The organism is Micromonospora sp. NPDC005254 (assembly GCF_042872525.1).
Classification (GTDB): Bacteria; Actinomycetota; Actinomycetes; order Mycobacteriales; family Micromonosporaceae; genus Micromonospora.
Genome location: NZ_JBIAKM010000013.1, coordinates 1 through 55712 on the forward strand (window position 1 = coordinate 1; position 55712 = coordinate 55712).

A 55712-nucleotide genomic window follows, 5' to 3' on the forward strand; every position below is an offset into this window, starting at 1 on the left:
CCACCTCTCGTTCGATGGAAACTGCGGTGTCCGCCCGGCCTGACATGACGGCCGACGGCGGGCGATCCAACGGTGTACGGCCCTCCCTTTCCTCTGCTACTTCTTTACCTTGCTGACGTACGGTCCGCCGGTGTTGGAGCCCCACGCGACTTCATGGCCCCCACACGTACGGCGAACAACAGCTGGAGCCCCAAAAAGAGCCTTGGCCCCACCTGCGCCCGGCTCGCATCACGCCGGGCTGTGTTCCTACTGCCTTCTTCCATAGAGGGAACGATGGATCACGTTCCGCTCCTCGCCGCCCGTCGTGATCTCACGGCCGGACAGCCCGTCTGCGTCTTGACGGATCTTTGCTCTCTCGACTCGAAGAAGAGTATGCCACACCGCAGAGGATGTCTAGTCTTCTCGGCCTAGATTTGTTGGTCGCCACCCATCAGAGTGGCTGACCTGCTGAATCTCTACGTGAGTTGTCGCAACCGCTCTCCCGAACTCTCCCTGACGGAAAGGCAGGGTCGGTGTCGGTCATCGAGGCGAAGCCGGACAGCCGCGTGGGGCGGACGAATCGCGTCCCAGGCCGCCGCTGCCGACTACCCCTGAACTGCGGTGGCGTGGTTCAGGGTCATCGGTCGTCGTCGACGACCGTAGTGAGGTCGGAGCCGGCGGCGGAGCGGGGCATGACTGGGATCAGCACCGTCGCGACCCGCGATGTGCAGGGCGCCGAGAATGATCCGGGTCGCGGCATCCATGCCGGGACGGCGGTCGGTCTGCCAGCGTCGATGCCGCCGCTGCTCGCCGTACTCGGTCCGGCCCGTACCCAGCACGGGGCCGGGCCCGGCGCGGAGAGTGGTCCTCCACGCCGGGCCGTCGCAGCCGGAATCAGCTGGCCGCGCAGATGACCGTCGCCGGGCCGGTGCCGGTGCCCTGGAAGCCGAAGTTGGTCGACTGCCCGGCGCCGACGTGTCCGTTGTAGCCCACGTTGGTGAACCGGACGGTTCCGCTGGTGCCGCTGGCCTGGGCGTTCCAGGTGCCGGTGATCGCGGCGCCGCTGGGCAGCGTGATCGTCGCGGTCCAGCCGTTGATGTCCGCAGAGCCGGCGGTGACCGTCACGCTCGCGGTGAATCCGCCGGACCACTGGTTGACCGCCACCGACGCGGAGCATCGGTTACCGGTCGGCGGCGGCGTGGTCGGGGGCGCGGTGGTCGGCGGGGCCGTGGTGGGCGGGGCGGTCGTCGGCGGGGCCGTGGTCGGCGGAGCCGTCGTCGGCGGGGCCGTGGTCGGCGGAGCGGTGGTCGGCGGGTTGGGCACGCCGTTGGCCAGGCTGTAGGCCAGGTCGGGCTGGAACGAACCAGCCGTGTAGCGGCAGCCGTCGGCCTCGCCCGGCGGCTTCACCCAAAGGTACGCGTCGATGTTGCTGTCGCCGGTGTTGGTGGTCGGGTACGTCCCGATGCGCCGGTCGGTGTTGTCGTCGCCGCACCAGTCCCCGCTGGCGCCGCCGTTGCGGCTGGTGTCGATGACCTGGCGCTTGCCCGAGATGCCCATGCCGTTGAGGGCGGAGATCACCGAGCGGCCGAAGTTCGCCTCGCCGGAGGTGGAGTTGAAGTTCGACACGTTGGTGAAGAAACCGTCGGCGTACTGCACGCCGGCCGCGCGGAGCCGGTTGGCCGTCTCACCCGCGCTGTTCCAGGTGGAGTGGCCGCCGTCGAGGTACACCTTGGCGTTGGGGTTGGCCGACTTGATGGTCCGGGTGGCCGTCGTGATCGCCTGGTTGCGTGCGCTGATCTCACCGCTGCTCAGGCACGTCTGCAGGGCGAGCGAGTCGGTTTCCAGGATGATCAGGACCGTCTGGTTGCCGAGTCCTCTGGCGAAGTTGGAGACCCACGTCTGGTACTGGTTGAGGTCAGGGGCGCCACCCGCGCTGGCCCCGCCGCAGTCCCGGTTGGTGATCTCGTAGACCGCCAGCACCGGGATCTGCTGGGCCGCGTTGGCGGCGCCGACGAACCCGGAGACCTCGGACTGCACGGTCGACGGGTTGAAGTTGGCGAACCAGCGGGCCTGCGGCTGACTGGCGATCTTGTCGCGGATGACGGCGGCACGCGAGTCGCCGGGGTTGGCGGCGACCCAGCGGACGACGGCCGAACTCGGGTCGCGGTAGAGCGACCCGGACACCGTGCCGGCGGACGCGCCGCCGACGGCGTAGCAGACGCTGGCCGCGGCGGTGCCCGCGATGGCCGCCACACTGAGGGCCACCGATCTACGGCGCCGGGGGGAGAGGATAGCCACGACGTGTTTCCTCCTGATCACATTGATGTATCTAAGTTCATGGGAGCGTTCCCAAGGACGGTAGCGGAGGCGGGCGTCGCTGCCAAGAGTGCGGGCTCGTCGTTGAGGCAGCGGCCGGGTGCGTCACGGCTCGCGCAGGGCCACTGCGACGCGACAGCCGTCTCCCCCGATCAGGCGGTGGCTGGTCGGCCCGCTGTCGCTGACGACCACGAACGCGCGACGGCGGTGACCGCCTGGTGTGCGATCACCGCCGTGGCTGCGCGGCAGGTGGGAGACGATCCGTGCTGTCGTGGTGGCCGGTGCCGATCGTTTACGGCTGCAGAGCGTCCGCGGCGGGGGTCCAGGTCGACTCGTTCCCGACGTCGGCGACCGTGACCCCCTTGGCGATCTTCTCCAGCTCGGCCCGTGGCAGTCCGTTGCCAAGGCCGCTGGTGCTGACCTGGACGACGACCTTCCCGTCGGCGCTCCAGAGGTTGCAGAAGCCACCGTCTTCGGGGCCGGTGCCCTGGCGGCGCTGGTCGGACACGTTGTAGCACTTCGTCGCGCCGGGCTCCGGCGACTGGTTCGAGCTGGTGCTGGGCGTGACGAAGATGTGGAACCCGTCCTTGATGGCGCCCTCGACCGTGTCGTAGGGCGCGGTCAGGCCCGTGGTGGGCGCGGCTGGCCTGGTGTACGTCGCGCCGCCGTAGTCACCGGCACGGGCCGCGGCGATGCCGCTGAGACCGGGAAGCGCGTGGGTGCCGATCTGCAGCGGCACGTAGCCGCCCGGCACGTAGCCCACCGTGAACGGCACCAGAGCCGGCGTCGGCTTGCTGGGCTTCAGGCCTTCGACCAGGCCACCCAGGTCCTCGAAGCTCGGCGTCGCCTCGTCGCTGGAGATCGACGTGACAGCCGCCCAGGCGTTGTCGGCGTACTCCCAGGCGAACAGCTTGTTGCCTGCGTCCACCTGGTTCTGCGGGTCGAGGCCGACCGGCAGCAGCGCCCGCACGGCCCTGCGCCCGGCCACGGTGACGTCCGTGCCGCCCTTGATCTTCGCGGGGTCGAAGACGCCCGGCCGGTAGACGGTCAGATACGCCCACAGGCTCGGCTTCCCCCCGGCGGCCTTCTTCTTGTCCTGCTCGGTGGCGCCGCCCAGCGCCGCGGCCTCTTCCTCGGTGAGGGGCTTGTCGTTCGAGGTGTGGCCGTCGGAGTAGACCGAGGCGATCTGGTAGGCGGTGGACGCGACGATCGGGTCCTGCACGTGCAGGGTGCCGGCGTCGTACCCCTGAAAGGTGAAGGTGAACGGCACGGCGTCGGACCACGTGGCCTCGGCGACCTTGGACGTCGCCGCGCCGACCGGGGCCGGCGAATTCTGCTCGGCGCCCAGGGTGGGCAGCACGAACGCGCCGGCGACCGCGACCACGACGAGACCGGCCACGCCGGCCGACGCGAACCCGGCCCGGCGACGCCGCTCGGCCCGCCGCCCTGCCACGATGATGTCGTCCGCGGTGCGGGCCATCGGCGGCTCTTCGCCCGTCACGGCGTCCACGAACTCATGCAACTGCATTGGTCCACTCCTCAATCGACTTTCCGGTGAGATTGATGCGTTCGCCGGCTAGTGACACGCGCAGCTTCGCCAGGCCACGGGAGACCTGACTCTTGGCTGTGCCGACCGTGCAGTCGAGGACGCCGGCCGTGTCCTCCAGGCTCAGACCCAGGTAGTGCCGGAGCACCACCGCGGCCCGCTGCCGGGGCGGAACGGCGTCGAGGGCCGCCCGCAGGCGCATCCGCTCGTCGGTCGCGCCGGTCGGGTCCCGCAGCGCGACGTCCGGCATGGCGTCGCCAGCCGCCCGCTCGCGCCGCCAGGGCCGGCGGGTCTCGTCGACCGCGGCCCGATAGACCATCGTCTTGACGTAGAGATCGGGTCGGTCCAGCTTCCTCCAGCGGGGGTAGAGCTTGACCAACGCGTTGGCCACGGCGTCCTCTGCCGTGTGCCAGTCGCCGCAGGTCACGTACGCCAGCTTGCGCAGCGACGCCATCTCCGACGTCACGAACTCACGGAATGCCTGCTCGTCTTCGGCTCTCAAGTCGACTGCCTCCTCGTGACGGAGGTAGAACGGATCCGGTCGCCCGGGAAGTTGCACGCCCGGAGGAGTAGTTGTGCGATCACCATTCGTGACGCGTCTCAGCGCGGGCCTCCGCCGCCTGCGCGCGGCCTTTTCCTCGGCCGCTGCCGGGCGACGGTGTTGGCGCCGGTGACCGACCGCGGCGAGGCGATCGGCCTGCTCGAGATGGTCCTGCCGAACGAGCCGGATCCGCGGGAGCTGGAGGAGATCGGCCGCACGGCGCACGTGTTGGCGTTCGTGGTGATCGCCAACCGGCGGCACACCGACCTTTTCGAGTGGGGGCAACGCACGACCCCGTTCACCCTGTCGGGAGAGATCCAACGCCGCCTGCTGCCCGGCTCGTTCACGTGTGAGGCCAGCGCGTTCACCCTGTCCGGCTGGCTGGAGCCCGCCGCGAGCGTCGGCGGGGACACCTTCGACTACAGCCTCGCCCGCGACGTGCTGCACTTCAGCGTCACCGACGCGATGGGTCACGGGGTGGCCAGCGCGCTGACGGCCACCCTGGGGGTGGGCAGTCTGCGCAACGGTCGACGTCGCGGGGTGGGCCTGGTGGAGCAGGCCGAGGCCGCGAATGCCGAGGTGGCCGAACACACCGCCGTGCCCGGCAGTTTCGTCACCGCGCTACTGGGCCGTCTCGACCTGCGCACGGGCGTGTGCGCGCTGCTCAACGCCGGGCACATCCCGCCGATGCTGGTACGCGACGGGGACACCCGCATGCTGTCGCTGCCGGGCAACTTCCCGCTGGGAATGTTCGCCGAGGCCACGTACTGCGCCGGCGACGTCGCGCTGCGCCCCGGCGACCGTGTGGTGGTGGGCACCGACGGAGTGCGGGAACGCAACGCGGCCAGCCTGGATCTGCCGGCCATGTTGCGCTCGATCGCCGGTCTGCACCCCCGCGAGGCCGTCCGGGCGTTGGCCGACGCCGTGCTGGAGGTCAGCGGACCGACGCTCGCCGATGACGCCACCCTGTTCGTCGTCGACTGGCACGGCGGACACAGCGAGGACCGGCGGACCAGCGCTGGCGCCGACCAGGAACGCGCCAGCGCCGGGTGAACTAGCGGCCGGTCGCGTCGGCGGGACGGAGATCCGCTTCAGCCGCCGGCACGCTGTCGTAGATGCCGATGACCCGATCCACCGATGTGATCGACAGGACACTGCGTACGGCGGGCTGCACCGCGGCCAGGCACAACCGACCCCCGACATCCCGTAACGCCTTGAACATCACCACCAGCGCGCCCAGCCCGCTGGAGTCCATGAATCCCACCCCGGCCAGGTCCACCACCACCAGGCGCTCCCCGGCATCAGCCAACCCTTGCAGGCCTTCGCGCAACTGTGGGGACGTCGCCATGTCCAGCTCGCCGCGCACCTCGAGCACCGTGCAGCCGCGGCCCGGCCGGACCGACAACAGCAAATCCACTACAACCTCCCCACGCCGCTGACCTCCCCCTTACCCTATTTCGCCGAGGGGCGAACCGCCGTCGGCCATCGGCGGCCGTGGACCGCCCCTGACCAGCGCACTCGCCGACACGGCCGCCGTCGTTCCCGACGCACCAGGCCAGGTGCTGCTCCGCATCACCGAACACCTCGCCGACGTACGAGCAGCCCCGCACCGCTGACCGGACGCCCCGGGCCGCAACCCGTTGGACACGGCATTGACATATTTCACTGTCGGATCTAGCGTCGGAGCGAATCGATTCGACCGCGGGCCGGGCATCTCCAGCATTCTCCGACGGCCGGTCGTGTGGTGTTCGGGCGAACAATGTGGCCACCGACGATTCAACGACCAACTGGTCCCGCATGGGCGGCGAGACCAGTGGCGGGTACCTGTGGCGACGAGCCGGGCGTCGGCGTGGGCACATCGCGTCTTCCCGCGGTTCCTCGGCGACGAGCGGTGTCGGCGGGGTGACCAGGAGTGGTCGTCGCGCGCCCCTTCACCTGAATCAGTTCGTGCCGAATGGCGGGAGCCCCCTCATGACAAGACGTAGACCCCTCCTTGGTTCTCTTGCGACGGCCGCGCTCGTCGTCGCGACCGTGGGCGTGGCGGGAATGACCGGCGGCCTGAGCGCCACCGCGTCGGCCGCGAACGTCACAGCGGCCGCCGCGACCGCCGGGTGCGGCAAAGCGCCCACGTTGACCAGCGGTTCACGCTCCATCCAGAGCAGCGGCCAGAACCGTAGCTTCATCCTGAGGATCCCCGACAACTACGACCGGAACCACCCGTACCGGTTGATCTTCGGATTCCACTGGAACGGCGGCACCGCCAACGACGTCGACGGCGGCGGCTCGGACGGCGCGGCCTGGTCGTACTACGGACTGCGGCAGCAGGCGAACAACAGCACCATCTTCGTGGCCCCGCAGGGCAACGGTAACGGCTGGGCCAACCCCGGCGGCCAGGACGTCACCTTCGTCGACAACATGATCAGCCTGATCGAGGCCGACCTCTGTGTCGACACGACGCAACTCTTCGCGCTCGGCTTCAGCTACGGCGGAGGCATGAGCTATTCGCTGGCCTGTTCGCGAGCGGGTGTCTTCCGCGCTGTAGCGGTCTACTCCGGCGGGCAGCTCAGCGGGTGCAGCGGCGGCACCCAGCCGATCGCGTACATGGGAATCCATGGCATCGGGGACCCGGTGCTCAACATCTCCGCCGGACGGTCCCTGCGTGACACGTTCGTGCGGAACAACGGCTGCACCCCACAGAGCCCGCCCGAGCCGAGAGCGGGCAGCCTGACCCACATCACCACCACCTACTCCGGATGCCGTGCCGGCTATCCCGTGGTGTGGGCCGCCTTCGACGGCGGGCACACCCCCGGCCCGGTGGACGGCGGCGGGGACAGCGGCGCCAGGACCTGGACCAAGGGCGAGGTGTGGAGGTTCTTCACCCAGTTCGGCAGCACCGATCCGACGCCGAGCCCGACCGCGTCACCCACCGGCGGTCCGACCACCCCGCCTCCGAGCGGCACGTCGGCCCTGCGCAACACCGCCTCCGGGCGGTGCCTGGACGTCAACGGCGCCTCGCAGGCCAACGGCACGGCGGCGATCATCTGGGACTGCCACGGCCAGAGCAACCAGAGCTGGACCTCGACGGCCGCTCAGGAGCTGCGCGTCTTCGGCGGCAAGTGTCTCGACGTCAACGGCGCCGCCACCGCGAACGGCAGCTCGGTGATCATCTGGGACTGCAACGGCCAGTCCAACCAGCGGTGGCGGCTCAACGCCGACGGCTCGATCACCGGAGTGGGTTCGGGCCGGTGCCTGGACGTGGTCGGCAACGGTACGGCCAACGGCACGCGCATCCAGATCTGGGACTGCAACGGCGGGGCCAACCAACGATGGAGCCGGAGCTGAGCCCGGCGGACACCTCGGGGACGCACCGATAGAAATCGCTGCGCCCACCACGGGGCCGGGGGGGGGGGGGGGGGGGGGGGGGGGGGGGGGGGCGCGGGCGCCCCCCCCCCCCGGGGGGGGGGGGGCCCGCGGCGGGGGGGGGGGGGGGGGTTGTGGGGGGGGGCGGCCCCGCGCCCCCCCCGCCCCCCCCACCCCCCCCCCCCCCCCCCCCCCCCCGGGGGGGCGCCCGCCCCCCCCCCCCCCCCGCCCCCCCCCCCCCCCCCCCCCCCGCCCTGCCGGTGAACGCTCGACGCAGCATTCATCGAACCTTTTGTGAGGCTCCGACGATCCCGCCGCCCAAGATCGCGGCATTTGTGGTTGGTCGTTGCCGTTGACCGCCGACCGATGCGGTGCCTAACATACGACGTCTGCTTATTAATGATCTTCGATAAGAGGCCTCCGCGGTACGACAGTTCGACACCTGCCGTACGGCTTCGGGGTCGAAAGCGGTTGGGGAGGCGAGTCAGATGTTCGGTAGAGGGAGTCATCGGCGCAGCACTGGCGAGGGCGGGCCGCGCCGCTGGTCATGGCGAAGCACGCGACGTCCGCGTCGGCTGACCGCTTCGGCGCTGGGAGGGGTGGTCCTGGCGGCGGCCGTGCTGACCGGGTTCGCCTCCCCCGCCCAGGCGGCAACCGCCATCACGATCAACGGCGGATCCGGTGGACGGGCGCTCGACGGGATCGGCGCGGTCAGTGGCGGTGGCGGCAACAGCAGGTTGCTGATCGACTACCCGGAGCCCCAGCGCAGTGACATCCTGGACTACCTGTTCAAGCCGGGCCGCGGCGCCGCCATGCAGCTGCTGAAGACGGAGATCGGCGGGGACACGAACTCGACCTCCGGGGCGGAGCCCAGCCACGAGCACACCCGGGGCGCCATCAACTGCAACCGGGGCTACGAGTGGTGGCTGATGGAGCAGGCGCGGGCACGCAACGCCAACATCGCCCTGGCGGGCCTGGCCTGGGGAGCGCCGGGCTGGATCGGGAACGGCAACTTCTGGTCCAACGACTCGATCGACTACCTGGTGGCCTGGCTGGACTGCGCGGCCACCCACGGGCTGACCATCAACTACCTCGGCGGGTGGAACGAGAAGGGCTACAACGCCACCTGGTACAAGAACCTGCGCTCGGCTCTCAACTCCCGCGGCTACAGCAGCGTGAAGATCGTCGCCTCGGACGACTTCGGCTGGGCCGCCGCCGACGAATCGCTGCGGGATCCGGCGTTCGCCAACGCCGTACAGGTCTTCGGCAGCCACTACGTCTGCGGATACCGCAGCGCCCAGTCCAGCTGCCCCAGCTCCAGCAACGCGGCGTCCACCGGCAAGTCGCTCTGGGCCAGCGAGAACGGCTCCGACGACTACAACGCCGGCGCGCAGGCCCTCGCCCGCGGCATCAACCGCGGCTACATCGACGGCAAGATGACCGGTTACATCAACTGGCCCGCCATCGCCGCCATCACGCCCAACATCCCCTGGGCGACCACGGGTGTGGCGGTGGCGCAGCAGCCCTGGTCCGGTGCCTACTCCATCGGCAAGAGCACGTGGGTGATGGCGCAGACCACGCAGTTCACCGCCCCGGGCTGGCGCTACCTCGACGGATCGACCGGCTACCTCGGCGGCAACCGCAACAACGGCAGCTACGTGTCGCTGAAGTCCACCAACAACAGCGACTACAGCACCATCATCGAGACGATGGACGCCGGCTCAGCGCAGACCCTCGACTTCACCGTCACCGGCGGGCTGTCCACCGGCGCCGTGCACGTCTGGTCGACGAACGTCCGGTCGAACAACACCGCCGACCACTTCGTCAGGGGCAGCGACATCACGCCGAGCGGCGGGCGTTTCTCGCTCACCGTCCAGCCCGGCTACGTCTACAGCATCACCACCACCACCGGGCAGGGTAAGAGCACGGCGGCCAGCCCGGCGGCGGGCAACCTGAAGCTGCCGTACAACGACACCTTCGACAGCTACGCCGTCGGGCGCGAGGCGAAGTACCTGATGGACCAGCAGGGCTCGTTCGAGATCGCCGGCTGCGGGGGTGGTCGCGCAGGCCAGTGCGTACGCCAGATGTCGGAGCAGACGCCGATCTTCTGGACGTCCGGCCAGGCCGAGCCGTACACGCTGCTGGGTGACCTGTCGTGGCGCAACTACACGGTCTCCTCGGACGTCATGCTGGAGAAGTCCGGCTACGCGCAGCTCATCGGACGCGCCAACACGTACAACCACCAGGGCCCGCAGAACCTCAACGGGTACTACTTCCGGGTGACCGACGGTGGCGCGTGGTCCATCCGGAGCAACAACACCAGCGGCAACTGGCGCACGCTGGCCAGCGGAAACACCTCCGCGCTGGGCACCGGGCGCTGGCACACCCTGTCGCTGACGCTCAACGGGAGCACCCTCACCGCGGCGATCGACGGCACCACCGTCGGAACGGTCTCCGACTCGACCTGGGTCGCCGGCCAGATCGGGTACGGCACGGGTCAGGGAGTCACCGCCCAGTTCGACAACCTCTCCATCACGCCGGTCGGCAACTCCGGTGAGCCGGGCGCGACCGGAGCGATCCGCGGCGCTGGCTCCAACCGGTGCCTGGACGTCAACGGGGCCAGCCAGGCCGACGGTTCGGTGGTGCAGATCTGGGACTGCAACGGCGGCGCCAACCAGCAGTGGACGCTCACCACGAGCAACCAACTGACCGTCTACGGCAACAAGTGCCTCGACGTACCGGGCACCGCCGCGGGGACCCGTGCGCGGATCTTGACCTGCAACGGCGGTAGCGGCCAACAGTGGCGGGTCAACGCCGACGGCACGATCACCGGGGTCGGATCGGGGCTCTGCCTGGACGTCAACGGCGCGGGCACCGCCAACGGCACCGCCGTCCAGATCTGGACCTGCACCGGTGGCAGCAATCAGCAGTGGATTCGCGGCTGAGCGGTAGGAGTCCGCACGAGGACCCGTACCCGATTCGCGACGGCCGGCCGCTCAACTGAGCGGCCGGCCGCCGTCCGTGCGGACAGCCGCCGCGCGGACTCCACGTCCGAGGGTCAGGACGTATCGTGTGGTGGCCGCGCCCCCGGTGTCACCCCCGAGGCGGCCGGCAGCCGTCACACGGGGAGGTCTGATGGCGCAGTTTCCCAGCGGCGACTTCGGCGCGGCGACCGAGCGGTTCGTCGCCTCCTGGTCGGCGGGCATCTCCGAGCGGGCCGCCCGGGCGCAGGAATTGTCCGAGCGGGTGGCGGCGCTGTCGGCGACCGCCGACGGTGCGGACGGCGCGGTCCAGGTGACCGTCGCCGCGTCCGGTGCCATGACCGACCTTCGACTCGACGACCGGGTGTTGCGGTGGCGGGCGGACGAGATCGCCGCCGAGGTGCTGGCGGTGATGCGCCGGGCGCAGGGGCGCCTGGCACCGCAGGTGGCGGAGGCCGCGGCGGAGACCGTCGGCGCCGATTCCGCACGTTCGCCCAGCACACCAACCGGCGGGTGGCCGAGTTCCGTTGGCAGCCGGGCCAGGCGGTGTCGCTGACCATCGTCGACCCCGAGTGGGGCGCGCTCGCACAGGACTTCTACGACAACGGTGTGCCGGTCGGCGCGGAGCGGGCGCCGCCGGAGGCCGGTCCGGACTTCATGCGCGCCCTGCTGCAACGCTTCCGGATGAGCTACTACAAGTTCGTGGACGAGAGCGGCTGAGCCGCCGCCGCACCGGTACGACAGCCGCTGCCTGAGCATCGGTACGCTGCACGGCGGCTTCGCGGTCTTCCCCGTACTCTGGCGACCGTCAGCGGGCGGCGGACCATGAGCCATCCGACGAAGTCGTACAGGAGAGGGGCGACCACGGCATGACGGCGGTATCGGGCCAGCGGTCGACTGCGGTGAGTGCCGGGGAGACGGCCGAGGAGGATCTGCGGGCGCTGTTCGGGCAGTCCATCGCCGTTTTCGCGTCGCTCGTGGGGCCGACGCATGTGGTGGAGACGGCGAACCCGGCGTTCTTCGCCACCATCGGTGAGGAACGGGCGCGCACCGGGGTCCCGATCGCCGAGCTGATGCCCGAGTTGGCCGGTCAGGGCTTCGTCGCTCTGCTGGACGAGGTCTACCGCACGGGTGAGCCCTACACCGGTCGGGACGCCCGGGTCGTGCTGGGGACCGGTCCGCACGCGCGGGAGGCGTTCTTCGACTTTACCTACGAGCCACGCCGCGACGCCAGCGGCACCGTGACCGGGATCCGCGTGATCGGTGTGGAGACCACGCAGGTCAAGCACGCCCAGCGGTTGATGGCCGAACACCGCGCCATGCTGGAGCAGATCGCCCGCCAGGCGCCCCTGGCCGAGGTGCTCGACGGAATGGCCCGCTGCATCGAAAACCTGGCGCCGGAGCAGGTGCTCGTCTCCGTGCTGCTCGCCGATCCGGACGGCCGGCATCTGCGCCACGGCGCCGCACCGAGCCTGCCCGAGTTCTACAACCAGGCCATCGACGGGATCGCCACCGGCGAGGGCGTCGGCTCGTGCGGCACCGCCGCGCACCGGCGGGAACCAGTCATCGTCACCGACATCGCCAACGACCCGTTCTGGGACGACTTCCGCGACCTGGCCGAGCGGGCCGGCCTCGCCGCCTGCTGGTCGATGCCGATCCTGGCCCGCGACGGCAGCCTGTTGGGCACCTTCGCCATGTACCACCGCACCCCGCGTGTCCCGCAGGACGCCGATCTCGCTCTGGCCCGGGTCTTCGCCGACACCGCGGCCCTGGCCATCGAACGCCACCACGTCGAGCAGGCGAAGACGGCCGCCGAAGCACGCGCCAAGGCCGCGCATGAGGAGCTGGCCAAGGCGGTACGCGCGGAGCGGCAGCTGCGCGCCGAGGCCGAGCAGCGCGCCACCGCCGCCGCGGAACTCGCCGACCGGATGCGCGCCGCCGCGGCCGCACAGGCCGCCCGACCGCACCCCGAGCACTGCCAGCTCGGCGGCGACCAGGGGTGCGCCGCACCAGCGAAGATCAAGATCGCCGATTCGTGGGGTGATGCGGCGTGGGGCTGCGAGGCCCACGTCGAGGAGGCCATCCTCAACGTGCGGTCGGTGTTCATCGCGAGCGAGGAGCTCGGCGGCCTGGCCGCCTACCTGAACCGCTGACCACCGGGGCACGCCAGCGACGACGCGCGACGCGTTGCGGTCAGGCCGCGACGGCCGCCCGGACGTCATCGTCGGCGGCGCGCAGCCGTACAGCGGCCTCCTCGGCCGTGCAGTGGGCGAGCAGCAGCACGATGGCCGTCTTGGCGTGCCCGTGCGCCGCCGCGAGCGCCCGCGCGGCCGTGTCGAGGTCGGTGTCGGCGGCCTCGGCGACGATCCGGCGTGCCCGGTCGACGAGCTTGGCGTTGGTGGCGTTCATGTCCACCATGAGGTTGCCGTAGACCTTGCCGAGCCGGGCCATCGTGGCGGTCGAGAGCATGTTGCAGACGAGCTTCTCGGCGGTGCCGGCCTTGAGCCGGGTGGAGCCGGTGAGCACCTCGGGGCCGGTGGGCACCTCGATGGCGACGTCGGCGTGCCGGCTGATCACGGCGTCGGTGTTGCAGGCCACGGAGACGGTCGCCGCGCCGCGCGCGCGGGCGTGATCCAACCCGCCGACCACGTACGGGGTACGGCCGCTGGCGGCGAGCCCGACCACCGTGTCGCGGGCGGTCAGGCCGACCGCGTCGAGGTCGGCGACGGCGCGGGTCGGGTCGTCCTCGGCGCCCTCGACGGCGACGCCGAACGCTCGTGCCCCTCCGGCGAGCAGACCGATGACCCGGTCGGGCGTCGTACCGAAGGTGGGTGGGATCTCGACGGCGTCGAGCATGCCGATCCGGCCGCTGGTGCCCGCGCCGAGGTAGATCAGCCGTCCGCCCTGGCGTAGCGACGCCACGATGACGTCGACGGCGGCGGCGATGTCCGGCACGGCCCGACGGACGGCGTCGGCGACCGAGCGGTCCTCGTCGTTCATCGCGAGAAGCAACTCGGTGGGAGACATTCGGTCGAGGTCGCTGGTCTTGTCGTTGCGGGTCTCGGTGCCGAGGGTGCTGAGGTCCATCCGGTGTTCGTTCCTCTCGCTGATGTTCAGCCGCCGAGTGCCACCGGGCGCGTCCTGCTGGGCCAACGCACCCTCTATCAGCAGGCTGAAACCACAGCGTAACCAGCCCGGATGGGCGCTGGCAAAAAGTTTCGCGTTAGTGTGGGCCAACGTCACTTATTGACAACCCGCTGGGTGGGGAGTGAACCGTGCGCCAACTCGACCTTGTCGTGATCGTGCTGTACCTCGTGGTGATCGCCTTCGTCGGACTGCGCCTGTCCGGCAAGCAGAAATCCGCCAAGGACTACTTCGTGGGCGAGGGCCGGCTGCCGTGGTGGACCGTCTCGTTCTCCGTGGTCGCCACCGAGACCAGCGTCCTGACCGTGATCAGCGTGCCGGGTGGCGCCTACAGCGGTCAGGGGTTCGGCAACGTCGAGCTGGCCCTGGGCTACGTCATCGGTCGCGTCGTCGTGGCCACGGTGCTCATCCCGCTCTACAAACGGGGTGGGTTCGTCAGCGCCTACCAGTACCTCGGTGAGCGGTTTGGCCTGAAACTTCAGGGTCTGGCGTCGGTCACGTTCGTCTTCACCCGCCTGCTCGCCGAGGGTGTCCGCCTGTTCGCCTCGGCCATCCCCATCAAGCTGCTCCTCGACGAGTTCGGCCTGCACGTCGGCTACCAGGCCATCATCGTGGTCCTCACGCTCATCACGGTGGTCTACACCTACCTCGGCGGCATCAAGGCGGTCATCTGGACCGACGCCATCCAGATGGGGCTGTACCTGGGCGGGGCGATCCTGGCCATCGCGGTGCTCAGCCACGCCGTCGGCTTCGACGGCTACTCGCAGGCGCTGGACGCCGGCAAGTTCCAGCTCTTCGACACCAACTTCACCCTCGCGCACGTGCTCACCAGCCCGTTCGCCCTGCCGACCGCGATCATCGGTGGTGCCATCTTCGCGATGGCCAGCCACGGGTCGGACCAGCTGATCGTCCAGCGCATCCTGTCCACCCGCACGCTGCGCGACGGGCAGAAGGCGATGATCTCCTCGGGCGTCTTCGTGGTCATCCAGTTCGCCGCGTTCTCCCTGGTCGGCGCGCTGCTGTGGTCGTACAACAAGGGTCAGACCTTCAAGGAACTCGGCCTGGCCAGCAGCGACAACCTCTACCCGAGCTTCATCCTGCACGCCCTGCCGGTCGGCATCTCAGGTCTGCTGGTGGCCGGCATCCTCGGCGCCGCGATGGGTTCGCTGTCGTCGGCGTTGAACTCGATGTCGAACTCCACCGTCGCCGACTTCATCCACAGCTTCTCGCGCAAGGTCCCGTCCGACGACGCGATGCTCCGGCTCGCCCGGGTGATGACCCTGGTCTGGGCGGTGCTGATGGCGATCTTCGCCTGCGCGTTCAGCTCCAGCACCGGAAACGTCTACCTGACCGGTCTGACCATCGCGGGCTACACCTACGGGGCGCTGCTCGGGGCCTTCCTGCTCGGCCGTCTGGTCAAGCGGGCCAACCAGGTCGACGCCTTCATCGCCTTCCTCGTCACCGTGGCGGTGATGACCTACATCGTCCGCTTCGTCAAGATCGATGTGACGACGGCGGGTACCACCACCGCGACCGCCATCGCCGCGCAGTGGCTGGTGCCGATCGGCGTCCTGATCACCCTGGTCGTCGGCGCGGTGTCGAGCCGGTTCCACCCGGCCCCGGAGACGCCGTACGACCATGGACGACGCGACGAGGTCGACGACGACGCCGCGACGGCACCCGCCGGCCGGGCGTGAAGGAGGACGCGATGCGCGTGATCGGCCTGATGTCCGGAACCTCCTACGACGGCATCGAAGCCGCCGCAGCCGAGTTCGACCTGAGCGGCGACAACCTGCGGATGCGACCGCTGGGCCGGCTCAGCCACCCGTACCCCGAGCAGCTGCGCGCCCGGATCGCCGCGGCCCTGCCACCCGCGACGACCACCACCGAGGCGATCTGCGTGCTGGACACCGGCATCGGCCAGACCTTCGCCGAGGCGGGCGTGCGGGCGGTCGCGGAACTGTGCCGCGGCCGGGCCGACCTGGTCGTCTCCCACGGCCAGACCATGCACCACTGGGTCGAGGCGGGTACGGTCCGCGGCACCCTCCAGCTCGGTCAGCCGGCCTGGATCGCGGAGGCCACCGGCCTTCCGGTCGTGGCCGACCTGCGCAGCCGCGACGTCGCCGCCGGTGGCCAGGGCGCACCCCTGGTCGCCCTGTTCGACGCGCTGCTGCTGCGCGGCCTGCCCGGCGTCCCCGCCGCGCTGAACCTGGGCGGCATCGCCAACATCACCGTCGTCGCGCGGGACGCGGATCCCCTCGCGTTCGACACCGGGCCGGCCAACGCGCTCCTCGACGCCGCCGTCCGCCACTTCAGCGGCGGCGTCGAGGAGTACGACCGGGACGGGCGCGGCGCGGCAGCCGGGCAGGTCAACCCGGTCCTGCTGCGGCGGCTGCTCGACGAGCCGTACTACCGGCAGCCCGGCCCGAAGAGCACCGGCAAGGAGCTGTTCCACCTGCCGTACCTGCTCGCCGCCCTCGCCGACGCCCCCACGCCGGAGCCGAACGACGTGCTGGCCACGCTCACCCGGCTGACGGCGGTCACGGTGGCCGACGCCTGCCGCGAGCACGGCGTCACCCGCCTCGTCGTCTCCGGCGGCGGCGCGCACAACCCGACGCTGCTGCGGATGATCAGCGACGAGCTGCCGGACGTCCACCTGACGTCCAGCGACGAGGTGGGTGTCGCGTCCGACGCCAAGGAGGCACTGGCCTTCGCGCTGCTGGGCTACCTGACCGTGCACGGGCTGCCGGGCACCCTGCCCTCGGGCACCGGCGCACGGCACGCCTCGGTGCTCGGCAGCATCACCCCCGGCCGCCAACCGCTGCAGCTGCCGGCGCCGGTCGACACCGCCCCCGAGCGGATGCTGATCGTCGCCGACTGACCACCCCTTCCCGGGAGGATTCGCCCATGAGCACCGTCGTTCCCGTGCCGAGCGCCGCCGGCGTCCGCGCCCGCGAGGTCGCCGAGTTGCTGCGCTCGCGCCTCGACGATCCGACCCGGGCCAGCGCCGAGCTGCCCCGGAGGCTGGCGGCGGCGCACGACGCCTCGCCGTACCTGTTCGAGCCGCAGGCCGTGGTCCGCGCGGCCTCGGCGGCCGAGGTGGGCGCGCTGATGGTCGGCGCCCGGGAGGCCGGCGTGCCGCTGACCCTGCGCGGTGGCGGCACCAGCCTCGCCGGGCAGGCCGGCGGCGCGGGCGTGCTGGTCGACGTGCGCACCGACTGGCGGCACGCCGAGGTGCTCGACGACGGCCGCCGCATCCGGCTCCAGCCGGGCCTGACGATCCGGCAGGCCAACGCCCGGCTGACCCGCTACGGCCGCCGGCTCGGACCGGATCCGGCCAGCGAGTCCGCCTGCACGGTGGGCGGCATGGTGGCCAACAACTCCAGCGGGATGACCTGCGGCACCACCGACAACGCGTACCGCACCATGGAGTCGCTGCGCTTCGTCCTCCCGTCCGGCACCGTCGTCGACTCCGCCGCGCGCGACGCCGACGACCGGCTGCGCGCCGCCGAGCCCGAGCTGCACGCCGGGCTGCTGCGCCTGCGCGACCGGGTGCGCGCGACGCCGGGGTCGCGGGCCACGATCGAGCGGCTGTTCGCCATGAAGAACACCATGGGGTACGGACTGAACTCGCTGCTCGACCACGACAGCCCGGTCGAGATGCTGGCCCACCTGATGATCGGCAGCGAGGGCACGCTCGGCTTCGTGGCCGAGGCCGTCTTCCGGACCGTCGAGATCCACCGACATGCCGCCACCGGCCTGCTGATCCTGCCCGGTCTCAGCGCCGCCACCGACGCGCTGCCCGCCCTGCTCGCCGCCGGCGCGCGTACCGCCGAACTGCTCGACGCCGCCGCGCTGCGGGTCAGCCAGCGTGACCCCGACGCGAGCCCGGCCCTGCGCGGGCTGACGGTCGTCGGGCACGCCGCGCTGCTGGTGGAGTTCGCCGAGGACACCGCGGAGCGGCTGGCCGCGACGCTGGCCGACGCCCAGCCCGTGCTCGACCGGCTGCCCGCCGTCACCGGCACCGAGCTGACCCACGACCCGCGCGAGCGGGCCAAGCTCTGGCACCTGCGCAAGGGCCTCTACACGGCGGTCGCCGGCGCCCGCCCGCCCGGCACCACGGCCCTGCTGGAGGACGTCGCCGTGCCGATGCCGCGCCTCACCGGCACCTGCGACGGGCTGATCCGCCTGTTCGAGCGGCACGGCTACCCCGACGCGGTGATCTTCGGACATGCCCGCGACGGCAACCTGCACTTCATGCTGACCCAGTCCTTCGACACACCGGCCGAGATCGACCGCTACGCCCGGTTCACTGACGACATGGTCGACCTCGTGCTCGCCGAGGGGGGAACACTCAAGGCCGAGCACGGCACCGGTCGCGCCATGGCGCCCTTCGTCCGGCGACAGTACGGCGACGAGCTGTACGACGTGATGCGCGAGCTGAAGCGGTTGTGCGACCCGGGCGGCCTGCTCAACCCCGGCGTGCTGCTCAACGACGACCCGACGGTGCACCTGCGGCAGCTCAAGGCCGTCCCGACAGTCGATGAGGAGCTGGACGCCTGCGTGGAGTGTGGCTACTGCGAACCGGTCTGCCCCACCGCCGACGTCACCACCACGCCCCGACAGCGCATCGTCCTGCAACGGCAGATCGCCCTCGCCGCGGCCGCCGGGGACGAGGAACGCCGCCGGGAGCTGACCGCCGACTACGACTACGCCGCGGTGGACAGCTGCGCCGCCGACAGCCTCTGCGTCACCGCCTGCCCGGTCGGCATCGACACCGGCGCGGCGATGAAGCGGCTGCGCGCGGAGCGGCACAGCCCACTCGCCCAGCGCACCGCCCGCGGTGTCGCCCGGCACTGGAAGGGCGCCGTGGCCGGCGTCCGGGTCGGGCTGAACGCCGCACACGCCGTGCCGACACCGCTGACCCGCGCCGCCACCGGGGTGATCCGTGCACTCGGCGCCACCGAACTCGTACCACAGTGGAGCGCCGACATGCCGCGCGCCGGCGGGCCCCGCCCCGAGCCACGCAGCGCGCCGGACGCACGGGCGGTGTTCTTCGCGGCGTGCATCGGCAGCGTCTTCGCACCGGAGGACGGCCCGTCCGGCGGCTCGGCGGCGGCGTTCCTGCGCCTGTGCGAGCTGGCGCGGGTGCCGGTGGTCGTGCCGGCCGAGACGGCGGGGCTGTGCTGCGGGACGCCCTGGCAGTCCAAGGGCTACCCCGCCGGCCACCGCGAGATGGCCGAGCGGACCCTGGCCGCGCTGTGGACGGCCAGCGACCAGGGCCGCCTGCCCATCGTGTGCGACGCGTCGTCCTGCACCCACGGGCTGACCCAGCTGACCGCCGCGCTGGCCGAAAAAGACCGGGCACGGTACGCCGCTCTGCGCTTCGTCGACAGCGTCACCTTCACCGCCGAACACCTCCTGCCGGCGCTGCCCGAACCCCGGCGGCTGGGCTCGCTGGCCCTGCACCCCACGTGCTCCACCGTGCACCTCGGCGGCATCGACGACCTGCACACCGTGGCCCGGGCGGTCGCCGACACCGTGACCGTGCCGGACAGCTGGGGATGCTGCGCGTTCGCCGGAGACCGGGGGCTGCTGCATCCGGAGGTCACCAGCGGCGCCACCGCCGCGCAGGCCGCCGAGGTCAACCAACGCGACCACGACGCGTACGCCTCCTGCAACCGCACCTGCGAGATGGGCATGAGCCGGGCCACCGGGCAGTCGTACCGGCACGTGCTCCAGGTGCTCGTCGAGGCGATCGAGCCGCCGGCCTAGCCCGTCACTGCTGCTCAGCCCGCTGCCGTCCCAGAGCGTTCAGTTCGGCAGCCCGCGCCTTTTGGATCCGGCCGGCGAGGGTCTTCACCTCCGGGCTGCCTCCGGCGGTCTGTTCGCCCCGGCACAGCACGACGGTCTGCGCGAGGTGCGCCCGGATCAGACCGACGGCCCGGGACCGCACCTCGGCCTCGGGAGCGGCGCGCAGCTCGGCGAGAGCGGCCTCGGTGACCATGCCGGGCATCTGATGCCCCGCATGGATGTTCTGTTCCGGCATGTTGCCGGCGGCCAGCAGCCTGCGCAGTTCCACCGACTCGGCCCGGTGCGCCGCCCGGATGTCGCCGAGGACGGCGCGCAGCGCAGGGTCGGCGGCCGACGGACGATCGTCGAGGGCGTCGATCAACGCGAGCGCACCCTCGTTCATCGGGAGCAGCAGCTGGATGAAGGCGTCATCGGTGCCGTTGAGCAGTACCGGCGGAGTCGGCGCGGGAGCGGCTGACGCGGGCGCGGCGGTCCGGTCGGTGCGGCCCGCATCCCGGGTCAGACCGACGGCCAGCGTCGTCGCGGCCAGCGTCGCGACGACGCCGACGATCCGCCCGGCCCGCCCGGCCCGCCCGGACAGCCTGTTCAACGCGCGGCCTGGAACGCGCGGCCGATCGCTGTCGCCGTGGTGCCGTCGCTGAACAACCCGGACCGGTCCTTGTCGGTGGCGGGGAGGCCGAACCAGGCGTATCGCTGCACGTAGGAGAGTTGGCCGAGCATGCCGGCAGCCGCGGTGAGGAAGGCCGCCTGCTGCTCCTGGCTCGGAAACTGTTGACGCCCGCCGTCGTAGCGGATCAGAGCGAACTCGGTCAGCCAGATCGGCTTCTGGTACCGCTGGTGGACGGCCTGCAGGTACTGCCGGAGCTGGTTCACCGCCGCCGCGGTCGTGAAGTCGGCGCCGTACCAGTGCAGGGTGATGAAGTCCACCCGGTGACCTCGAGCCTCGGCGCCGGTCATGAACCGGTCCAGCCAACCCTGCGGGTCCGGGCCGCCCCAGGCGACCGCCGGGCTGCCCAGCCTGCTGCCCGTCGCCATCAGTTGCGGCCACAGGTCCAGGGCCTGCTCGACTGTCATGTTCGCCTGTTCGGGCAGGTCCGGCTCGTTGAAGGTGAGCAGGTACGGCCCGGCGGCTCTGGCCCGGGCCAGCTCCGCGGCGGTGACGTTCTCCGCGCTGCGGATCATGGGTACGAACGTCGCGCCGCGCGGAGTGCTGATCCCCGGGTGCTGGGTGCCCCAGGTGTAGTACCAGCCGGCCTTCGAGCTGGCCAACGCCTGGCTCGCTCCGGCGAAGTTCCACACCCCGACGCCCTTGCGCGCGGAGCTGACCGCCGCCGGTGCGACCGGGGCCTTCGACGTGGGGCGCGCGCTCGGTGACGGCGCGCTGCTCGGGGAGGCGGACGCGGAGGCGACGGTGGTGGGCGCCGCGGGCGGCGGGACGGCCCAGGAGGGCCCGGCGGCCGGATCGTCCGGCAGCACCACCACCACCGTGGTGATCGCGAGGACCGCGGCAACCACTCCGGCGGCCAGGTAAGGAACCACACCACGGGGCGCGTGCACCGCAAGCTCGGCGACGCCCGGGGGATGCGGTCCGACGGCCGGCGCGGCGGCCGGGGGCACGGTCGCGCTCGGGACGTGGGCGCTGAGGCCGGCCGGCAGTGGCAGCATCGGCATCCCGGCGAGCAGCCTGTCGATCGGCAGGAACGTGGTGCCCAGGTGCCCGCAGAACGCGCAGTCACGGATGTGTCGGGCCAGCCGCTTGCGCCACAGCGGGCTGGGAGTGCCGTCCCACTCGGCCGCCACCGCGCGCAGGTCCGGGCAGCCAGGGCGGGCACGCAGGGCGCGGACGACGCCCCGGGCGCTCTGGATCTGCTCCTTCATCCGGTGGATGCGCACCGCGACGTGTCCCGGTGACAGACTCGCGGCCTCGGCGATCTCGGCACGCGTCAGCTCGCCGGTCTCCTCCAGCCACCAGAGCGAGAGCAGTTCCTGGTCGTCCGGGTCGAGCCAGCGGGTCGCTTCGGCGACCTCACGTCGTTGGTCGGTGAGGCCGAGCCGGAGGATCGTCATCCCGGCGAAGTCGGAGGCGGGGTCGGGCACGTTGTGGATCGCGTCGAGCCCGGCGTCCCGGTTGAGGGCGATGCGGCGACGCTGGTCCCAGTCGCGCACCTGACGGATGGTGATCGCCACGAGCCAGGACCGGTACGCCGCCGGGTCGTTGAGCGCGGGCAGGTGCCGGATCACCCGTACCAACGTCTCCTGGACCACGTCGTCGACGTCGGCGTGGCCGCGGAGCGCACGCCCGACGATGTTGTAGACCAGCGGAAGCGAGGCCGCCACGACGTCGTCGAGAGCGCGCCGGTCGCCCTGTCGAGCCGCGACGACCAGCCCGGGATCGGGTGCTGCCCGACCGGCTGACGACATGGGTCCCACTCCTCCTGCGCTCGGTCCGGTCGGCGCGCGTGCGCGCTGACCGCCTCGTGATCGGAGACGAGCGGCGGCGGGTCAGATTACGGTTTTCTCCTCCGGTCGGCCGGGCCGGTCGGCCGGCGCGCCGGACTCGGCCTCGGCCGCGAAGGGGGTACGCAGGCGGGTCATGGACGCGGCACTGACGTCCGCGGCCGGACTGCGCTCGTCGTCGACGACCCTGCCCCCCTCGATGGTGAAGGGGTTGCGGGCGGAGGTCATATCGGGCACGAGGTGCTCCAAAAGATGTGCACGGCAGCGCTCGACTCAGTCATCGGCAGCTTCGAAGCCGTGGGAGGCGGAGGGGCGGGCCCGGCGATGGGCCATCGGTGCCCGCACCCACAGCCTAGCGGCCGGGGACGACCGGCGTGTGCTGGACCAACGCCACCGGCGGATGACCAGCGGTTTCCGCCTCAGCCGAGGCGGGGACGTGAACTGTCCGACTCACCCTGCCGGGTCGAGCCGGCACGGCTACGGTCGAAATTGCGGAAGCCGTCCCCCGACCAGGGTTCGGTGTGGTGCGAACGGACAGGACAGCCATGACGGTTCAGATCGATCTCGCCGGCAGGACCGCGCTGGTGACGGGCTCGACCCAGGGAATCGGCGCCGCCATCACGGTCGGGCTCGCCCGCGCGGGGGCCCGGGTGGCCGTGAACGGCCGTACCGCCGCCTCGGTCGAGCGCGCGGCCACGGCGCTGCGCGGCGAGGTCCCCGGCGCCGAGGTCGTCGAGGTGGACGCCGACGTGTCGACCGACGACGGTACGGCCCGCGCGCTCGACCTCCTGCCCAGCGTCGACATCCTGGTCAACAATCTCGGCGTCTTCGGCCCCACTCCGGCGCTGGAGATCTCGGACGAGGAGTGGCGTCGCTACTTCGAGGTGAACGTGCTGGCCGGCGTCCGGCTGACCCGCGCCTACCTGCCCGGGATGATGGAACGCGACTGGGGGCGGGTGCAGTACATCGCCAGTGACTCGGCGGTCGCCATCCCCGCCGAGATGATCCACTATGGCGTCTCGAAGACGGCTCTGCTCGGCGTCTCGCGCGGGTTCGCGAAGGCCGCCGCCGGCACCGGCGTGACAGTCAACTCGGTGCTGGCCGGGCCGACCCACACCGGGGGCGTGGAGGACTTCGTGGCCGAACTCGTCGGCGACAGCCTGCCGTGGGACGAGGCGCAGCGGGAGTTCATGCGGCTGCACCGGCCGCAGTCGCTGCTCCAGCGGCTCATCGAGCCCGAGGAGATCGCCAACATGGTCGTCTACCTCGCCTCTCCGCTCGCCTCCGCGACGACGGGCGCGGCGGTCCGGGTCGACGGCGGCTACGTGGACGCGATCGTCCCGTAACGGCCGGCTCAGAGCTGGACGACGTGGCCGACCCGAGGCGGCGTACGACCGGCGAGGACGTCGAGCCACGCGTGTCGCAGCGCCTCGGGACCGTTGCCGACCCGCACGTCGAGCCACCCGCTCACCGCCGGGACGAACCGCTGCCAGGCGTCGGTGAACCGCCTGTCGAGCCCGTCGCGGCCCCAGTCCCGGCTGCGCTTGCGCATCTGCACCGGCGCGAAGAAGACCTCCCCGGCGGCGTCCGCGTTCGGCGTCTGGTTGGTGAGCCCGACCGCGATGTCCCGGACGAGCCGGTCGCCGAGGTGAGCGCGCAGCGCGGTCCGGGTCGCGGGGGCTCCGGACAGGTCGAGGTACACGGTGGCGACCGCGTCGAGGGCGTCGATGTCGTCGTACGCGACGACGTCGTCATAGCAGCCGAGTGACCGTGTGAACGCGACGTTGCCGGGCGAGGTGAGCCCGACCAGTCGCGGGCCGCGACCGTGCAGTTCGGACGCGGCAGCGTACGCGGTCTTGCTCGACGCCGACGACAGAACGATCGACCGCGCGCCGTAGAAGTCGTTGTCGACGACCTGGTCGGCCAACATGAACGAGGTGAAGAACAGCGGCCGGAAGAGGATCAGCAGGTCCTCCTGCCCGGCCTGGTAGACCGGGTCTGAAGTGGTCGACCGGTACGCGTTGTACGGCGAGGGCAGCTCGGCCCGGTGCGGGCTCGCGTCGCGGAACCCGGACGCGTCGACCCGGTCCGGCCGGACCACCAGGTGGCCGGCGGGCGGCAGGTAACCGTAGACCCGTTGGCCGACCTCGACCCCGGCAACCGTCGAGGCGAGCACGTCGGCGAAGCCCCACAGCGGCGGAAGCCCCCACTGCGGCCCGAGCCCGCGGGGGCCGGGCGGAAAGAACTCCCAGTAGCGCATCGCGTCGCCGAGCACCGCGTAGGTCACGTTGTTGGCGGTGAGGCCGACGCGGTCGACGCGCAGCAGCGCCGCGCCGTCGGGCAGCGCGGGCGCCTCGGCGTCGGCGAGCGTGGTCTGGCGGAGGTCGGCACGGGCCACGGCGAAGGTCCACGAGTCAGCCATGGTGTGACGCTAGACAGCCCCGAATTCTAAAGACAAGTGCACTGGGAGTGCAAAATCCCACTCGGCGGTCAGGGCTGGGGCGCGGTGACGTGCCGCAGGTGCCCCAACGGCAGGTGCGGGGGCTGCCACTCCAGGAACAGGGCCGTGGCGTCGTCGTCGAGCTGCTCGTCCTGGTACGCGAGGACGGCGCGCACCAGGCGGCGCATCGTCTCCGGGCTGGGCAGCCCGTCGTTGAGGGCACGGTTGACGAAGTCGACGAGCCGGTCTAGCCCGAACCGCTCCCCGTCGATGCTCTTCGCGTCGGTGATGCCGTCGGTGTAGGCGAGGATGCGGTCGCCGGGGTGCAGCTCCTCCTCGTACACCTGGGGTCGTGCCTGCGACAGGTGACCCAGGCCGAGCGGCAGCGCGGTCGGCCCCGGCAGCTCCCGGATGGCCTTGCCGTCGCGCAGCAGCATGGCGCCGGGGTGCCCCGCGTTGATGATCCGGAGCCGACCGGTGCGCCGGTCCAGTTCGGCGAGCAGCGCGGTGGCGAAGTAGCTGGGGTGCTCGGAGCGCACCCACCGGTCGATGCTGATGGCCGTGTCGACGAGGTCGAGGCCGGACCGGCGGGCGTTGCGGTACGCGCTGACCGCCAGCGAGGCCAGGGTGCTCGCCTTGATGCCGTGCCCGCAGGTGTCGAAGAGCCCGAGGCTGAGCACGTCGCCGTTCAGCGCGTAGTCGAAGATGTCGCCGCCGACGTCGTAGCACGGTTCGAGGATCGCGGTGACCACCAGGTCGTCGGTCGCGAAGGTCAGCGGCGGCAGCAGCCCCCACACGATCTCGGCGGCGACCTGCATCGGCAGGCGTCGCCGCATCCGCTCGACGACATCGCCGTAGAGCCGGCGGTTCACCAGGACCTGGGCGACGTTGACCGCCAACTCCCAGGCCGGCCCGTCCAGCGCCGTGTCGGCGGCGGCCGGCGACACGACCTCCAGCACACCCAGCCGCTCGCAGCCGAGCAGCAGCGGCACCCAGAGCCGATCCGGGTTGTCGGCGGCACGCTGCACCTCGAGGGTGGTGAACGCCCGACCGGCCAGGGTCGTGTCGATCGTCAGCTCGTCCCGGGCGAGGCCGGCGCCCAGCAGGGGCACGAGACAGGACTGGTTGTAGTCGGCCAGATAGATCACGATCTCGGTGGCACCGATTGCCGGCGCGGCCCGGGTGACCAGAAGCGCCAACTCGTCCGGCCCGCCCCGGGGTGCGTTGAGCTGCAACCAACGCGCCGCGTCGCCGGCGTCGACCAAGCTCCACCTCCCGTGTCCTGACCACCGTAGAAGCCCGGCGGCGAACTGCCAACGTGCGGAGCCCGTACGAGACGAGGGACTCCCTGCAGCCGCCCGGCCCGGTGCGCCACCGAGAGGCGAATGCCGGTCAGCTGCGGCCATATTGAGCGTTAAGGGAATTTTGAGGCATTAGATGTGCAAAAGTTCAATACGTCCCATCTGCGGTTCGGAGTGCGGCTGTCAACCGCCGACTCGGCCGGCGTCCGGTGAGACGCATTCGTGAAAGGGCATATCGTGACAACCACACTATTGCGCCGACCTCGACGCGCGGTCATGTCCGCGTTGACGGCCGTCGCCGCCGGCGGAGCGGCAGTCGCCGTCCTCATCTTCAGCGGCACCGGCGCGAGCGCGGCCGAGGCGCCGGTCAACCTCGGAACGGCGGCGAACTTCTCCGTGCTGGCGGGCTCGACGGCCACCAACACCGGGCCGAGCTTCCTGGCGCAGAGCCTCGGCGTCAGCCCCGGCAACACCGCACCCGGCTTTCCGCCCGGCATCGTCGGCGGGGAGATCCACCTCGGCGACGCCGTGGCACTGCAGGCCAAGAACGATCTGACCACCGCGTACAACGACGCCGCCGGCCGGACGCCGTTCACCAACCTGCCCGCCGAGCTGGGCGGCACCACACTGACTCCGGGCGTCTACCGGATCGGCGCCGCACAGCTGACCGGGACGTTGACGCTCAACAGTCAGAACGACCCGGCGGCGGTGTTCATCTTCCAGATCGACTCCACCCTCATCACCGCCTCGAACAGCAGCGTGGTGTTCATCAACGGCGCCTCGCCCTGCAACGTCTACTGGCAGGTGGGCAGCTCGGCCACGATCGGCACCGGCACCCGCTTCATGGGCAACATCCTGGCCCAGACCTCGATCACCATGAACACCGGCGCCACCCTCCAGGGCCGCGCCCTGGCACAGACCGGGGCGGTCACCCTCGACACCAACACCATCAACGCACCCGTCTGCCTTCAGCCGACGGGAACCCCCACGTCGACCCCGACCGGGACACCGACCGGCACGCCCACCAGCACCCCGACCGGGACGCCAACCGGCACGCCAACCGGGACCCCGACCGGCACGCCGACCGGCACCCCGACCGGGCAGCCCACCGGGACACCGACCGGGCAGCCCACGGGCACCCCGACCGGCCAGCCAACGCTGGTCCCCACCCGCACCGAGTTGCCCGTCACCGGCGGTAGGGGCGGCGGCGGCCTGCTGCCCGCCCTGACCGCGGTCGGCAGCATCGCCGTCGCCAGCGGCGCAGCCCTGCTGCTCCTTCTGCGCCGACGCCGACAGCTCGAGTCCTGAACAGGTGCCCCGGCGGCCGGTTGACCGGCCGCCGGGGCCACCCCCCAGGCGCACCATTGCAGCGCGTCTAGCTGCCCAATCTCATACTTTCGGCTAGTCATTGCTCGCACTTTCAGGTAACGTGCACACCGCACCTGAAACGACATGACGCGGCGGCGAGGCCCGTGGTTGTGGTCCTGTCGACAGCGCATCGGATTCTCTCCGGTCGTCCTGGTCGACGGGCAGACACGGAGAGGACCAGCCCATGCTCACGACTGTCGAACCCACGGTCGGCACCGCTGTCAGCCGACGGAACGCCGCCGGCACGGACGAACTGATCGTCGAGCTGGCCACCACCGCGGCCGACGACCCGCGCCGACCGGCCCTGCGGGACCGCGCCATCGAGGCGTGGTTGCCGCTCGCCCGCCATCTGGCCCGGCGCTACTCGGGTCGCGGCGCCCCCGACGAGGACCTGACGCAGACCGCGATGGTCGGCCTCATCAAGGCCGTCGACCACTTCGACGCGACCCGGGGCGTCGACTTCAGCGGGTACGCCATCCCGACCATCGTCGGCGAGATCAAGCGATACTTCCGGGATCGCACCTGGTCGGTGCGGGTGCCGCGCCGCCTTCAGGAACTCCGGCTCTCGATCAGCGCCGCCAACAGCACGCTGACGCACACCCTGGGCCGCTCGCCGACGGTTGCCGACATCGCGAGCTACCTCGACGTCTCCGAGGAGACCGTGCTGGAAGGGCTGGAGGGAGCCCGGGCGTACCGGGCGACCTCACTGTCCACACCCACCGGCATCGACGGAAGCATGGAACTCGGCGACACCCTCGGGGAGCGGGACCACGAGTTCGACCTCGTCGACCTCCGCGTCGCCCTCGGCCCGGCGCTCGCCACGCTGCCCGAACGCGAACGCCGGATCCTCAGCCTGCGGTTCCACGGCAACCTGACCCAGGCCCAGATCGCCGAGCAGATCGGCGTCTCCCAGATGCACGTCTCCCGGCTGATCACGCGATCGTTGGCCACGCTGCGCGGCCACCTCTCCGAGGACTTCGCCTGATTCCACCCGACCGCCGCAGCGGATCACCTCGACCCGCCCGGGCCAGGGCGACCGGCCCGAGCGGCACCGCCCCTACGAGGCCGGCGCGTCGGCCAGGTCGGCGGGGTCGAGATTCAGGGTGGCGAGCAGCCCGGAGTGCTTGGCCGGGTCGACCCGCTCCGGCAGCTCACGCTCGACCCAGTCGGCCCTGGCCTGCTGACCCCGATCGCGTAGCGCGCTGACGATCCGGTGCCTGGCGATCCTCATCTGGTGCTCCCCTGATTGAGCCGCCCGAATTACGGGTGGACGGCGGTGCGAAAGCGCGGGTGGGATGCCGAGCGCTGTGCGGTGAAATCCGAACGGCGGGGACGTGGCTGGCGACAACGGCCAGCACGCCGCGGCGACGGGTGACGGCGATCGGTAATGCCCTGGCGGGCTGGTGGCGGCGACATCCTGCGGCCACCGGGGGCCCCGGGCGACATACCCAGCCTACGCCCCGGCCAGTGCGGCTGCACGCGCACGGCATCCGGGCCCCGGCACGCTGGCTGGTCAGGGCTCCAGCACGACCTTGCCCGGCCGGCTGCGGGCCTCGGCGAAGACCAGCGCGGCGGAGACCTCGGTGAGCGGGTAACGGGCGGCGATCTGCGGCACGATCACGCCCTGGCGGAGCAGGTCGAGCACGATGCCGAGGTCGGTACGCAGCCGACGCCGGAACGCGGCGGCGCGGGTGCGGCGGCCGGACCAGAAGTTGTAGAACCCGACCCGGTGACCGTTCGGCAGGGCGTTCCAGGTGTAGAGGCGGGCCAGCAGCTTCACGAAGACCCAGACGATCGAGCGGGCGGAGCCCAGGGCGGAGGCGTTGCCGTAGACGACCAGCTTGCCGCCGGGGGCGAGCAGCCGGTACGACGTGCGTACGCCCGGGCCGGCGACCGGGTCGAAGACGGCGTCGACGCCGCCGGGAGAAAGCGCGCGGACCCGCGCGGCCAGGTCGGGGTCGCGGTAGTCCAGCGGTTCGACGCCGAGTTCCCGCAGCGCCGCGTGGTGTCGCGGGGCGGCGGTGCCGATGACCCGCAGCCCGAGGTGGCGTCCGAGTTGAACGAGCACGGTCCCGACGCCGCCGTTCGCGCCGTGCACGAGGATCGTCTGACCGGCCCGCAGGCGGGCGCCGTGCAGCATCTGCCAGGCGGTCACCCCGTTGACGACGACGGTCTCGGCCGCGGCCGGGTCCAGGCCCGGCGGGACCGGGGTGAGGTCGTCGACGCTCACCACTGCGTGCGTGGTCCAGGCGCCGGTCTTGGTGACCGCTGCGACCCGGGTGCCGACCAGCGAGCCGTCGCCTCCCGGTCCCACCGCCCGGACGGTGCCGACGAGATCGTAGCCGGGCACGAACGGGAAGGCCGGCTGGCCGGGGTAGAGGTCGCGGCGCATGCTCTGCTCGGCGTACGAGATGCCGGTGGCCTCGACCTCGACGAGCGCCTGGCCCGCGGCGGGAACGGGCATGGCGCGTCGGTTGACCTGGAGCCCGTCCGGCTCCACCACGCCGGGCAGCACCACTTCGGTGATCATCTCGTCGGTTGTCATCGCGTTCTCCCTGTTTGTAAGTGTGCACTCACACACATGTTGGGTGGAAAAAGTGGGCCGCCAGGAAGCGGCCCGGTGGTGCGGTCGTCGGGATCAGGGGTGGCGGATGCCTGCGGTCAGCGCACGAGCCCACGGCTCGGGCACCTGCTCCAGGCCGGCGGTCACGATCAGGTGGCAGAGCTGGCCGTACGCGAAGAACTGCTGGACCTGCGCGTCGCTGGCGCCGGACCGACTCCCCACGAAGGTGGCGACCTGCCGGTAGCCGGCGCGCACCGCCTCGGCGATCTCGGGGACGTCCGTGACGGCCTGCGCCTGCACCTGAAACAGTCCGGGACAACCTCCAACACCTCGGTCTGGACGTCCTCGACGTGGTCAACCTGCGGGTGGGCGTGGCGGAGGGCACCGGCGACGATCCCCTGTCCGAGCAGTTCGGCGCCCTCGCCGAGTTGCGGCAGGAGGGGCTGATCCGGCACCTCGGGCTCAGCAACGTCACGCTCGACCAGCTCACCGAGGCCCAGGCCATCGCCCCGGTGGTCACGGTGCAGAACCTCTACAACCTCGCCAACCGGCAGGACGACGCCCTGGTGGACCGGTGCGCGGCGGAGAACATCGCGTTCGCGGCGTTCTTCCCGCTCGGCGGATTCACGCCGTTGCAGTCCGACATCCTCAACGCCGTGGGCGCCTCGCCACAGCAGGTCGCCCTGGCCTGGCTGCTGCAGCGCTCCCCCACCACCGTGCTGATTCCGGGCACGTCGACGCTGGCACACCTGCGGGAGAACCTCGCCGCGGCCGATCTGACGCTGCCGGCCGACGCGATCGCGGAACTCGACACCATCGGCGGGTGACGCCGGACGCGGACCGTCGTGCGGCGGTCCGCGTCACCCGCCCGCCTCGCTCAGGCCCGCCCCCGCCGCCCGGTCCAGATGAGTGAGGAACCGCCGCACCGCCGGTGGTCGGCTCCGCCCGGCGACTGTCGCGGCGAAGATCCGCCGGACGGAGGCGTCGTCGGGGTGCAGGCGGAGCAGGGTCAGGTCGGATGGAGCGGCGCGTACGGCCAGGGCCGGCACCAGCGCGACGCCGAGACCGGCCGCGACACAACCCAGCTTGCCGGTCCACTCGGCCGCGACAATGTCGATCCGCGGGCGAAAACCCGCCGGCAGGGTCGCTCGCAGCAGAGTCTCCTCGGCGGTCGCCGAGCCGGCGATGAACGACTCGTCGGCCAGGTCGCGCAGGCGGATGGTCCGCCGGTGGGCGAGCCGATGCGCCCGCGGTACGGCCACCAGAAGCGTCTCGTCGACGAGGTGGTGCAGGTCGAACTGGTCGCGGTCGAGCGGCTGGTCCGACGCGGCGCTCACCACGGCGACGTCGGCTTCACCGTCGACCAAACGCTCCAGCAGCTTCGGCGTGAGCCCTACGACAAGCGACAGGGCCACCTCGGGATGGTCGGACTTGAAGCTGGCCAGAGCACGTGGCACAAGCGCGGCGACCGCCGTGGGGAACGCGCCGACCCGCAACCGCCCGGCGGACAGGTCGCGCAGCGCCGCCAGGTCCCGCCGGGCGGTGTCCAGCCGGTCGAGCACCGCCTCGGCGTGGCCGAGCAGGCAACGGCCCTGCTCGGTCAGGGCGACACCGCGCGGCAGCCGGTCCAGCAACGGCGACCCGGTCTCGGCTTCCAGCGCGGCGATCTGTCGGGACACCGCCGACTGGGTGTAGCGCAGGCTGCGGGCCGCAGCCGTGATGGAGCCGTGCTCGGCGACGGCACGAAAGACCTGGAGCGCGTTCAGCTGCATCGTGACATGCTCCCGCAGCATGGCAGCGATGCATAAGAGTCGTTGGTGGCATGGCTTCCCGTCCCCTAGCCTTGCCGACATGTTCGAGATCGCTCTGTTGGGTACGGGCACGATGGGCACCGCGATCGGCCGTCGACTGCTGGCCACCGGGCATCGGCTCACCGTCTGGAATCGCACGTCCGAACGCACGGTGCCGCTCGTCGACGCCGGAGCGCGAGTCGCCGGCAGCCCAGCCGAGGCGGTCCGCGACGCCGACGTGGTGATCACCATGCTCACCGACGCGGTCGCCGTTCGGCACACGTTGGTCGACTCGGGTGCGGCACTGGCGCTGCGGCCGGGCACCCCCGTGATCGAGATGTCCACCATCGGTCCCCGGGCCGTGGCCGAACTGGCCACGCTGCTGCCGGCGGGAGTACCACTGGTCGACGCCCCGGTCGCCGGCAGTGCCGGCGCTGCCGAGACGGGCCAGCTCGTGGTGTTGGCCGGCGGGGAGAAGACGATCGTCGACCGGGTCGCCCCGCTGCTGGAGACGCTGGGTACGGTCCGCCGCTGCGGCGACTCCGGTCGGGGCGCCGCGTTGAAGCTGGTGCTCAACACCGCGCTGATCACCGCGGTCACCGCGGTCGCGGACGCCCTCGCCGTCGCGGACGCCGTCGGCGTCGACCGACGTACCGCGATCGATGCACTTGGCACCGGGCCGCTCGGCGGCGCGATCGCCCGGGCGACCACCACGGACGCCGCGTTCGCCGCCGCCCTGGCCGCCAAGGACGCCCGGCTCGCCCTCGACGTGCTCGGCGACGCGCCGGCGCCCCTGCTGCGCGCCGCCGCGTCGGCGTTGGCGGCCGCGCCCCATCCCGAGGGCGACATCGCCCGTCTCGCTGACAGCGCCGAACCCGAGAAGCAGAAGTGAACCTGACCCTGGACAATCCGACGACCGTCGCCGCGCCGTTCGGCGACCGGTTCGCGCACGTCGCCCGCCTCGACCTGCCAGGGGGCGCGTTGCTGATGCTCTCCGGTCAGGTTGGTGTGGACGACGCCGGCGCGGTGGTCGCACCCGGCGACGTGCGAACGCAGTCAGAACGGATCTTCGAGTTGATCGGAGCGCTGCTCGCGGCGCACGGCGCCACCTTCGCCGACGTGCTGCACGTCCGGACGTTCCTGACCGACCTCGGCGACCTGGCCGGCTATGCCGACGTCCGCAACCGCCACTTCGGGCAGACCAGGCCCGCCAGCACCACAGTCGAGGTGAGCCGGCTCTTTCTCGACGGCGCGGTGCTGGAGGTCGAGGTCACCGCGGCCGTGACCACGGGTTGACCGCGATCGGCTGATTTCAATGGTGATCGGCGCAGTCGGCGCTCCGGCCTCAGTGCTGGTGGGGGCGGTGCTGGCTTGCTTTTGCAGAAGTCAGCAGTGCCCCAGTGAATCACCTGGCTAGCTTCGGCGCAAGCCAGGTAGACTGGGCGGCATGGAGGACCTACGGGACAACCGCGAATCCTGGTCGATGGAGAACTGCTCCGTCGCCCGGGCGATGGACATCGTGGGCAGCCGTTCGACGATCCTGATCATGCGCGAGGCGCTGCTCGGCACGCGCCGTTTCGACGACTTCGTCCGCCGGGTCGGAATCGGCGAGCCCGCCATGGCGGCCCGCCTCAAGGAGATGGTCGCCGCCGGGCTGCTCGAACGGATCCCGTACCGGGAGCCGGGACAGCGCACCCGCCACGAGTACCACCTCACCCGCAAGGGTCACGAACTGCTGCCGGTCATCACCGCGCTGCGCAACTGGGGCGACACCTGGAGCGCCGACGAAGCCGGCCCTGGCATCCTCGCCACCCACCACGACTGCGGCGAACCGGTCCGTGCGGTGCTCCGTTGCGCAGCCGGGCACGACATCGAGAGCGGCGACATCGACATCACCGCCGGGCCAGGGCTGATCCGCCGCGACTGACGCCCCCGGCCAGGCGACCGACACCTGGGGGCCGGCGACGTGCCGGTCAGTCGACCCGCTGGGCCAGCACCTGCCCCGGCCAGGCTCCCGCGCGGAAGGTCTCGGTGCGGGTGAACCCGTGGCGTTCGTAGAAGGCCACCAACTCGCCGCCGCCGCCCGCCCAGCAGTCGACCCGGAGCAACCGCACGCCGGCGCGCCGGGTTTCCTGCACGGCGTGCGCCAGCAGGGCCGAACCGAGGTGTCGACCGGCGAATCGTCGGTCGGAGACCAGGAGCCGGCAGTACCGCTCGGGCTCTTCCGCGGGACTGACCGGTGTCTGCGGATGAGGCCCGGAGTCCAACACCAGGGTGCCGGCTGGCGTTCCGTCCAGTTCCGCGATGTACGGAAGGTTCTCGGTCAGGTATCGATCGACCAGCTCGACCCCGCCGCGCTTCTCCGAGAACGGTGTCGTGCCCCACTGCTCGGTGTTGCCCCGCGCGTTCATCCAGGTCACCGCCGAGTCGAGCATGGTCAGTACATCGGCTGCGTCAGCCGGGCCACCGCGTCTGATCCGTATGCCGCGAGTGGTGTCCTCCATGGCGGAACTGTAATCGTGGGGGTGGCCGCCGGCGGTCGCCGCCCGGGGCGACTGGGAGGGTCTGCCCGACCGGGCTGAGTTGGCGCTGCTCGACCACGGCCCCGGCGGTACGGTCCGCTGACGATCCTTTTAAGGAGCACGATGGAGCTGACCGAGCCGACCGTCTGGAGCACCGACCGGCTGGAGTTGGGTGAGGGCCTGCGCTGGGTCGACGACCGGCTGGTCCTGGTCGACCTGCTCGCCGGGCGACTGTTGGAGACCGACGGCGACGCCCCGACCCCGCTGCGGGAGCTGCGCCGCCTGGACGTGCCGCTCGGCGCGGTCGCCCCGGTGGTCGACCGACCGGGCGAATGGCTGGCCGCCGCCGGGGCCGGCGTCACCCTGCTCCCCGTCACCGGCGATCCCCGACCGGTCGCCGAGCTGGTCGACGACGCGCCCGAGCCGACCCGGATGAACGACGCGGTCGCCGACCCGCACGGCCGCTTCTGGGCCGGCAGCATGACGTACGCGATGGCGCCGGGCGGCGGCACGTTGTTCCGCCTCGCCCCGGGCGCCGAGCCGGTCCCCGCGGTGACCGGGCTGACCATCCCGAACGGGCCGGCGTTCGACGCGACCGGCACCACCATGTATCTGGCCGACACGCCCCGCGGCGAGATCGACCGGTTCACCGTCGACCCCGCCACCGGTGCCCTGCACGGGCGGGAGCCGTTCCTGCGGCTGTCCCCCGCCGACGGCGGCCCGGACGGCATGACGCTCGACGCGGCCGGCCACCTCTGGATCGCGCTGTGGGGCGGCTCCGCGGTACGCCGCTACCGGCCCGACGGCACCCTCGACCGGGAGATCCGACTGCCGGCCAAGCAGCCGGCCGGCATCTGCCTGGGCGGCCCCGACCTGCGGCGACTCTTCATCGGCACCGCCCGGGTGGGGCTGGACGCGGCGGGCCCGCAGGACGGCGCGCTGCTCGCGGTGGACGTCCCGGTGCCCGGTCTGCCCGCCGCGAGGGCCGGCGCACCGGTGAGCTGATCGGAGGCATGTCGGACGCCCGGGCGGGAACAACCGCACCCGAGTGCGGTGACAGCCGACAGGTGGGGAGCGAGCCGATGAGCACCGTGGGGTGGACGTCATGAACGGGCCGGTCGGCGACGAGCCGCTTGGCGAGCTGGAGCTGGTACACACGTTCACCGGGCCGATGCCGACCGGGGTGAGCGTCTCGCACCGGGGCCGGATCTTCGTCAACTTCCCCAAGTGGGGTGACGAGGTGCCGGCCACCGTCGTCGAGGTGCGCGACGGTCGGGAGGTGCCCTACCCCGACCAGGCGTGGAACGACCCGTCCGGCGACGACGACGCGGGCGCGTTCGTGTCGGTGCAGAGCATCGTGGTGGACCCGGTCGACCGGCTCTGGGTGCTGGACACCGGCAGCCCGATGTTCCAGCCCACGAAGCCGGGCGGCCCGAAGCTGGTCCGGGTCGACCTGGACACCGACACGGTCGCCCAGGTGATCACCTTTCCGGCGGACGTGGCGCTGCCGACGACGTACCTCAACGACATCCGTTTCGACCTGCGGCGGGGCGAGTCGGGGGTCGCGTACATCACCGACTCCGCGTTCGCCGGGCCGAACGGGATCATCGTGGTGGACCTGGCCAGCGGGGCCTCCTGGCGGCGGCTGCACGACCACCCGTCCACCAAGGCGGAGCCACTGACGTCGTTCCGTCCGGTGGTCGAGGGCCGGCCGTTCCTGGAACGGCCGGCCGACGGGCCGCCGAAGCCGGTGGGCATGGGCTCCGACGGCATCGCCATCTCCGCCGACGGCACCCGGCTCTACTACTGCCCGCTGGCGTCCCGACGCCTGCACAGCGTCTCCACCGAGGCGCTGGCCGACCCGTCGGCCACCCAGGAGGCGGTCGCCGCGACCGTGGTCGACGAGGGCGACAAGGGCACCGCCTCGGACGGGTTGGAGAGCGACGACGCCGGGCGGCTCTACCTCACCGCGTACGAGCACAACGCGGTGCTGCGTCGACTGCCGGACGGCGAGTACGAGACGCTGGTGCACGACCCGCGGCTGCTCTGGCCGGACACCATGTCGGTGGCCGCCGACGGGCACCTCTACGTGACCGCCAACCAACTGCACCGGCAGCCGCGGTACCAGCGGGGCCAGGACCTGCGACGCAAGCCGTACGCGCTGTTCCGCACCCGCATCGACGCCGGCCCGGTGCTGCTGCGCCGCGGGTAGGCATGCCCACCCGGGCGGCGGGTAGGCCGCGTCAGCTCGTCGGGAGGGTACGGTCCAGCAGGTCGAACAGGGCCGCCCAGTGCCGCTCGGTGGCCTGCTCGTCGTACGCCGGGGTGTCGGCCATGGTGTAGCCGTGGTGCGCGCCCGCGTACACCTCGGAGCGGTAGCGCACCCCGGCGGCGTCGAGCGCCTTCTCCAGCGTGGCGATCTGCTCGGGCGTCATGGACTGGTCGGCGTCGGCGTGGCCGAAGTACACCTCGCCGGTGATCGAGCCGACGCCCAGGTGTGGGCTGTCCGGCGCGTCGGTGACGATCCGCCCGCCGTGGAAGCTCGCCATCGCGGTGATCCGGTCCGGGTGCGCCTCGATGGCCCGGAGCGCGTTGGTGCCGCCCATGCAGTAGCCGGTGATGGCGACCGGGCCCGGCCGGACGTCGTCGCGGGCGGCCAGGTAGTCGAGGTACGCGGCGCTGTCCCGGCTGATCACGTCGGGGGTCAACGCGCCGACCAGCGGCATGATCTTCTCGAAGAGCGCGCCGCGCTGGTCGGCCTCACCGAGTCGGGACAGGTTGAACAGCGGCGCCCGGCCGGCCCGGTAGAACAGGTGCGGCGTCAGCACCAGGTAGCCGCGTTCGGCGATCCGCTCCGCCATCTCCACGAGGCGGGGCCGAGGCCCGAAGGCGTCCATGAACAGCAGCACCGCCGGAAACGGGCCGTCCCCGTCCGGGCGGGTGAGGCTTGCGTCCGCGATCCCATCGCCGGTCGGGATGTCCACCGTCGTCGTCTGCACCGAGCCTCCTCGTACGCCGATCTTGGTCCGTCTGGCACGTTACTCGCCGCGCCGGCGTGCCCGACACCGGTCCTCCAGGCCGGGACCGGCACTCCAGGCCGGGACACCGCGTGAACGGCGCGTCAAGAATCGGCGCTGGCCCGTCGAAACGGCGTATCGACGGGCGCTGGGCGGCCGACGGGCGGTGACGATGGGTCCATGAGTCCTTGGCGGATGACACGCTGGGAACGCGGGAACTGCCACCCGACACCGACCCGATCGAGCCGGCCCCGGGCCCGAAACCCGCGTCCATCGCGGCCGGCCGGGCAGCCGCCGCCGCGGGCGCGCCCGAACGCCGGCACGAGGCGCTGGTCAGCGTCCGGCTCGGCCCGTCCGCGCCCGGCAGCCACCTGGTGGAGTACCTGCGGCACGAGCCGTGTGCCGTCGACGCCTGGTGGATCGCCGCCGACGTCGACGCCGTGGTGCGGCTCTCCGCGGAGAGCATGACCGTGCTGCACCGGGCCGTGGCCGACCTGCGCCTGCGTGCCGGAGTGGAGGTGGCCGAGGCCAACTACATCCTCCGCGCGCTCGACCTGGCCGCGCCGGCCGACCGGCACGACGACGCCCCGGTGTGGGCGGTGCCCGCCGCATGAGCCGCCCCGCCGTTGCCCACCGGATCGTCGTCGGCGTCGACCGGTCGTTCGCCGGAATGCAGGCGCTGCGTCGGGCCGTCCAGCTCGCCCGCCGCGAGGGCGCGCAGGTGGACGCCGTACGCGCGTGGGTCTTCGCACCCACGTGGCGGCCCGGCACGCTGACCTGGCGCTGGCAGGACGAATGCGACCGGGCCGCCCTGGTCTACCCGCGCGGCGTCTTCGACGCGACGATGGGCGGCATCCCTCGGGACGTCACGGTTCGACTGGTGACCACCCAGGGGTACGCCGGACAGGTGCTCATCGACCACGCGGACCGGGAGTCCGACCTGCTCGTCGTCGGCAGCCCCGGCCGCGGCCGGTTCGGCCGGTCACGCGGACACGTGACCCGGTACTGCGTACGACGTGCCGGTAGCCCATCCCCGGCTCGGTGATGAGGTGGCGGGGCCGAGCGGGGTCGTCCTCCCAGCCGAACGGGATCCGGTTGGCCGCCTGGGTCAGGCACATCCGGAAGCAGTACGCCTGGATCCGGTCGTCGGCGCTGCCCCGCGGGGCGAGCGGCGCGGCGGAGATGCCCGGCAACAGGCCGCTCGCGGGCGAGCCGGCCGTCACGTACGGGTCGACGGGGTAGGCGAACTGGTGGGTGTTGCCGGACTGCACCCTGTTGATCGTCTCGCCGTACGTGTCGTTGGACTCGCGCCCGACGGTGAAGCTCACCCCGGCTGGACGCCGGTGTCGGTGGCGCCCAGCCCGGCGGTGCTCAGCCCGCCGACGTGGCTGGTGGGCTCCACCACCACTGCGGTGCGGCCGAGCCGGCGCATGGTGATCGCGGCGGCCAGCCCGCCGGAGGTGGCGCCGTAGACGACCAGGTCGGCGGTGGTGACGGCGGCTCGTGCGGGGCCGGCGCGGAACGGGTCGGTGAGACCGGCCAGGACGAGGCCGGCGCCGCCGGTGGTCAGCAGCCGGCGACGGGACAGGGGCAGGGACACGGCAGGCTCCCGAGGGGTAACCGGAGGGGGACGGTTACAGAAGCACGCCGCTGCCGCTGCGAACGAAATTCTTCAATCTCTGCCGGCGGGTGTCAACGGGTCAGGGGCGGTAGCGGTAGCCCATCCCCGGCTCGGTGATGAGGTGGCGGGGCCGAGCGGGGTCGTCCTCCAGCTTGCGGCGCAGCTGGGCCAGGTACTGCCGCAGGTAGTTGGTCTCGTTCTGGTATTCCGGCCCCCACACGTCCTGGAGGAGCTGGCGCTGGCTGACCAGTTTGCCGGGGTGGCGCAGCAGCTTCTCCAGCACGCTCCACTGCGTGGGGGTGAGTTTGACCTCGGTGTCGTCGTCGCGCCACACGCGGTGGTCGGCCAGGTCGACGGTGTGCCGGCCGATCCGCAGCGCCGGCACGGCCTCGCTGGGCGCGCCGAGCCGCCGGGTCACCGCGCGGATGCGGGCCAGCAGCTCCTCCACCCCGAACGGCTTGGTGACGTAGTCGTCCGCGCCCGCGTCGAGCGCGGCGACCTTGTCCTCGCTGCCGGCCCGGCCGGAGAGCACGATGATCGGCACGGCGGTCCAGCCGCGCAGGCCGCGGATCACCTCGACGCCGTCGATGTCGGGCAGGCCGAGGTCGAGGACCACGAGGTCGGGCGGGTGGCTCGCGGCGGCCTTCAACGCGGCGGCCCCGGTCGCGGCGACGTCCACGTCGTACCGGCGGGCACGCAGGTTGATCCGCAGGGCCCGCAGGATCTGCGGTTCGTCGTCGACGACCAGGATGCGCGTCATTCCTGCGGCTCCTCCGAGCTGCTCTGCGCGGCGGCGGGCAGCCGCAGCACCATGGTGAGCCCACCGCCGGGCGTGGTCTCGGGGGTGATGCTGCCACCCATCGCCTCGGCCAGCCCCCGGGACAGGGCGAGCCCGAGGCCGACGCCGGTCTGGTTGTCCCGGTCGCCGAGGCGTTGGAACGGCAGGAAGACGTGCTCCCACTGGTCCTCCGGGATGCCCGGCCCCCGGTCGATGACCCGCAGCTCCACCTGGCCGGCGTGCGCGCTCGCGGTGACGGTGGGCGGCTGGTCGGGCGGGCTGTAGCGCAGCGCGTTGGCGATGACGTTGACGAGCACCCGTTCCAGCAGGCCCGGGTCGGCGGTGGCCGCGGGCAGGTCGGCCGGGATGTCCGTGGCGACAGTCGCGGCCGACGGGCCAAGTTCGTCCAACGCCAGGGGTACGGCGTCCTCCAGGCCGATCGCGGTGGCGGAGATGCCCAGCACGCCGGCCTGGAGGCGGCTCATGTCCAGCAGGTTGCCGACCAGCCGGGCGAGCCGGTCCAGCGACTCCTCCGCGGTCTCCAGCAGCTCCTCGCGGTCGGCCTCGTCGAACTCGATGTCGTGGCTGCGCAGGCTGGTCACGGCCGCCTTCGCCGAGGCCAGCGGCGTACGCAGGTCGTGGCTCACCGCGGCGAGCAGCGCGGTGCGCATCCGGTCGGCGGCGGCGAGCGGCCGCGCGGTGGCGGCCTCCTCGGCGAGCCGTTCCTGGCGCAGCGCGACGGCGGCCTGGGCGGCGAACGCCTCGACGATCCGCCGGTCGGCGGCCTCCAGGCGCCGGCCGCTGAGCACGACGGTGATCCGGTCGTCGACGGGTACTGCCGTCTCGCCGGCGTCGGGCGTGCAGGCGGGCTGGTCGCCGACGCTGGCGACGACGCACCAGGCGTGCTCCTCGCGGGACCGGTCGGGACGGCCGTTCGCCTCCTCGGCCAGCTCCAGCACGCTCACCGCGCGCAGCCCGAAGGTCTCCCGGAGCTGGTCCAGCAGGGCGGGCAGGGGGCGCTCGCCGCGCAGCACGCCACTGGCGACGGCGGCGAGGGTCTGCGCGTCGGCGGCAGCCCGCGCGGCCTCCCGCGTACGCCGGGCGGCCACGTCGACGATCCAGCTCACGGCAAGCGCCACACCGACGAAGACGGCCAGGGCGAGCAGGTTGTCGGCCTCGGCGATGGTCAGCGTGCGGTACGGCGGGGTGAAGAACCAGTTGAGCAGCAGCGACCCACCGAGCGCGGCGATCAGCGCCGGCCACACCCCGCCGACCAGCGCGACCCCGACGACCCCGGCGAGGAACAGCAGAATGTCGTTGGTCAGCGTCAGGTCGGGCAGGGCCTCAAGCAGCAGGGTGAGCAGCGGCATGCCGAGCACGGCCAGGCCGAAGCCGAGCAGCCGGCGGCGGCGGGACAGCGCCGCCGGCACGGCCGCCGCCCGACGGCCCTTGCCAGCCTGCTTGTGGGTGACCAGGTGCACGTCGATCGAGCCGGAGAGCGCGGTGGTGGTCACCCCGACGCCCCGGGCGAAGATCTGCGCGAGGCGGCCCCGCCGGCTGGCCCCGAGCACCAGCTGGGTGGCGTTCACGCCCTGGGCGAAGTCGAGCAGCGCGGCCGGCACGTCGGTGCCGAGCACCTGGTGGTACGTGCCGCCGAGGCTCTCGACGAGCACCCGTTGGCGGGCCAGCTGGGCCGGATCGGCGCCGGCCAGACCGTCGCTGCGGGCCACGTGCACGGCGAGCAGGTCGGCGCCCTTGCTGCGGGCCGCGACCCGGGCCGCCCGGCGGATCAGCGTCTCGCCCTCCGGGCCGCCGGTCAGCGCCACCACGACGCGTTCGCGGGCCTCCCAGGTGGCGGCGATGCCCTGCTGGCTGCGGTAGCGGTCGAGCTGCTCGTCGACCTTGTCGGCCAGCCAGAGCAGCGCCAGCTCGCGCAGCGCGGTGAGGTTGCCGACCCGGAAGTAGTTGCCGAGCGCCGCGTCGATCTTGTCGGGGCGGTAGATGTTGCCGTGCGCCATCCGGCGGCGCAGCGCCTCCGGGGTCATGTCGACCAGTTCGACCTGCTCGGCGGCGCGGACGATCTCGTCGGGCACGGTCTCCCGCTGGGTGGTGCCGGTGATCTGCGCGACGACGTCGTTCACCGATTCCAGGTGCTGCACGTTGACCGTGGACAGCACGTCGATCCCCGCGTCGAGCAGCTCCTGGACGTCCTGCCAGCGCTTGCCGTGGCGGGAACCGGGCACGTTGGTGTGCGCCAGCTCGTCGACCACCGCGATCTCCGGCCGGCGGGCCAGCACGGCGTCCACGTCCATCTCGGTGAACTCGACGCCCCGGTAGGTCATCGCGCGGCGGGGGACCTGCTCCAGGTCGCCGATCATCGCGGCGGTGTGCGGGCGGCCGTGGGTCTCCACGAAACCGATCACCACGTCGGTGCCGCGCGCGGCCCGCCGCTGGGCCTCCTCCAACATGGCGTACGTCTTGCCGACGCCGGGGGCGGCCCCGAGATAGATGCGCAGTTCTCCGCGTGGCACGGGGACCATCCTCCCTGGTCAGATCGGCGGGCGGGGCCGCGCCCGGTCGGCACGACCCCGCCTGCGAGGGTGCTCAGCGTGCGGTGAACTGCCTGTCGAGGGCGAGGTTGAGCTCCAGCACGTTGACGCCGGGCTCACCCATGAAACCCAGCCCACGCCCGCCGGTGTGGTCCTTGACCAGCTTGCGGACCGCCGCCGGGTCAGCGCCGCGCTCCCGCGCGACCCGGGTCACCTGCAACTCGGCGTACGCCGGGCTGATCTGCGGGTCGAGGCCGCTGGCGCTGGCGGTGACCGCGTCGGCGGGCACCGCCGGGTCGGCCGGCGCGTCGCCCCGGATCGGGGTGATGACCCCGCCGGCCGCGACGTAGTCCTCGCCAGGCTGGGCCAGCTCCACCGTCACCCCCTGGTACGAGGTGACGAACGGTGTGGCCGGGGCGACCTGGTTGACACTGACCACCCGGGTGACCGGGCCGGTCAGACCGTCGGCGTGGAAGACCGCGAGCACGGCGCCCACCCCGTCGTCCGTGCAGTAGGGACGGCCGCCGTCGACGCCGTTCAGCTCCCCGACGGCCTTGCTGCGCCCGCAGACCTGGGTAAGCAGGCTCTCGCTGGACTCCTCCGGGTCGGTGGCCACGGTGTCGACCACGCTCTCCGGGCCGAGGTTGCTGGCCGAGGTGGACGTCGGGTCGTAGCCGTCACCGGCGGCCGACGGGCGAGACTGGAAGTAGCGCGGGACGGGGTTGCCGTCCGCGTCGGTGAAGGACTGGCCGATCAGCGAGCTGCCGACGGTGTTGCCGCCCACGGTGATCAGCGAGCCGTCGGCCTTGTGGTTGAGGCCGGGCAGCTGACCGAGCGCGACCAGGGCCAGCGGGTAGACCAGCCCGAGCAGCACCGTGAAGACGAGCAGGGCACGCAGGGCGGCGAGGTGTTGGGCGAGCCAGGTGGGTAGGCGCATCACGAAATCCCCGGAATGAACTGGATGAGCAGGTCGATGAGCTTGATCCCGATGAACGGCACGATGATGCCGCCCAGCCCGTACACCAGCAGGTTGCGGCTGAGCAGCTTCGACGCGGCGGCCGGCCGGTACCGCACGCCGCGCAGGGCGAGCGGGATCAGCGCGATGATCACCAGGGCGTTGAAGATGACCGCGGACAGGATCGCCGACTCCGGGCTGGCCAGCCGCATGATGTTCAGGGCGTCCAGGCTCGGGTAGAGGCCGGCGAACATGGCCGGGATGATCGCGAAGTACTTCGCGATGTCGTTGGAGATGCTGAACGTGGTCAGCGCCCCACGCGTGATCAGCAACTGCTTGCCGATCTCCACGATCTCGATCAGCTTGGTCGGGTCGGAGTCGAGGTCGACCATGTTGCCGGCCTCCTTGGCGGCCGACGTGCCGGTGTTCATGGCCACCCCGACGTCGGCCTGCGCGAGCGCCGGCGCGTCGTTGGTGCCGTCACCGGTCATCGCGACCAGCCGGCCACCCTCCTGCTCCCGCTTGATCAACGCGAGCTTGTCCTCCGGCGTCGCCTCGGCCAGGAAGTCGTCCACCCCGGCCTCGTCGGCGATGGCCTTCGCGGTACGCGGGTTGTCGCCGGTGATCATCACGGTACGGATGCCCATCCGGCGCATCTCGTCGAACCGCTCCCGCATGCCGGACTTGACGACGTCCTTGAGGTGGATGACGCCCAGGGCGCGGGCCGGCTCACCGTCGACGTGCTCGGCGACGACCAGCGGCGTACCGCCGGTGCTGCTGATTCCGTCCACGATCTCGCCGACCTGCTCGGTCGGGTGGCCGCCGTTCTCCCGTACCCACTTCATGACCGCGGCGGCGGCGCCCTTGCGGACCCGGCGGGCCGTGCCCGACGCGCCGCCGTCGACGCTGGCGTCCGGGGTCAGGTCGACGCCGCTCATCCGGGTCTGCGCGGTGAACGGCACGAACGTGGCGTGCGGCATCACGCCCGGCTCGCGCTCGCGCAGCCCGAACTCGTTCTTCGCCAGGACGACGACCGAGCGCCCCTCCGGGGTCTCGTCGGCCAGGCTGGACAGTTGCGCGGCGTCGGCCAGGGACGCCGCGTCGACCCCCTCGACCGGGACGAACTCGGCGGCCTGCCGGTTGCCCAGCGTGATGGTGCCGGTCTTGTCCAGCAGCAGGGTGTTGACGTCGCCGGCCGCCTCGACGGCCCGGCCGCTCATGGCCAGCACGTTGCGCTGCACCAGCCGGTCCATACCGGCGATGCCGATGGCCGACAGCAGCGCGCCGATGGTGGTGGGGATCAGGCAGACCAGCAGCGAGACCAGCACGACACCGGTGACACCGGAACCGGTGATCGCCCCGCTGTCCGGCGCGGCCGCCTGGTACGCCTTGGAGAAGATCGCCAGCGGCTGAAGGGTGACCACGGCCAGCAGGAAGATGATCGTGAGCGCGGCGAGCAGGATGTTCAGCGCGATCTCGTTCGGCGTCTTCTGCCGGTTGGCGCCCTCGACCAGGGCGATCATCCGGTCGATGAAGCTCTCCCCCGGCTTCTGGGTGATCTTCACGATGATCCGGTCGGAGAGCACCTTCGTGCCACCGGTGACCGCGCTGCGGTCCCCGCCGGACTCCCGGATGACCGGGGCCGACTCGCCGGTGATGGCCGACTCGTCGACGCTCGCGATGCCCTCCACGATGTCGCCGTCGCCGGGAATGATGCCGCCCGCCTCGACCAGCACGATGTCGCCCTGGCGCAGCTGCGGCGCGGGCACCGCCTCGTCGCGGTAGGTGTTGGCCCGCGCGCCCGGCTTCCAGTCGACCAGCCGGTTGGCGATGGTGTCCTGCTTGGCCTGTCGCAACGCGGCGGCCTGGGCCTTGCCCCGGCCCTCGGCGACCGCCTCGGCCAGGTTGGCGAAGATCACGGTCAGCCAGAGCCAGATGGTGATCGCCCAGGCGAACACCGACGGGTCGGTCACCGCCAGGACGGTGGTGAAGGCCGCGCCGATCTCCACGATCAGCATCACCGGGTTGCGCCACAGGGTGGTCGGGTTGAGCTTGCGTACGGCGTCCGGCAGGGACCGGATGAGTTGCTGGGGGTCGAGCAGGCCCCCGCCGACCCGGTTGCCCTGCGTTGCCGGGGTGCCTGGCAGTTGCTCTGTCGGGGCGGACGTGACGGACATGTCCTCGTTCCTCATGATGGTCAGAGCCCTTCTGCCAGCGGGCCGAGCGCGAGCGCGGGCAGGAAGGTCAGCGCGACGAGAACCACCGTGACGCCGACGACCATGCCGATGAACAGCGGTCGATGGGTCGGCAGGGTGCCCTCGGACGCGGGGGTGGGTGCCTGGCGGGCCAGCGAGCCGGCCAGCGCGAGCACGAAGATGAGCGGCAGGAACCGGCCCAGCAGCATGCACAGCCCCAACGCGGTGTCCCACCAGGTGGTGTTCACCGTGATGCCGGCGAAGGCGGAGCCGTTGTTGTTGCTGGCCGAGGTGAACGCGTACAGCACCTCGGAGAGGCCGTGCGGGCCGACGTTGAGCGCCGTCGAGTTGTTGCCGGTGGCGAACGCCGCCGCCGTGCCGACCAGCACCAGGATCGGCGTGATCAGGAAGTACAGCGAGGCGAACTTGATCTCCCGCGACCCGATCTTCTTGCCCAGGTACTCGGGGGTGCGGCCGACCATCAGGCCGGCGATGAACACCGTGATCACCGCGAGGATCAGCAGGCCGTAGAGGCCGGAACCGGTGCCGCCGGGCGCGACCTCGCCAAGCATCATGTTGACCATCGTCATCATGCCGCCGAGCGAGGTGAACGAGTCGTGGAACGAGTTGACCGCTCCGGTCGAGGTGAGCGTGGTGGCGGCGGCGAAGGTGGCCGAGTTCGACACGTCGAACCGCACCTCCTTGCCCTCCATCGCCGCACCGACCGCCTGCGGGACCGTGCCATGGCCGGCCAGCTCGAAGATGTTGGTGATGGCGACGCTGAGGAACGCGAGGATGCCCATCACCGCGGCGATGGCGTAACCCTGCCGGTTCTGCCCGACCATCCGGCCGAACACCCGGGGCAGGCTGAACGGGATCAGCAGGATCAGGAAGATCTGCAACCAGTTCGTCCAGGTCGTGGGGTTCTCGAACGGGTGGGCGCTGTTGACGTTGTAGAAGCCGCCACCGTTGGTGCCCAGCTCCTTGATCACTTCCTGGCTCGCGACCGGGCCTCCGGTGATGGTCTGGGTGCCGCCGGTCAGCGTGCTCACGTCGGTGCCGCCGGAGAGGTTCTGCACCACCCCGCCGATCATCAATACGATGGCCCCGAGGACCGCGATCGGCACCAGGATGCGCAGCACGATCCGCGTCAGGTCGACCCAGAAGTTGCCGAGTTGCCCGGTGCGGCTGCGGGCGAAGCCGCGTACCAGCGCGACCGCCACCGCGATGCCGACCGCCGCCGAGGCGAAGTTCTGCACGGCGAGACCGGCCATCTGCACCAGGTGGCCCATCGTCGACTCACCCGAGTACGACTGCCAGTTGGTGTTGGTCACGAACGACACGGCCGTGTTCCACGCGCCGTGCGGCACCACCGGGTCGAAGCCCAGCGACAGCCACAGGTGGTTCTGCACCCGCTGGAACAGGTACAGGAACAGGATCGAGACCGCGGAGAACGCGAGCACGCTGCGGGCGTACACGCCCCAGGTCTGCTCGGCGGCCGGGTTGACCCCGACCAGGCGGTAGATCCCCCGCTCGATTCGCGACTGCTTCGTCCCGGAGACCGCCCGGAACATGTAGTCACCGAACGGCTTGTAGACGGCGACCAGGGCCGCCACCAGCGTCAGCACGAAGATGACGCCCGCTGTTGTCATGGTCATCAGAAGCGCTCCGGAAACAGCAGGGCGAACACCAGGAACGCGCCCAGGACGATCGCGAGCACCAGACCAACGGCGTTGACGGCGTTCACAGCTTCTCCACCGCCCGGACCACCAGGGCGAGCACTGCGAACAGCGCCACCGTGAGGACCACGAACACCACGTCAGACACGCTGACTCCTCTAACCGGAAAGGTTCGTCGCGACCGCCTTCCGGTCGCGCCGGGCAATCAAAGCCCCACCACCCGCCGGACGGCAGGGGTCATAACGCGACCATGACGGCGGCGAACCTTTTCTTGACGCGGTTTTCACACCTGCCCATGAACAGGTGAAATGCGGCACAGAGGCGCGTCAGCCGGGGAGACGAGGGGTGGCTGTCCACCCTTTGCTCTGCTTCAACGGAGGCGACAGCGAGGCACCGACACTGTTGCGCCGGTTGAAGCAGAGCAAAGGGCCCGAAGGGGATGGGCGGCCGGTTAGGCCGGGCGGCGGGCCACCAGCACGTCTCGCATGATCGACTGGTCCACCCGGTGCCGCAGCGCGCGGTAGGGCTCCGCGTCGACAACTGTCAGGCCGGCGTCGGCCAGTGCCGCCGCCGCGTCGTCGCGGCTGGCGACGTGGGTGTTCCAGGAGATGCCCAGCGCCCCGCCGGGGCGCAGCAGCCGCGCCCAGACCGGCGCGGCGTTCGCGAGCAGCGCCAGCGGGTCACGCGTCAGGCCCTGATCGGCGGTACGGCTGCCGTGCTGCACGCCGTACGGCGCGTCGGCGACCACCAGGTCGACGGTCTCCGGTCGGAAGAACTCCCCCGCGCGGGTGGTGTCGGCGTTGACGACGTCGAGCAACTGCGTACGGCCCGCCTTGTGCTCCTCGCGGGTCGGCGCCAACTCGATGCGCACCCGCCGGCCGACCACCTTGCGCTCCCGCCGCACCGGCCCCGACTCCAGCACCCGGTGCTTGACCCGCTTCTGCTTCAGCCAGGTCGTGACGAACGCGCGGTACGCCTCGACGTCCTTCTGGTCGCGCTCGATCCCGGCGGCGTCGAAGCCGTACATCAGCGCCTGGTTGAGGGTGGTGCCGCGACCGCAGAGCGGGTCGAGCACCCGGAACCGGCGGCTGGTCAGCTCGCCGGCCCAGTCCGACGCGAGCAGGGTGACGTTGAGCAGCAGCTTGGTGAACTGCTCGTTGGTCTTGCCGGGGTACTTTTGGATGGTGAGCAGATCGTCGTCGTAGCGGTCCAGCCGGCTCCACTCGACCGGGCGCAGCAGGTCGCCGACGATCTCGAACAGCGCGTACCCGGCGGAGAGGTTGCCCAGGACGGCCAGGTCCCGTTCGGTCAGCCCGTCACCGCTGAACGTGACGTAGGTCGCCCCGCCGACGACCTCCGTGTCCAGCTCGCCGATCCGGCCGTCGAGCGCCGACCGGCCGAAGATCTCCAGCTCGGCCCGGGTGAGGTCGATGGCGGAGCGGGCGTACACCCGGTTGGTGGCGGGCAGGATCAGCAGGCCGTAGCGCGTCATGATCCGGCGAGTATTCCACAACGCGTGACGGTCGCCGGGAACCGGAGCGGCCTGCGGACCGACTACCCACACATGGGGTGTGAGCAGTGGCGGGAGGTCCTGTCCGCGCAGTTGGACGGGGAGGAGACCGCCGCCGAAGGGGCGGCGGCGCAGGGGCACCTGGACGAGTGCGCCCAGTGCCGGGCCTGGTTCGCGGCGGCGGTCGCGGTGACGCGCCGCGTTCGTACCCGATTGGTCACCGAGGTGCCCGACCGGACCGACGCGATCCTGGCCGCCGTCGGTGGCAGCGCCGCTGGCGACGCGGTTGCCGACGCCGGTGACACGCCGCCGGCTGGCCGGTCGCGCTGGCGACCCCGCTTGCCCGGCCGCGCCGGGTTGGTCGTCGGGCTGCGCGCGGCGCTCGGGCTGCTCGGCGCGGTCCAGCTCGTGCTCGGCCTGGCCCAGGTGGGCCGGGGAGCGAGCGCGGACCACGTGCACGCCGCCGGCCAGCACCTGTGGCACGAGTCGGCCGCCTGGAACGTGGCGGTCGGGGCCGGCTTCCTCTTCGTGGCGGTACGCCGCAGCCCTCCGGCGGGTCTCCTGCCGATGCTCAGCGCGTTCGTCGGCACGCTCCTGCTGCTCTCGGTCAACGACCTCGCCACCGGCTCGGTGGAGGGGGAACGCCTGGTCAGCCACGGGTTCCTGGTGGTCGGCTACCTGATCACCGCCCTGCTGTCCCGGCCCGGGCTGCGCCCCGGCGGACCCGCGCCACAGCGGCAGCCGACGCCGTCGCGCTGGAGGTTCGGCGCGGACGAGACCGAACGGCCACTGCGGGTGGTGCACTCCGGGGCGTACCCCGCGCAGGCCGCCGACCGCTACGCCGCCCCGACAGCGCAGGCCGGCCGCCGCGCCGCCTGAGCATCGATCACGTCACGCGGCCGTAGTCGGCCGGATCCAGCCGGGCGGTACGGCGGCGGTACTCGGCGGCCATCCCCGGCCAGTTGGTGACGATCCGGCCGGTGGCCGTGCGGTACCAGCTCCGGCAGGCGGTCCACACGCTCGCGGCGAGCCGGCGTTGCAGCTCCGCGTCGTAGTCGGCGGCCACTTCGGGGCGTACCTCCAGGGGTTCGCCACCGGCGGCGAGCAGGCTGACCGCCTGCGCGATGTGCCGGGCCTGCGCCTCGTGGAAGTAGATCACCGACGTGTTGCCGGTGTTGGTGTTCGGGCCGTACATGAGGAAGAGGTTGGGAAAGCCGGGCACGGCCATCCCGAGGTACGCGTACGCGCCGTCGCGCCACTCCTCGCCGAGCTGACGGCCGGCGCGTCCGGTGACCCTGATCGGCACCAGGAAGTCGGTGGCCGCGAAGCCGGTGCCGTAGACCAGCACGTCGCAGGGGTGGGCCCGGCCGTCGGCGGTGCGGATGCCGTCCTCGGTCACCTCGACGATCGCCTCGGTGACCAGCTCGACGTCGTCCCGACCGAGGGCGGGCAGCCAGTCGTTGGTGAACAACACCCGCTTGCAGCCCATCGGCTCGACCGGCGTGACGCGGGCGCGCAGCTCCGGGTCGCGTACCTGCCACCATCGCTGCGCCCGCGACACACCCCGCAGCACCGCCGCAGCGACCCGGTTGCCGGTCACCGCCAGCCCGGTGAACACGGTGACCGACCAGAACGCCGCCCGGGGCACCCGCATCAGCGCCGGCACCCGCCGATACAGCGCCCGGCCCAGCCGCCCGTGCCGGCGGTCCGGCTTGGGCAGCGTCCAGGGCGGAGTGCGCTGGAAGACGGTGACCCGGGCCGCCCGGTCCGCGATGGCCGGCACCAACTGCACCGCGCTGGCGCCGGTGCCGATCACCGCCACCCGGGCGCCGTCCAGTCGTACCGCCGGGTCCCACCGGGCCGTGTGCATCGCGGGCCCGGCGAACCGCTGCGCGCCCGGCAGCGCCGGCACCACCGGCCGCGAGAGCTGCCCGACCGCCGGGACCAGGACATCCGCCGTCAGTTCCGCGCCATCGGCGGTACGCAGCCGCCAGCACGCGCCGGCCTCGTCCCACGACGCGTCGGTGACCTCGGTACGCAACCGCACGCTGTCGGTCAGCCCCAGCTCGGCCACGCAGTGGTGCAGGTAGTCCAGGATCTCCGAGTGCGGCGGGAAGCGCCGCGACCAGTCCGGGTTCAGCGCGAAGGAGTACGAGTAGAGCGGCGCCGGGATGTCGCAGGCGCAGCCCGGGTAGGTGTTGTCGCGCCAGACGCCGCCGATCCGGTCGGCCCGCTCCAGCAGCACCACATCCGCGTCGCCGGCGCGGCGCAGCGCGGCGGCCACCGCCACCCCGCCGAACCCGGATCCGATGATCGCCACCCGCACCCGACCGGGAGGTCGGGCGGTCGCTGCGCTGTCGGTCATGGCGGGCTCCCTCGGCGGTGCGGCCGACCGTAACAGCTTGTTGGCGGCTCGCCAACGATGCGAGCGCACCGCTGATCCTGTGGCCGTCCAAGCGGGCCACGTGGGTAAGGTGCTCGCCATGGTCGCGAGGGTTTCCTGCCGTTGACGAATCCGTGGCTGGCTGGACCCACGCCGACGAAGCGGCTCGACCGCGAACGGCTCGAAGAGCGCATCCTCAACCTCCTGTCGTCGCAGAACATGTGCGTGCTCGCGACCACGGGTCCGGACGGGCCGCTGGCCACGCCGGTGCGGTACTACCCGCTCGACTTCGCGGTGCTCTTCACCGCCGCGCCTCGTTCGCCGAAGATCCGCAACATCGCTGCCGATCCGCGCGTGTCCGTCGGCATATTCGCGCCCCTGGTCGGGCTGGCGAGCAGCCGCGGGGTTCAACTGTTCGGAACGGCCAGGGTGCTCGGTCCGGAGGATCCGGACCGTGCGCACTACTGGTCGGCGTTCCGCTGGGAGAACGAGCACGCCGAGCGGGGGCGACCGCTGTCCGAGCCGCCCGAGGACACCCTCGTGGTCATCGAGGCGGAACGGATCGTCTATACCGAGCACTGGCTGCGACGGGACGGGTTCGCGCCCCGCCAGTTCTGGCGTCGCTGAAAAAGCCTCCGCCGGCTGCGGTCAGGACGGGTCGCTGGCCGCGATGACCTGCGGGACGACCTGTTCGACGATGGTCAGCAGGGTGGTGGTGAGCAGCAGGTGGACCTGCGGCCGGGTCAACGCCCCACGCTGGAGCCACTCCCGGGCGGTGGACGTCGCCAGCCCGCAGTACGCCCGGACCATTCCCCGCAACTCCTCGTGGTCCTCGGCCTCCTTGGCCAGCCCGACGGCGACGAGCATCCGGTCGGCGGCGACCTCCTCCGCCTCGGCGAGCACCCGTTCGACGTCGGCGTCACCGCCCATCCCCCGCGCGGTGACGGCGGCCAGCCAGGAGGTGCTGTGCCGGGACACCACGTCGAGGAACCAGGTGACACTGGCATCGACACGGGTCCGCAGGTCACCTTTGGGCAGTCGTTCCAGGGCAACCTCGGGGATGGTCACCATGACCCGGACGACCTCCAGGTAGAGGTCCTTCTTGGTGCCGAAGTAGTGGTTGACCAGGCCCCGGGCGACACCCGCCTCCCGCGCGACGTCGGTGGTCGACACGTCCGCGTACGGCCGCTCGCCGAACAGCCGGACCGCGCAGGCCAGGATCTGCCCGCGCCGGGCGTCCGGCTCCAACCTGCGGCGGCGCGGAGCCGTCTCGACACTCATCTGCCCGACCCTATCGGCAGCTCACACCGCCGGTCTCGGCGTCGACGTCCCCCGTGCCTTCTCGGAGCCGCCGGCCTCGGCGGCCGACCGATCAACGGCTGAACTTCTCGATCGCGTCGGGGGTCACCGGGGTGAAGAAGTTGACCAGATTGCCGTCGGGGTCGCGGAAGAGCAGGGCTCGGTTACCCCAGGGCATGGTCGTGGGCTCGTTCACGAAGTCCTCCACCACGCTTTTCAGTCTCTCGTAGAGCGCGTCCACGTCATCCACGAGGAACTCGATGATGACGCTGTGGTTGTCGGCCGGGCGGGCTGAGCCTGGCGCGAACAGTGAGACCGTGCGGGTGCTGCCAATCGCCAGCGTGCCGTGGGCGGTGCGCAACTCGGCGAAGTCCTCGTTGCCCCAGACCGCCTGCACGCCGGTGATCTTCTCGTAGAAGCCGACCAGGCGGTTGATCTCGCCGGTGATGATGCGGATCGAGACAAAGTCCATGTCTTCTCCCTGCTCAGTACGATCGGTACCGGTCTGTCGAGAGAACGCTAGAACAAATACTGGACAGATTTGGTCCAGTATTTTGATAAAGTTCGGACCGTGGCACGACCGACAGCTCAGGTGCTCGCACTGCTGGAGCTCCTGCAGTCCGGCGGCGTCCGGACGATGGCCGAGCTTGCCGAGCGCCTTGGCGTCGAACCGCGCACGGTGCGGCGCTACGTGAATCACCTGGTCGACCTGGACCTGCCGGTGGAGTCGGTGCGCGGTCGCTACGGCGGGTATCGCCTAGCCGCCGGCTATCGGCTGCCACCGTTGATGCTCAGCGAGGACGAAGCCCTGGCCGTCCTACTCGGCCTGATTGCCGGCCGCCGTGCCGGGTTGGCGACGGCAACAGACACCGCGGGCGAAACAGCCGCCGCGAAGATCCGCCGCGTCCTGCCGTCGCGGACCGCGGACCGGCTGGACGCCGCACTCCAGTCCCTCGCCTTCACCGCCGAACCCGGTGACTTCCCCGCACCGCAGACCGAGGTACTACTCGCCGTCGCCGAGGCGGTCCGCCATCACCGGCCGATCTCGCTGCAATACACCTCGGGCGACGGCAGACGTAGCGTCCGCGTGCTGCATCCGTTCGGGCTGGTCAACCATGCCGGGCGGTGGTATGTCACCGGGGTCGATCCGGAGATCGGCGAGGAGCGCACCCTTCGACTCGACCGCATCGCGGACGCGAGACCGCTGCCGGGCTCGTTCGAGCCGCCCGCCGGAAACGATCCGGCCGGGCACCTTCTCACGTCGATGGCACGAGCGCCGTACCAGCATGCGGTGTCGCTGCGGATACAAGGAACAGTCGAGCAGATCCGCAGGCGACTACCGGCCAGCATCGCCGAGGTGCGAGAGGGTGCGGACGAAGGCTGGCAGAAGGTGGAGATCCGGGCAGAGAGTCTCGACTGGTTACCCGGCGTGCTCGCCGCGCTCGACCTGCCGTTCGTCATCGAACACCCGGACGAGCTCCGCCACCGTGTCGTCGCACTCGCCGAGCGGCTGGCGGCCTCGGCACGACGTAATTCGGCTCGCAGCTAGCCCGCCGCCACCCTCACCTTGATCACTCGGTGCTCACCAGTTGTCAGCGCCGCTCCTGAACTGCTGAGCATCATCTGATCACTGAATTCCGCGCTGGCGCCGGACCAGGTGCCGGCCGAGATGCCGCAGGTTGGACGTCTCGGCGTAGAGCGCCGCATTGATCGCACCAACCGCGACCCCGGGAGCGCGCTGCACCCGGTCGATGTCCTGGACGACCCGACCGATCAACGTCAGCCGACAACGGAGATCCAACAACTCTCTCCGTGCGCAGTGCAGCGCCGTCTCCAATCCCCCGACCCGCTCCCGAAGCCATGCCAACTCCGTCGCCTGATCCATCGGCCGGCCCCTCTCGTCATCTTTCTTGTCGCGGCTCTACCCTCGCCCACTCGAACGAGCTGCGCAAGTAGGTAGACGCAATTCGGCATTCCTGATCGCCCTACCGTCGAGTGATGGGTGAGGTCCCGGGTCCGCTGGTCGGCCCGCACGAGCTGCAGGAGTTGCTCGGCGGCGTGAGCCGGACGCGGATGCGTCAGCTCATCCGCTATCCGACCTTCCCCGCGCCGTTTCAACGGCTGCACGGCACCACGGTCTGGCTGCGTGCCGACGTGGAGGCGTGGATCGCCGAGCACCGCCCACCGCGCCCTACCGATGGCGACGAGCCGGAGTAGGTCACGCGGCGCCACCTTCACGCACCCGCGGATCTGCTCGGGACGGCCGCCTCACGCCGTCGGGTCACCAGGTTCGCTCGGCGGCACTCGCAGGAACGTCACGCCCGGGAACTCGAACTCCGCCTGGGCGACGGCCTCCCTCTCCGTCGGATGACACGTGTCTGCCACGACCTCCCACTCCCGGTTGCAGTAGAAGAGGTAGCGGTCGGTATCGCCGTCGTAGCAGGCGATTGCGAGGCGTACGACCACGTCAGCGAAGTTGCCGACGGAGTGGCGCGTCGCACCGGTTGGCGACTGCTCTCGTCCCAGATTGGCGAACATCGTGACCCGGGCGCCGTCGAGCAGAGCCGGCGGTGTGGCACTCATGGCACGATCCTCGCCCATCGGCAGGAGTTGAGTGTGAGCCCCGGCGTGTGAGGGTGGGTGGATGCACCGAGGGGACCCGGACTGGCTCGCTCACTCGCGGCGTGGGGACGGACCGCCGCTGGTGCTCATTCACGGCATCGGTAGTCGGTGGCAGGTCTGGGAGCCGGTGCTCGACGAGGTGGCCCGACACCGCGACGTGATCGCGCTGGACCTGCCCGGCTTCGGCGCGTCCCCACCGTGGCCCGAGTCACCGGAGCCGCTGGCGCTGGCGGCCCCCGGGTCGGTGGAGCACCTGGCGGATCGGGTCGCCGCGTTTCTGGACGCGCTGGGCGTGCAGCGGCCCGCCATTGCCGGCAACTCGCTCGGCGGCGGCATCGCGTTGGAGTTGGGGCGACGCGGGCTGGCCCACTCGGTGACCGCGTTCTCGCCGATCGGGTTCTGGGGGCCGGTCGGGCGACGCTGGTGTCAACTGGCGGTCGGCGGGGCCCGGTCGGCGGCTGGCGGGCTGCGGCCGGCACTGCCCCGGCTGCTGGCGAGCCGGGTCGGGCGGGTGGCGTTCTGCGGCCTGTTCTACGGCCACCCGGGTCACCTCGACCCCGACGAGTGCGTCGACTCGGCGGCGGCGCTGGCCGACGCGCCCGGCTTCGCGGTGGCCCGCGCCGCGTTCGCCGGATGGCAGCTCCGTCGAGAGACGGCCGGCGCGCTCGACGACATCCCCGTGACGGTCGCCTGGGGTACGCGCGATCTCGTGTTGCCGTACGCCACTCAGGCCCGGCGGGCTCGCGCGGCGCTGCCGGCGGCCCGGCACGTGCCGCTGGCCGGCTGCGGACATCTGCCCTTCGCGGACGACCCGAAAGCCTGTGCCCGGCTGCTGATCCAGACTTATTGACATGCCGCCAACAGCGCGCGAGGGTGGTGCACATGCCGACGCTCGATGGCTCCCCCTCGCCCTGGCGCGAACCTGAGCACGACGACCTCGCCGACCTGGCCCGCACCTTCTTCACCAAGGAGGTGCTGCCGC

55 protein-coding genes (1 of these 55 running past the window's edge) are annotated in these 55712 nt (G+C 71.6%); 26 read left to right on the top strand and 29 right to left on the bottom strand.

Translation table 11 applies throughout. The features are described from left to right. Positions 1-873: 873 nt before the first annotated feature. The 3 genes from ACFYPR_RS30230 to ACFYPR_RS30240 form a co-directional block, all read right to left on the bottom strand. A complete protein-coding gene (locus tag ACFYPR_RS30230; protein WP_387185756.1) occupies positions 874-2244 on the bottom strand; it encodes a glycoside hydrolase family 6 protein in 1371 nt (456 codons plus the stop codon). Between the two features lie 343 nt (positions 2245-2587). Beyond that, on the bottom strand, positions 2588-3823 hold the full coding sequence (locus ACFYPR_RS30235; RefSeq protein ID WP_354863014.1) for a hypothetical protein: 1236 nt from the start codon (positions 3821-3823) through the stop codon (positions 2588-2590). After that, complete coding sequence (locus ACFYPR_RS30240; RefSeq protein ID WP_354863016.1) at positions 3810-4343, bottom strand: SigE family RNA polymerase sigma factor; 534 nt, start codon at positions 4341-4343, stop codon at positions 3810-3812. The genes ACFYPR_RS30235 and ACFYPR_RS30240 overlap by 14 nt, the downstream gene beginning before the upstream one ends. A 168-nt stretch (positions 4344-4511) precedes the next feature. Here ACFYPR_RS30240 and ACFYPR_RS30245 point away from each other — a divergent pair, with 168 nt between their 5' ends. Beyond that, complete coding sequence (locus ACFYPR_RS30245; RefSeq protein WP_363940707.1) at positions 4512-5435, top strand: PP2C family protein-serine/threonine phosphatase; 924 nt, start codon at positions 4512-4514, stop codon at positions 5433-5435. A 1-nt stretch (position 5436) separates the two neighbouring features. Here ACFYPR_RS30245 and ACFYPR_RS30250 read toward each other — a convergent pair whose 3' ends face one another. Continuing rightward, positions 5437-5799, bottom strand: coding sequence for an STAS domain-containing protein (locus ACFYPR_RS30250; RefSeq protein WP_355066608.1), 363 nt, complete (start codon positions 5797-5799; stop codon positions 5437-5439). Positions 5800-6353: 554 nt separating this feature from the next. Between ACFYPR_RS30250 and ACFYPR_RS30255 the strand changes: the two genes are divergently transcribed. The 5 genes from ACFYPR_RS30255 to ACFYPR_RS30275 all read left to right on the top strand — a co-directional run bounded on the left by ACFYPR_RS30255 (position 6354) and on the right by ACFYPR_RS30275 (position 12876). Next, positions 6354-7724 carry a lectin gene (locus ACFYPR_RS30255; RefSeq protein ID WP_354863021.1) on the top strand — a complete coding sequence of 457 codons (1371 nt, stop codon included), beginning with the start codon at positions 6354-6356 and terminating at the stop codon, positions 7722-7724. 506 nt (positions 7725-8230) lie between these two features. Next, entirely contained in the window at positions 8231-10687 is a 2457-nt protein-coding gene (locus ACFYPR_RS30260) for a ricin-type beta-trefoil lectin domain protein (protein ID WP_387263929.1), read from the top strand. A gap of 190 nt (positions 10688-10877) precedes the next feature. Then, a complete protein-coding gene (locus tag ACFYPR_RS30265) occupies positions 10878-11279 on the top strand; it encodes a YbaB/EbfC family nucleoid-associated protein (RefSeq protein ID WP_355134558.1) in 402 nt (133 codons plus the stop codon). Next, positions 11237-11443 (top strand): hypothetical protein, encoded by a 207-nt coding sequence (locus tag ACFYPR_RS30270; RefSeq protein ID WP_387263932.1) that lies wholly within the window; start codon positions 11237-11239, stop codon positions 11441-11443. The genes ACFYPR_RS30265 and ACFYPR_RS30270 overlap by 43 nt, the downstream gene beginning before the upstream one ends. A 182-nt stretch (positions 11444-11625) precedes the next feature. After that, complete coding sequence (locus ACFYPR_RS30275; RefSeq protein WP_354855603.1) at positions 11626-12876, top strand: GAF domain-containing protein; 1251 nt, start codon at positions 11626-11628, stop codon at positions 12874-12876. Between the two features lie 40 nt (positions 12877-12916). Here the strand turns inward: ACFYPR_RS30275 and murQ are convergent, their stop codons facing one another. Further along, complete coding sequence (murQ, locus tag ACFYPR_RS30280) at positions 12917-13810, bottom strand: N-acetylmuramic acid 6-phosphate etherase (protein WP_355134556.1); 894 nt, start codon at positions 13808-13810, stop codon at positions 12917-12919. A gap of 188 nt (positions 13811-13998) precedes the next feature. Between murQ and ACFYPR_RS30285 the strand changes: the two genes are divergently transcribed. From ACFYPR_RS30285 to ACFYPR_RS30295, 3 genes are read left to right on the top strand one after another with little or no spacing between them, the layout of a single operon-like run. Further along, entirely contained in the window at positions 13999-15564 is a 1566-nt protein-coding gene (locus tag ACFYPR_RS30285; protein ID WP_354855601.1) for a sodium:solute symporter, read from the top strand. 11 nt (positions 15565-15575) lie between these two features. Further along, on the top strand, positions 15576-16748 hold the full coding sequence (locus ACFYPR_RS30290) for an anhydro-N-acetylmuramic acid kinase (protein WP_387263936.1): 1173 nt from the start codon (positions 15576-15578) through the stop codon (positions 16746-16748). A 26-nt stretch (positions 16749-16774) separates the two neighbouring features. Beyond that, complete coding sequence (locus ACFYPR_RS30295) at positions 16775-19642, top strand: FAD-binding and (Fe-S)-binding domain-containing protein (protein WP_387263939.1); 2868 nt, start codon at positions 16775-16777, stop codon at positions 19640-19642. A gap of 4 nt (positions 19643-19646) precedes the next feature. On the opposite strand, the gene ACFYPR_RS30300 is transcribed toward ACFYPR_RS30295, so the two are convergent. The 3 genes from ACFYPR_RS30300 to ACFYPR_RS30310 form a co-directional block, all read right to left on the bottom strand. Further along, complete coding sequence (locus ACFYPR_RS30300) at positions 19647-20270, bottom strand: DUF305 domain-containing protein (RefSeq protein ID WP_355066617.1); 624 nt, start codon at positions 20268-20270, stop codon at positions 19647-19649. Continuing rightward, complete coding sequence (locus ACFYPR_RS30305) at positions 20267-22102, bottom strand: sigma-70 family RNA polymerase sigma factor (RefSeq protein WP_355066618.1); 1836 nt, start codon at positions 22100-22102, stop codon at positions 20267-20269. The genes ACFYPR_RS30300 and ACFYPR_RS30305 overlap by 4 nt, the downstream gene beginning before the upstream one ends. 81 nt (positions 22103-22183) lie before the next feature. Beyond that, on the bottom strand, positions 22184-22366 hold the full coding sequence (locus ACFYPR_RS30310; RefSeq protein ID WP_354855611.1) for a hypothetical protein: 183 nt from the start codon (positions 22364-22366) through the stop codon (positions 22184-22186). A gap of 317 nt (positions 22367-22683) precedes the next feature. Between ACFYPR_RS30310 and ACFYPR_RS30315 the strand changes: the two genes are divergently transcribed. Then, positions 22684-23484 (top strand): SDR family oxidoreductase, encoded by an 801-nt coding sequence (locus tag ACFYPR_RS30315; RefSeq protein WP_363937747.1) that lies wholly within the window; start codon positions 22684-22686, stop codon positions 23482-23484. 8 nt (positions 23485-23492) lie between these two features. On the opposite strand, the gene ACFYPR_RS30320 is transcribed toward ACFYPR_RS30315, so the two are convergent. Then, positions 23493-24560, bottom strand: coding sequence for a DUF2855 family protein (locus tag ACFYPR_RS30320; protein ID WP_355066620.1), 1068 nt, complete (start codon positions 24558-24560; stop codon positions 23493-23495). Between the two features lie 68 nt (positions 24561-24628). After that, positions 24629-25843, bottom strand: coding sequence for a PP2C family protein-serine/threonine phosphatase (locus ACFYPR_RS30325; RefSeq protein ID WP_354855594.1), 1215 nt, complete (start codon positions 25841-25843; stop codon positions 24629-24631). Between the two features lie 273 nt (positions 25844-26116). Between ACFYPR_RS30325 and ACFYPR_RS30330 the strand changes: the two genes are divergently transcribed. Both ACFYPR_RS30330 and ACFYPR_RS30335 read left to right on the top strand, forming a co-directional pair. Beyond that, positions 26117-27187: an ice-binding family protein gene (locus ACFYPR_RS30330; protein ID WP_355134542.1), complete on the top strand. Its 1071-nt coding sequence runs from the start codon at positions 26117-26119 to the stop codon at positions 27185-27187. Positions 27188-27431: 244 nt separating this feature from the next. Further along, entirely contained in the window at positions 27432-28232 is an 801-nt protein-coding gene (locus ACFYPR_RS30335) for an RNA polymerase sigma factor SigF (protein WP_354855592.1), read from the top strand. A 72-nt stretch (positions 28233-28304) separates the two neighbouring features. Here ACFYPR_RS30335 and ACFYPR_RS30340 read toward each other — a convergent pair whose 3' ends face one another. From ACFYPR_RS30340 to ACFYPR_RS30350, 3 genes are all read right to left on the bottom strand, one after another. After that, the gene (locus tag ACFYPR_RS30340) at positions 28305-28478 is read right to left on the bottom strand and encodes a hypothetical protein (RefSeq protein WP_354855591.1); all 174 of its coding nucleotides are present in this window, start codon (positions 28476-28478) and stop codon (positions 28305-28307) included. Between the two features lie 282 nt (positions 28479-28760). Next, on the bottom strand, positions 28761-29792 hold the full coding sequence (locus tag ACFYPR_RS30345; RefSeq protein ID WP_387263944.1) for a medium chain dehydrogenase/reductase family protein: 1032 nt from the start codon (positions 29790-29792) through the stop codon (positions 28761-28763). A gap of 93 nt (positions 29793-29885) precedes the next feature. Next, positions 29886-30110: a hypothetical protein gene (locus ACFYPR_RS30350; protein WP_355066623.1), complete on the bottom strand. Its 225-nt coding sequence runs from the start codon at positions 30108-30110 to the stop codon at positions 29886-29888. Between the two features lie 50 nt (positions 30111-30160). Between ACFYPR_RS30350 and ACFYPR_RS30355 the strand changes: the two genes are divergently transcribed. Then, entirely contained in the window at positions 30161-30637 is a 477-nt protein-coding gene (locus ACFYPR_RS30355) for an aldo/keto reductase (RefSeq protein ID WP_363937830.1), read from the top strand. Between the two features lie 33 nt (positions 30638-30670). Here ACFYPR_RS30355 and ACFYPR_RS30360 read toward each other — a convergent pair whose 3' ends face one another. After that, positions 30671-31582 (bottom strand): LysR family transcriptional regulator, encoded by a 912-nt coding sequence (locus ACFYPR_RS30360; protein ID WP_387263948.1) that lies wholly within the window; start codon positions 31580-31582, stop codon positions 30671-30673. 28 nt (positions 31583-31610) lie between these two features. On the opposite strand from ACFYPR_RS30360, the gene ACFYPR_RS30365 reads away from it, so the two are divergent. From ACFYPR_RS30365 to ACFYPR_RS30375, 3 genes are all read left to right on the top strand, one after another. Continuing rightward, a complete protein-coding gene (locus ACFYPR_RS30365; RefSeq protein ID WP_355066677.1) occupies positions 31611-32492 on the top strand; it encodes an NAD(P)-dependent oxidoreductase in 882 nt (293 codons plus the stop codon). Beyond that, positions 32489-32896 (top strand): RidA family protein, encoded by a 408-nt coding sequence (locus tag ACFYPR_RS30370; protein WP_354855585.1) that lies wholly within the window; start codon positions 32489-32491, stop codon positions 32894-32896. The genes ACFYPR_RS30365 and ACFYPR_RS30370 overlap by 4 nt, the downstream gene beginning before the upstream one ends. A 151-nt stretch (positions 32897-33047) precedes the next feature. Next, a complete protein-coding gene (locus tag ACFYPR_RS30375; protein ID WP_354855584.1) occupies positions 33048-33527 on the top strand; it encodes a helix-turn-helix domain-containing protein in 480 nt (159 codons plus the stop codon). Positions 33528-33573: 46 nt separating this feature from the next. Here the strand turns inward: ACFYPR_RS30375 and ACFYPR_RS30380 are convergent, their stop codons facing one another. After that, positions 33574-34104 (bottom strand): GNAT family N-acetyltransferase, encoded by a 531-nt coding sequence (locus tag ACFYPR_RS30380; RefSeq protein ID WP_387263950.1) that lies wholly within the window; start codon positions 34102-34104, stop codon positions 33574-33576. Between the two features lie 141 nt (positions 34105-34245). Between ACFYPR_RS30380 and ACFYPR_RS30385 the strand changes: the two genes are divergently transcribed. Continuing rightward, positions 34246-35127 (top strand): SMP-30/gluconolactonase/LRE family protein, encoded by an 882-nt coding sequence (locus ACFYPR_RS30385; protein ID WP_387263953.1) that lies wholly within the window; start codon positions 34246-34248, stop codon positions 35125-35127. Between the two features lie 100 nt (positions 35128-35227). Continuing rightward, positions 35228-36334 carry an L-dopachrome tautomerase-related protein gene (locus tag ACFYPR_RS30390; protein ID WP_355134526.1) on the top strand — a complete coding sequence of 369 codons (1107 nt, stop codon included), beginning with the start codon at positions 35228-35230 and terminating at the stop codon, positions 36332-36334. A 31-nt stretch (positions 36335-36365) separates the two neighbouring features. Here ACFYPR_RS30390 and ACFYPR_RS30395 read toward each other — a convergent pair whose 3' ends face one another. Next, positions 36366-37121 (bottom strand): dienelactone hydrolase family protein, encoded by a 756-nt coding sequence (locus tag ACFYPR_RS30395; RefSeq protein WP_387263955.1) that lies wholly within the window; start codon positions 37119-37121, stop codon positions 36366-36368. Positions 37122-37327: 206 nt separating this feature from the next. Here ACFYPR_RS30395 and ACFYPR_RS30400 point away from each other — a divergent pair, with 206 nt between their 5' ends. Beyond that, complete coding sequence (locus ACFYPR_RS30400; protein WP_363937823.1) at positions 37328-37753, top strand: hypothetical protein; 426 nt, start codon at positions 37328-37330, stop codon at positions 37751-37753. After that, a complete protein-coding gene (locus ACFYPR_RS30405) occupies positions 37750-38184 on the top strand; it encodes a universal stress protein (RefSeq protein ID WP_387263957.1) in 435 nt (144 codons plus the stop codon). Before ACFYPR_RS30400 ends, ACFYPR_RS30405 begins: the two co-directional genes overlap by 4 nt. 279 nt (positions 38185-38463) lie before the next feature. Here the strand turns inward: ACFYPR_RS30405 and ACFYPR_RS30410 are convergent, their stop codons facing one another. From ACFYPR_RS30410 to ACFYPR_RS30445, 8 genes are all read right to left on the bottom strand, one after another. Further along, positions 38464-38739, bottom strand: coding sequence for an FAD-dependent oxidoreductase (locus tag ACFYPR_RS30410; RefSeq protein WP_355066631.1), 276 nt, complete (start codon positions 38737-38739; stop codon positions 38464-38466). Between the two features lie 100 nt (positions 38740-38839). Further along, positions 38840-39520, bottom strand: a complete 681-nt coding sequence (locus ACFYPR_RS30415; protein WP_354855575.1) for a response regulator — start codon at positions 39518-39520, stop codon at positions 38840-38842. Then, on the bottom strand, positions 39517-42069 hold the full coding sequence (locus ACFYPR_RS30420) for a DUF4118 domain-containing protein (protein ID WP_387263959.1): 2553 nt from the start codon (positions 42067-42069) through the stop codon (positions 39517-39519). Before ACFYPR_RS30420 ends, ACFYPR_RS30415 begins: the two co-directional genes overlap by 4 nt. A gap of 73 nt (positions 42070-42142) precedes the next feature. Then, positions 42143-43024, bottom strand: coding sequence for a potassium-transporting ATPase subunit C (locus ACFYPR_RS30425; protein WP_387263961.1), 882 nt, complete (start codon positions 43022-43024; stop codon positions 42143-42145). Continuing rightward, positions 43024-45219 carry a potassium-transporting ATPase subunit KdpB gene (kdpB, locus tag ACFYPR_RS30430; RefSeq protein ID WP_355066634.1) on the bottom strand — a complete coding sequence of 732 codons (2196 nt, stop codon included), beginning with the start codon at positions 45217-45219 and terminating at the stop codon, positions 43024-43026. Before kdpB ends, ACFYPR_RS30425 begins: the two co-directional genes overlap by 1 nt. A 20-nt stretch (positions 45220-45239) precedes the next feature. Further along, on the bottom strand, positions 45240-46895 hold the full coding sequence (kdpA, locus tag ACFYPR_RS30435) for a potassium-transporting ATPase subunit KdpA (protein WP_355066635.1): 1656 nt from the start codon (positions 46893-46895) through the stop codon (positions 45240-45242). Then, complete coding sequence (gene kdpF, locus ACFYPR_RS30440) at positions 46895-46984, bottom strand: K(+)-transporting ATPase subunit F (RefSeq protein WP_036390805.1); 90 nt, start codon at positions 46982-46984, stop codon at positions 46895-46897. Before kdpF ends, kdpA begins: the two co-directional genes overlap by 1 nt. 383 nt (positions 46985-47367) lie before the next feature. Next, a complete protein-coding gene (locus ACFYPR_RS30445) occupies positions 47368-48408 on the bottom strand; it encodes a TRM11 family SAM-dependent methyltransferase (RefSeq protein ID WP_387263965.1) in 1041 nt (346 codons plus the stop codon). Positions 48409-48480: 72 nt separating this feature from the next. On the opposite strand from ACFYPR_RS30445, the gene ACFYPR_RS30450 reads away from it, so the two are divergent. Continuing rightward, entirely contained in the window at positions 48481-49305 is an 825-nt protein-coding gene (locus ACFYPR_RS30450) for a zf-HC2 domain-containing protein (protein ID WP_354855610.1), read from the top strand. A gap of 7 nt (positions 49306-49312) precedes the next feature. Here the strand turns inward: ACFYPR_RS30450 and ACFYPR_RS30455 are convergent, their stop codons facing one another. Then, positions 49313-50791 (bottom strand): flavin-containing monooxygenase, encoded by a 1479-nt coding sequence (locus ACFYPR_RS30455; protein ID WP_387263968.1) that lies wholly within the window; start codon positions 50789-50791, stop codon positions 49313-49315. 135 nt (positions 50792-50926) lie between these two features. On the opposite strand from ACFYPR_RS30455, the gene ACFYPR_RS30460 reads away from it, so the two are divergent. Then, positions 50927-51436 (top strand): pyridoxamine 5'-phosphate oxidase family protein, encoded by a 510-nt coding sequence (locus ACFYPR_RS30460; RefSeq protein ID WP_387264109.1) that lies wholly within the window; start codon positions 50927-50929, stop codon positions 51434-51436. A gap of 21 nt (positions 51437-51457) precedes the next feature. Here the strand turns inward: ACFYPR_RS30460 and ACFYPR_RS30465 are convergent, their stop codons facing one another. Then, the gene (locus ACFYPR_RS30465) at positions 51458-52090 is read right to left on the bottom strand and encodes a TetR/AcrR family transcriptional regulator (protein WP_387263971.1); all 633 of its coding nucleotides are present in this window, start codon (positions 52088-52090) and stop codon (positions 51458-51460) included. A 91-nt stretch (positions 52091-52181) separates the two neighbouring features. Beyond that, on the bottom strand, positions 52182-52580 hold the full coding sequence (locus tag ACFYPR_RS30470) for a VOC family protein (RefSeq protein WP_387263973.1): 399 nt from the start codon (positions 52578-52580) through the stop codon (positions 52182-52184). Between the two features lie 99 nt (positions 52581-52679). Between ACFYPR_RS30470 and ACFYPR_RS30475 the strand changes: the two genes are divergently transcribed. Next, positions 52680-53657, top strand: coding sequence for a helix-turn-helix transcriptional regulator (locus ACFYPR_RS30475; protein ID WP_387263976.1), 978 nt, complete (start codon positions 52680-52682; stop codon positions 53655-53657). Between the two features lie 78 nt (positions 53658-53735). On the opposite strand, the gene ACFYPR_RS30480 is transcribed toward ACFYPR_RS30475, so the two are convergent. Next, positions 53736-53993 (bottom strand): hypothetical protein, encoded by a 258-nt coding sequence (locus ACFYPR_RS30480; protein WP_387263978.1) that lies wholly within the window; start codon positions 53991-53993, stop codon positions 53736-53738. A 113-nt stretch (positions 53994-54106) separates the two neighbouring features. Between ACFYPR_RS30480 and ACFYPR_RS30485 the strand changes: the two genes are divergently transcribed. Next, the gene (locus ACFYPR_RS30485; protein ID WP_354855564.1) at positions 54107-54325 is read left to right on the top strand and encodes a hypothetical protein; all 219 of its coding nucleotides are present in this window, start codon (positions 54107-54109) and stop codon (positions 54323-54325) included. 51 nt (positions 54326-54376) lie between these two features. Here ACFYPR_RS30485 and ACFYPR_RS30490 read toward each other — a convergent pair whose 3' ends face one another. Then, positions 54377-54691: a hypothetical protein gene (locus tag ACFYPR_RS30490; protein WP_387263981.1), complete on the bottom strand. Its 315-nt coding sequence runs from the start codon at positions 54689-54691 to the stop codon at positions 54377-54379. A 61-nt stretch (positions 54692-54752) separates the two neighbouring features. Between ACFYPR_RS30490 and ACFYPR_RS30495 the strand changes: the two genes are divergently transcribed. Beyond that, positions 54753-55580 carry an alpha/beta fold hydrolase gene (locus ACFYPR_RS30495; protein ID WP_387263982.1) on the top strand — a complete coding sequence of 276 codons (828 nt, stop codon included), beginning with the start codon at positions 54753-54755 and terminating at the stop codon, positions 55578-55580. A 32-nt stretch (positions 55581-55612) separates the two neighbouring features. Beyond that, positions 55613-55712, top strand: the 5' portion of a protein-coding gene (locus tag ACFYPR_RS30500) for an acyl-CoA dehydrogenase family protein (protein WP_387263984.1). Its footprint extends 1061 nt past the window's final position; only the first 100 of its 1161 coding nucleotides appear in the window; its start codon is at positions 55613-55615; its stop codon lies off the right edge, out of view.

Bases quoted from the DNA above. Each gene is read 5' to 3' on its own strand.
- ACFYPR_RS30235 (WP_354863014.1), bottom strand. From the start codon at position 3,823: ATGCAGTTGCATGAGTTCGTGGACGCCGTGACGGGCGAAGAGCCGCCG.
- ACFYPR_RS30255 (WP_354863021.1), top strand. From the start codon at position 6,354: ATGACAAGACGTAGACCCCTCCTTGGTTCTCTTGCGACGGCCGCGCTC.
- ACFYPR_RS30260 (WP_387263929.1), top strand. From the start codon at position 8,231: ATGTTCGGTAGAGGGAGTCATCGGCGCAGCACTGGCGAGGGCGGGCCG.
- ACFYPR_RS30265 (WP_355134558.1), top strand. From the start codon at position 10,878: ATGGCGCAGTTTCCCAGCGGCGACTTCGGCGCGGCGACCGAGCGGTTC.
- murQ (WP_355134556.1), bottom strand. From the start codon at position 13,810: ATGGACCTCAGCACCCTCGGCACCGAGACCCGCAACGACAAGACCAGC.
- ACFYPR_RS30290 (WP_387263936.1), top strand. From the start codon at position 15,576: ATGCGCGTGATCGGCCTGATGTCCGGAACCTCCTACGACGGCATCGAA.
- ACFYPR_RS30295 (WP_387263939.1), top strand. From the start codon at position 16,775: ATGAGCACCGTCGTTCCCGTGCCGAGCGCCGCCGGCGTCCGCGCCCGC.
- ACFYPR_RS30305 (WP_355066618.1), bottom strand. From the start codon at position 22,102: ATGTCGTCAGCCGGTCGGGCAGCACCCGATCCCGGGCTGGTCGTCGCG.
- ACFYPR_RS30310 (WP_354855611.1), bottom strand. From the start codon at position 22,366: ATGACCTCCGCCCGCAACCCCTTCACCATCGAGGGGGGCAGGGTCGTC.
- ACFYPR_RS30315 (WP_363937747.1), top strand. From the start codon at position 22,684: ATGACGGTTCAGATCGATCTCGCCGGCAGGACCGCGCTGGTGACGGGC.
- ACFYPR_RS30320 (WP_355066620.1), bottom strand. From the start codon at position 24,560: ATGGCTGACTCGTGGACCTTCGCCGTGGCCCGTGCCGACCTCCGCCAG.
- ACFYPR_RS30335 (WP_354855592.1), top strand. From the start codon at position 27,432: ATGCTCACGACTGTCGAACCCACGGTCGGCACCGCTGTCAGCCGACGG.
- ACFYPR_RS30340 (WP_354855591.1), bottom strand. From the start codon at position 28,478: ATGAGGATCGCCAGGCACCGGATCGTCAGCGCGCTACGCGATCGGGGT.
- ACFYPR_RS30345 (WP_387263944.1), bottom strand. From the start codon at position 29,792: ATGACAACCGACGAGATGATCACCGAAGTGGTGCTGCCCGGCGTGGTG.
- ACFYPR_RS30360 (WP_387263948.1), bottom strand. From the start codon at position 31,582: ATGCAGCTGAACGCGCTCCAGGTCTTTCGTGCCGTCGCCGAGCACGGC.
- ACFYPR_RS30365 (WP_355066677.1), top strand. From the start codon at position 31,611: ATGCATAAGAGTCGTTGGTGGCATGGCTTCCCGTCCCCTAGCCTTGCC.
- ACFYPR_RS30375 (WP_354855584.1), top strand. From the start codon at position 33,048: ATGGAGGACCTACGGGACAACCGCGAATCCTGGTCGATGGAGAACTGC.
- ACFYPR_RS30380 (WP_387263950.1), bottom strand. From the start codon at position 34,104: ATGGAGGACACCACTCGCGGCATACGGATCAGACGCGGTGGCCCGGCT.
- ACFYPR_RS30385 (WP_387263953.1), top strand. From the start codon at position 34,246: ATGGAGCTGACCGAGCCGACCGTCTGGAGCACCGACCGGCTGGAGTTG.
- ACFYPR_RS30390 (WP_355134526.1), top strand. From the start codon at position 35,228: ATGAACGGGCCGGTCGGCGACGAGCCGCTTGGCGAGCTGGAGCTGGTA.
- ACFYPR_RS30405 (WP_387263957.1), top strand. From the start codon at position 37,750: ATGAGCCGCCCCGCCGTTGCCCACCGGATCGTCGTCGGCGTCGACCGG.
- ACFYPR_RS30415 (WP_354855575.1), bottom strand. From the start codon at position 39,520: ATGACGCGCATCCTGGTCGTCGACGACGAACCGCAGATCCTGCGGGCC.
- ACFYPR_RS30425 (WP_387263961.1), bottom strand. From the start codon at position 43,024: ATGCGCCTACCCACCTGGCTCGCCCAACACCTCGCCGCCCTGCGTGCC.
- kdpB (WP_355066634.1), bottom strand. From the start codon at position 45,219: ATGTCCGTCACGTCCGCCCCGACAGAGCAACTGCCAGGCACCCCGGCA.
- kdpA (WP_355066635.1), bottom strand. From the start codon at position 46,895: ATGACCATGACAACAGCGGGCGTCATCTTCGTGCTGACGCTGGTGGCG.
- ACFYPR_RS30445 (WP_387263965.1), bottom strand. From the start codon at position 48,408: ATGACGCGCTACGGCCTGCTGATCCTGCCCGCCACCAACCGGGTGTAC.
- ACFYPR_RS30450 (WP_354855610.1), top strand. From the start codon at position 48,481: ATGGGGTGTGAGCAGTGGCGGGAGGTCCTGTCCGCGCAGTTGGACGGG.
- ACFYPR_RS30455 (WP_387263968.1), bottom strand. From the start codon at position 50,791: ATGACCGACAGCGCAGCGACCGCCCGACCTCCCGGTCGGGTGCGGGTG.
- ACFYPR_RS30465 (WP_387263971.1), bottom strand. From the start codon at position 52,090: ATGAGTGTCGAGACGGCTCCGCGCCGCCGCAGGTTGGAGCCGGACGCC.
- ACFYPR_RS30470 (WP_387263973.1), bottom strand. From the start codon at position 52,580: ATGGACTTTGTCTCGATCCGCATCATCACCGGCGAGATCAACCGCCTG.
- ACFYPR_RS30480 (WP_387263978.1), bottom strand. From the start codon at position 53,993: ATGGATCAGGCGACGGAGTTGGCATGGCTTCGGGAGCGGGTCGGGGGA.
- ACFYPR_RS30485 (WP_354855564.1), top strand. From the start codon at position 54,107: ATGGGTGAGGTCCCGGGTCCGCTGGTCGGCCCGCACGAGCTGCAGGAG.
- ACFYPR_RS30490 (WP_387263981.1), bottom strand. From the start codon at position 54,691: ATGAGTGCCACACCGCCGGCTCTGCTCGACGGCGCCCGGGTCACGATG.
- ACFYPR_RS30495 (WP_387263982.1), top strand. From the start codon at position 54,753: ATGCACCGAGGGGACCCGGACTGGCTCGCTCACTCGCGGCGTGGGGAC.